The sequence below is a fragment of the Thermobifida cellulosilytica TB100 genome (genome assembly GCF_001517975.1).
GTDB classification, from domain to species: domain Bacteria; phylum Actinomycetota; class Actinomycetes; order Streptosporangiales; family Streptosporangiaceae; genus Thermobifida; species Thermobifida cellulosilytica.
This window is the reverse complement of the sequence record NZ_KQ950180.1, coordinates 459,853-517,523: the sequence shown is the minus strand read 5'-3', so window position 1 is coordinate 517,523 and position 57,671 is coordinate 459,853. Positions and strand designations below refer to the sequence as shown.

The following is a 57,671-nucleotide window of genomic DNA, read 5'->3' as shown; positions in this document are numbered from 1 at the left end:
GGCGGGGGCTCAACCTCAGCGGCGCGCCTAACCGCCGGTACGTGCTGTCGATCGAGCCGGTGAGCAACACGGTGACCGTGGGACCGCGCGAGGCGCTGGCGGTGGACCGCATCGTCGGGGAGCGCCCGGTGTGGTCCGGGTGCGAGCCGCCGCAGGAGTGGACGCCGTTCACCGTGCAGTTGCGCGCCCACGGCGAGGTGTACCCCTGTCGGGCCCGGCAGCACGAGGGGCGGCTGGAGATCCTGCTCGACGAGCCCGCCACCGGGGTGGCCCGGGGCCAGGCCGCGGTGCTCTACGACGGCGACGTGGTGATGGGGTCGGCGACGATCGACGCCACCTCCCGGGCGCAGCGGACCGTAGCGAGTCAGAACACCCAGTGATTTGTGGCAAAAGTCCTTGATGTTCTTTTCGTCCGGCTCTGTTCCCAGAAGTTAGGTTAGGCATAACATAGTTCTCCCGGAGTGTTGGGGAGGGCTGTATGCCGTACGAGTTCCTGGAAGGGCGTCCGTTCTGGGTGGTCTACTGCTCCCTGCTCGGCATCGTCTTCGCCAGGGCGCAGGCCACCTACTGGCTCGGGCGCGGCCTCGGCGCCGGAGTCCACCGCTCGCGGATCGGCCAGCACATCGGCCCCCGCCTGGTCCGGGCCGAGAACCTCATCAACCGGTTCGGCCCGCCCGCCGTCACGCTCTGCTTCCTGACCGTCGGCATCCAGACCGCGGTCAACCTCACCTCCGGCGCCATGCGCATGCGCTTCGGCCGCTACCTCGTCGCCATGTTCCTGGGCTGCCTGGCCTGGGCCGCGGTCTACAGCCTCGGCGGCATGGCGGTCCTCGCCGCCTGGTGGGGGCTGTTCCTGCACTCGCCGTGGCTGGCCGTGGCCGTCACGGCCGCGGTCCTCGCCGCGGCCGCCGCCGTCGTCGCGTGGCGCCGCCGCAGGGCGACCGCACCGGCCGAGGGCGGGGCACAGCCGGAACCGGCCGCCACCACGGTGAAGTAGCACCGGCCCCGCCCCGCGACCATGTCCCCAGTGCCATGTTCGGCGTTGCCCCATGGCGCTGGGGACATGGTCGTTGTTGCGGGGTCAGCCGAGGTGGGCGCCGAGGCCGCCGTTCGGGCCAGCGGGACGGCGATCCGCCTCGCGCGGGCCGTGCTCTGGGCGTTGGCCGGTCGGCGTCCCGGGGCACGGGGCACAGTGCTCTACTCTGATCCCTCGTGAACGAGCAGCAGCGTCACCCCTGGCAACCCGGGACCTCCACCGGGATCGGGTCCTGGCCCGGGACCGAGCCGGGCGAGGCCGTCCGCACGGTCCTGGGAGAACTCCCCCTCCTGCCGCACCTGCCGGAACTGCCCGGACGGGGGGCCGGAGCCGACATGATCGGCCGCACCGGAGCGCTGCTGGTGGAGCTCCCGATCGAGGTGCAGCCCTCGGGATGGCGGGTCACCCAGCGCGCGGGACGCGACCTGGTACGGGCGCGCAGCTACCTCTCCTGGGACCTGGACGCCCTGGAGGAGCACGCCGCCGAGTACTCCGGGCCGTTCAAGGTGCAGGTCACCGGGCTGTGGACGATGGCCGCGTCGGTCGAGCTGCGCGGCGGCGAGAAGATGCTGGCCGACCCCGGCGCGGTCGCGGACCTGTGCGAGTCCCTCCTGGAAGGGCTGCTCGCCCACCTGGCCGACGTGCGCTCCCGGGTGCCCGGGGCGGACCTCCTCGTCCAGGTCGACGAGCCGTCCCTGCCCGCCGTGCTCACCGGTTCGGTGCCCACCGCCAGCGGCTACGGCCGACTGCGCGCGGTGGACCGGGTCGTGGTCGAGGAGCGGCTGCGCGCGCTGTTCGGCGCGATCAGCGACGCGGGCGCCCACCCGCTGGTGCACTGCTGCGCCCCGCGGGTCCCCGTCGACCTGCTGCGCCGCTCCGGGGCGCGCGCCCTCAGCCTCGACGCCACCCAACTGACCCGCGAGTCCGACGAGGCCATCGGGGTGGCGGTGGAGTCCGGTGTGGGACTCCTCCTCGGCGTGGTGCCCGCCGTCGACCGCCGATTGTCACTCCCGGTCGATACTGTCGAACCGGTACGTGAACTGTGGCACCGGATCGGCTTCGACCCCGAGCAGGCCTCCCGCGACGTGGTCATCACCCCGGTGTGCGGGCTGGCCGGGGCGTCCCCGGCCCACGCCCGCGCAGCACTCGACCTGTGTCGGGAGGCGGCACGGGTGCTACGGGACGAGCCGCGGCCCCGGCAGTGAACGAAAGGACGCGTGCGTGAGCGCACCAGACCCGATCTCCGCCGACGACGTCCCCGCCGACGTGCGGGAGCAGCACGCGCGGCTGAGTCAGGACCTCGACGACCACAGCTACCGCTACTACCTGGGCTCGCCGGTGATCTCCGACGCCGAGTACGACCGGATGATGGCGGAGCTGCGGGAGCTGGAGGCCCGCTACCCGTCCCTGGTCACGCCCGACTCGCCTACCCAGAAGGTCGGCGCGCCCATCAGCAACGAGTTCGCCCCGGTGGAGCACCTGGAGCGGATGCAGAGCCTGGACAACGCGTTCGACGACGAGCAACTGGCCGCGTGGGCGCAGCGGGTCGGCGCCGAGGTCCCGGTCGAGGCGTTCCTGTGCGAGCTCAAGATCGACGGCCTGGCCGTGGACCTGGTGTACGAGCGGGGCCGCCTGGTGCGCGCCGCCACCCGCGGGGACGGCCGGGTCGGCGAGGACATCACCCTCAACATCCGCACCATCGACGCGGTCCCGCTCCGGCTGGACGAGTCCGTGCACCCCGCACCCGAGCTGCTGGAGGTGCGCGGCGAGGTGTTCCTGCCCGCCGCGGCGTTCGAGGAGCTCAACGCCCGGCTCGCCGACGAGGGCAAGCCGCCGTTCGCCAACCCCCGCAACGCCGCGGCCGGGTCGCTGCGGCAGAAGGACCCCCGCGTCACCGCCTCCCGGCCGCTGAGCATGCTCGTGCACGGCGTCGGCGCGCACCGCGGGGTCACCATCACCCACCAGTCGCAGTCCTACGAGCTGCTGGCCGCCTGGGGGCTGCCGGTCAGCGACCGCACCAGGGTGGTCTCCAGCCTCGAGGAGGTGCGCGCCTACATCGCCTACTACGCCGAGCACCGCCACGACCCCGAGTACGAGATCGACGGCGTGGTGGTGAAGGTCGACGACGTCGCGCTGCAACGCCGCCTCGGCTCCACCAGCCGGGCCCCGCGCTGGGCGATCGCCTACAAGTACCCGCCGGAGGAGGTCACCACCACGCTGCTCGACATCAAGACCAGCGTGGGCCGCACCGGCCGGGTCACGCCGTACGCGGTGCTGGAGCCGGTGCGGGTCGCCGGGTCCGAGGTCGAGTTCGCCACCCTGCACAACGCCCAGGAGGTCGCCCGCAAGGGCGTGCTGATCGGCGACACCGTGGTGGTGCGCAAGGCCGGGGACGTCATCCCCGAGGTCGTGGGACCGGTCGTGGAGAAGCGCACCGGCGCCGAACGGCCCTTCGTGATGCCCTCCGAGTGCCCCGAGTGCGGCAGCCCGCTCGGCCAGCAGAAGGAGGGCGACGTCGACCTGCGCTGCCCCAACACCCGCTACTGCAAGGGGCAGTTGCGGGAGCGGCTGTTCTTCATCGCCGGGCGCAAGGCCCTCGACATCGAGGCGCTGGGCTACGTGGCGGCCACCGCCCTGACCCAGCCGCTGGAGCCGGCCGAGCCGCCGCTGCGCGACGAGGGGGACCTGTTCGACCTCACCGTCGAGCAGTTGCTGCCGATCCGCACCCTGGTGCTCGACCCCGACACCGCCGAGCCGAAGCTCGACCCGAAGACCGGCAAGCCCAAGGTGGTGACCTTCTTCGCCAACCAGAAGGGCGAGCCGAAGAAGACCGTCGAGAAGCTGTTCGAGCAGTTGGAGGCGGCCAAGCGGCGTCCGCTGTGGCGGGTGCTGGTCGCGCTGTCCATCCGGCACGTCGGCCCGCGCGCGGCGGAGGACCTCGCCCGGCACTTCCGCTCCCTGGACGCCATCGCCCAGGCCAGCGAGGAGGAGCTGGTCGCGGTCGAGGGGATCGGCCCGACCATCGCGCGCTCCATCGTCGACTGGTTCTCGGTCGACTGGCACCGCGAGATCGTCGAGAAGTGGCGGGCCGCCGGGGTCCGTATGGCGGAGGAGGGCGCCGACGAGGGGCCGCGCCTGCTGGACGGCGTCACCGTGGTGGTCACCGGCTCGCTGGAGAAGTACAGCCGCGACGGCGCCAAGGAGGCGGTGCAGGAGCTCGGCGGCAAGGTCACCGGCTCGGTGTCGAAGAAGACCGACTTCGTCGTGGTGGGGGCCAACCCCGGCAGCAAGTACGACAAGGCGGTCAAACTGGGGGTGCCGATCCTCGACGAGGCGGGGTTCGAGGTTCTGCTCGCCCAGGGGCCGGAAGTGGCCACGAACCTGCGCCTGGCCCCGGAGGAGCCCGCGGCGTCCTGAGCGCCGCGTCAGCAGAAACCGCCCTGGGAGGCCCTGTCTTACCAGGCCAGTGAAGTAATACGATACGCGCTCAGGAAATCACCCGGCAGGGGCCGCCGTGGAGGGAGGGTGGGCCCGCTGCGGTCTTCGGTTTACCTAAAGTCTGCGACCAGCGACACCTGGTGACGAAACGGCGTAAGCTGGTCAGCAGCGGTCCAAGCCGTCTACGACTGGTTGTCGGCCATGGGGAGGGTGGCCGGAACGGTCGCGTCAGAGCCCGTGCGGGGCGCGAGGAGGCGGAGGGGGAACTTCGGCCGCCACGCGTTCCACGAACCATCCCGAGGACGTCATGAAAGATCCCAACAACACCCGGGATGTCGGCCCCCGGGTCGGGACGCCGCTGTGGCTGTACCTTGCCAGCACCACGGTGGCAGGCTGCGTTCTCCTCGTCGTGTCCCTGGTCTGGCTGGGGGGAGACCGACTCCAGGCGTTCGCCACCGAGCCGCTCGTGTGGGTTCTGCTGTGCATGGTGATCATCGGCGAACTGCGTCCCATCGCCGCACAGCGGCCCGCGGGCGGCAGCGCCCCCACCTCGCTGCCCTTCTCCTTCGCCCTCGTCATCTACTACGGGCTGCCGATCGCCGGCCTGGTCCAGGCGGTCGGATCACTGCTGGCGGGCCTGGCCCGCGGCCACGCGCCGCACCGCATCGTCTTCAACATCGCCCAGTACACGCTGAGCTTCGGCGTCGCCGACGCCGTCATCCAACTGGTCTACCCCCGCCTGCCGATGTCGTCGTGGGTGCCCGAGGGGACCCAGTTGATGGTGGTCGTCCTGGCCGCGGTCGCCTACTTCGTCACCAACCTGCTCCTGGTCGAGTGCGCGGTCGCCATGCACGAGCGCACCCCGCTGTACCGGGTGCTGGTGAAGGACCTCGGCTACCGCCTCTTCGTCGCCGGAGTCCTGCTCAGCCTGGCGCCGCTGGTGGTCGTCACCATGGCGCACTCGGTCTGGCTGGTCCCGCTGTTCTTCTTCCCGCTGGCCGCGCTGTACAGCAGCGCCTCGCTGTCGGTGAAGCGCGAGTACCAGGCCAACCACGACGAGCTCACCGGGCTGGCCAACCGCAAGCTGCTGATCCTGCGCACCCAGGAGGCGCTCAGCGAGGCGCAGGAGCGCCGCCAGCGCGTCGGCCTGCTCCTGCTCGACCTGGACCGCTTTAAGGAGGTCAACGACACCCTGGGGCACCCCACCGGCGACCGGCTGCTCCAGACGGTCGCGCACCGCCTCACCCGCAGCGTGCGCCCCGGCGACCTGGTGGCGCGGCTGGGCGGGGACGAGTTCGCGGTCCTGCTGCCCCAGGTCCGCGACGCCGCCTCGGCCCGCGAGGTCGCCGCGCGGCTGCGGGTCGCCCTGGCCGAGCCGATGCGCCTGGACGGCATGGACTTCGACCTGGAGGCCAGCATCGGCATCGCGCTGTACCCCAACCACGCCCCGGACTTCGAGCTGCTGATGCAGCGCGCCGACGTGGCGATGTACGTCGCCAAGGAGCAGCGCACCGGCGTCGAGCTGTACGCCCCGCACAAGGACCGCAACTCCGCGGCCCGGCTGAGCCTGTTCGGCGAACTGCGCCGCGCGCTCATCGAGAACGAACTGGAGATGTTCTACCAGCCGATCGTCTCCCTGGCCGACGACCGCGTGGTCGCGCTGGAGGCGCTGGTGCGCTGGCGGCACGGCAACCGCGGCATCCTCCCGCCGGAGGAGTTCGTGCCGATGGTCGAGCAGTCCTACCTCATGCGCAGCTTCACGCACGAGGTCGTCGAGATGACCTGCGCGCAGACCGCCCGCTGGTGGAGCGAGGGCATCACGCTGCCGGTGGCGATCAACCTGTCCGCCCCGGAGCTGCGCGACCCCACCCTGCCGGAGAACATCGAGGCCGGACTGCGGCGGCACCGGCTGGAGCCGAGGGCGCTGCGCCTGGAGATCAGCGAACGCGCCCTGGTCGCCGACGCCGAGGCGGTCGTCCCCACCATCATGGCCCTGGCGGAGCTGGGCGTCACGGTGACCCTGGACGACTTCGGCACCGGCTACTTCACCCTGGCCCGCCTCAACGGGCTCCCCGTCACCGAGGTCAAGGTCGACGGGTCGTTCGTGCGCCACATGGCCGACGGCTCCGACGGCCGGGTGATCGTGGCCGCCGCCGTGGACCTGATGGGCTCCCTGGGGCTGCGCGCCATCGCCGAGGGGGTCGAGACCGCCGAGCAGGCCGCGGCGATGCGCGGCCTCGGCTGCTACGCGGCGCAGGGCCGCTACTTCGCCCCGCCGTTGGACGCCGGGGCCGTCACCGGGTGGCTGCTCGAACACGGCGGCCTGGAGATCGTCCCCCCGGGGGGACGCGCCGGGGCGGCCTGGCGCGGCGCTGTGCGGCCACCGACCACCCCGCGGCAGCCATAGGATTGACCTGTCCGAATCTGCCGAAGGAACGGTTGCAATCCATGTCCGCCATCACCCGTGATGAGGTCGCGCACCTCGCCCGGTTGGCGCGGCTGGCGCTGCCCGAGGACGAGCTCGACCAGCTCGCCGCCCAGCTCGATGTGATCATCTCCGCTGTGGCCAAGGTGCAGGAGGTCGCCAAGGGCGACATCCCGCCGACCTCGCACGCCCTGCCGTTGACCAACGTCTACCGTCCTGACGAGGTCAGGCCCGGCCTCACCCCCGACCAGGCGCTGGCGGAGGCCCCAGCGGTGGAGGACGGCCGGTTCCGGGTGCCGCAGATCCTGGGGGAGGAAGAGTGACCGAGCTGATCAGGTTGAGCGCGGCCGAGCTCGGCGCGGCCATCGCCTCGGGCGAGACCTCCGCGGTCGAGGCCACCCAGGCGTACCTGGACCGGATCGAAGCGGTCGACGGCGAGATCCACGCCTTCCTCCACGTCGCCGCGGAGAAGGCGCTGGAACAGGCCCGCGCGGTGGACGCCCGGCGCGCCGCGGGCGAGGAGCTCGGCCCGCTGGCCGGGGTGCCCGTCGCGCACAAGGACGTCTTCACCACCAAGGACATGCCCACCACCGCCGCCTCCAAGATCCTGGAGGGCTGGCAGCCGCCCTACGACGCCACCGTCACCGAGCGCCTGCGGGACGCCGGGCTGGTCATCCTCGGCAAGACCAACATGGACGAGTTCGCCATGGGCTCCTCCACCGAGAACTCCGCCTACGGCCCCACCCGCAACCCGTGGAACACCGAGCGCATCCCCGGCGGCTCCTCGGGCGGCTCCTCGGCCGCCGTGGCCGCGTTCGAGGCGCCGCTGGCGACCGGCACCGACACCGGCGGCTCCATCCGGCAGCCGGCAGCGGTGTGCGGCCTCGTCGGCGTCAAGCCCACCTACGGCAGCTCCTCGCGCTACGGGCTGATCGCGTTCGCCTCCTCGCTGGACACGCCGGGGCCGTTCGCCCGCAACGTGCTGGACGCGGCCCTGCTGCACGAGGCGTTCTCCGGGCACGACCCGCGCGACTCCACCTCGGTGGACGCGCCGGTCCCCCCGGTGGTCGAGGCGGCCCGGCGCGCCGACGTCTCCGGCATGCGCATCGGCATGGTCAAGGAGCTGTCCGGAGAGGGCTACCAGCCGGGCGTCCTGCAACGCTTCACCGAGGCGGTGGAGCTGCTGGAGTCCCTGGGCGCCAAGGTCGTCGAGGTGTCCTGTCCGAGCTTCACCACCGCGCTCGCGGCCTACTACCTCATCGCGCCCAGCGAGTGCTCGTCCAACCTGGCCCGCTTCGACGCGATGCGCTACGGGCTGCGGGTCGGCGACGACGGCACCCGCAGCGCCGAGGAGGTCATGTCGCTGACCCGCGCCCAGGGCTTCGGGCCGGAGGTCAAGCGCCGCATCATCCTGGGCACCTACGCGCTGTCCAGCGGCTACTACGACGCCTACTACGGCTCGGCCCAGCAGGTGCGCACCCTCATCAAGCGCGACTTCGACGCTGCCTTCGAGCACGTCGACGTGCTGATCTCGCCCACCACGCCGACCACGGCGTTCCCGCTGGGCGAGCGCACCGACGACCCGATGGCGATGTACCTGGCCGACCTGTGCACGATCCCGACCAACCTGGCGGGCAACGCCGCGCTGTCGGTGCCGTGCGGGCTGGCCCCCGAGGACGATCTTCCGGTGGGCCTCCAGGTCATGGCGCCCGCGCTGGCCGACGACCGCGCCTACCAGGTGGGTGCGGCCGTGGAGGCGGCGCTGCGCGACCGGTGGGGCGGCGACCTGCTGTCCAGGTGCTCCTACGCGGTCTGAGCGCGCACCGACGACGCGGCGGCGCCCCCGGGAGTCCCTCTCCCGGGGGCGCCGCCGTTCTGCCGTCCTGTGCGCGGGCCGGTCCCGGACACGGGAGAGGCCCCGCCGCACCGGGTGCGACAGGGCCTCTCTCAGCGGCCGCCGGGGTCACCGGCGGGCCGGTGACGCGGAGATCAGGCGTCGTCCGCGCCGCTGCGGCGCTTGCGGGCCAGGTACATCGCGGCACCGCCACCGCCGACCGCGACGACCGCGGCGGCGATCAGGCCGCCCAGCGCGGCACCGGTCACGGGCAGGCCGGGCCGGTTGGCCGGGGGAGTCGGCTTCGGCGACTCAGCGGGCGGAGTCGGGGAAGGAGAGTCCGACGGGCTGGGAGTCGGGGTGGGCGACTCCTCCGGGACGCTGGGGGACGGGCTGGGCGTCTCGGAAGGCTTGGGCGCGGTCCAGGTGACCTTCACCTCGGCGCTGGCCTCGGTCGAGGTCTTGCCCGCGGAGATCAGGGTCTGGGTCTTCGGGGTGCCCTCCAGGCCCCGGAACAGGCGGCCGATCTCGACCGTCGCCGTCACGGAGGCGCTGACGGTGGCCTCGCCGTCCGGGGTGCCCTCCGGCACCAGTACGGCGAACTTGTCGCCGTTGCCCACCTCGGAGACCGGGTTGCCGTCGAGGTCGACGGTCTTGACGCCGTCGGGGCCGTCCAGGGTCAGCGGAACCGAGTCGGCGGTGGTGGAGACGGTGAACTCGCCGATGGAGCCGCCGGACTCGCCGGACGCCTCGTTCGGGGTGATGGTCAGCGAGGCGGGGGCCTGCTGGATCTCGGTGGCGTTGTCGACCAGGTACTTGTAGAGCTTCCAGACCGCCTCGGGGTTGCCGTCCTGCTTCAGGTCGGCGCCGTTGCTGTAGTGCCAGATGGCGGCCTGGGTCGCGGAGAGGGCGTCCTTCTCGGTCAGGTCCGGAATGCCGGCCTTCTCGGCCAGCTCCTCGGCGGAGACCGTGGGGTAGGAGTTCTGGAGGATCCACAGCACCTTGCCGGGCTGGGACGAGGCGAACTCGCCCTCACCGGGGTAGTTGCTCCAGTCGTCCTCGACGTAGTCGGCGTTGGTCCTGATCGCGGTCTCGAGGTCGATGCAGTACGCGGGGATCGTGGAGCCGTCGCTGAAGGTCAGCTTGAACAGGGTGGTGCCGACGACCGTGCCGTCCTCGAACTTCAACTGGTGGCCGGAGGCGATGTTGCCCGTGTACCGGGCGTCCACGCCGGTGTCGGCCGAGGCGGGGGCGGCCGCCAGGCCGAACGCGAGGAAGGCGGCCGTCGCGGTGGTGGCGACGGAGACCAGAGCGCGCCGTACACCGCGACGGGTACGAGGGGAGAATTCTGTGGTCAACAAGTCGTATCCCAGGGTTGTCGAGGGGTGTGGACAAGCGATCCCGCCGCGCGGGACGCTGCGTGCGGCGACTGTTTCGCGCGGGGATCGCGCCGGAGGGGGGCGGCTCGGTGGACGATGTCTCGGTGTGTGCGTCCGGTCGAATCAGAAGGACCGCGGATGTCGGTACGTGTGACGTCAGTCGTCGCTCGCCAGCACATCGACACCGGAGTCGCCAGGCGGTTGATCACCGCACCGCCAGATAATAACCCTCTTTATCCGATGTTTCCAAGACAGTGAGTAGAAAGTCCGCTTATGAGCTTTTGGTCCTTGTGCTGGCCGGAGTGAGGTGCTATTGGCCGCCCGGCGTTCCCGGCTGCCCGGGCAAAACCGCTCTGAGCTGAGCGGACGCTGAAATCCCGCGGGAGGTTGAACCGCGTACTATTCGCGGGGAGTCATCAATTTTTATGACGGCGTTCCGGTCCCGGAAGAAGAGGACGCGCAAAAGCGGCGGGTGGATTACTGGCGATCGACGATTTTTTCCGGCGGGAGCGTGGGAGGGCGGCCGGATCCGGCCGCCCTCCCACGCTCCCGCTCCGGGGACGGGTCAGCGCTGCCGGTTCCGTGTCACCAGGATCACCACCGCGCCCGCGCCCAGCAGCACCAGTGCCGCGGCCACCACCGCGCCCAGCCAGGTGCCGGTGATCGGCAGGTCGGCGTCGGCGCGCTTGTCCTCGGCGACGACCGGCGCCGCGGCGGACGGGACCGGGCTCGCCGCCCGGTCCGCCACCGAGGCGGAGGGCGACGGAGCCGGGGACGGGGAGGCGGACTCGGACGGTCCGGAGCCGTCGGCCTCCGCCTCGGCGGAGGCCGGGTTCCAGCTCACCTTCGCCGAGACCGTGAGCGAGGCGATCGCCGCCTCGGCCACCACCAGGGGCTGGGTCTCCACGCCGTCCTTGCCGGAGTAGACCACGCCGGGGCGGACCTGGGCCTCCGCGGCGTGCGCGTAGACGGTGGCCGCGCCCTCCTCGGCGGTCGCCGGCAGGGCGAGCAGGACCTCGTCGCCGTCGCGGGCCTCGCTGACCGGGGAGCCGTCCGCGTCGACCAGCACGGCCTCCCCGGCCCCGTTGACGGTCAGGCGCACCGGCGCCTCACTCGTGGTGTGCACGGTCAGCGGCCCCAGCGACGAGCCCGCCTCGCCCACGACCTCGGCGGGGGTGAGGTCCAGCGCGGCCTCCGGCTCGGGGGCCTGGGCGGCGTGGTCCAGCAGGTAGCGGTAGAGGTCGCGCACCTGGGCCGAGTTGGCGCCCTCCGCCCGCAACTGCGTGCCGTTGGTGAGGTGCCAGATCGCCGCCTGGGTGCCCGCGATCGCCTGTGCGACGCTGAGGCTGGGGATCCCGCTCTGCTCGGCCAGGCGCTCCAGGGGCAGCGCGGGATAGGAGTTGCGGACGATCCAGACGATCTCCCCGGCACGGGCCGCCCCGGGAAGCTCGGGCCAGCCGGCCGCGGCGTAGGCGGCCCGGTGGTCGACGTTGCGGCTGAGGTCCACGCAGTAGGCGGCCACCGTCGTGTCGTCGTCGACCCGCAGCTCGAACAGCGTGGTGGTGGCCGACTCGCCGGTGGTGAAGTGCACGTCCTCTCCGGGGGTCCCCCTGCGGTCCACGCGGGCGATGGTGGTGGACTCCGCCGCCGCGGGCTGGGACAGCCCCCAGCAGACGAGGACGGCCGCGGCCACGACGGCCAGTCCGCGCCGCGCGCGGAACAGCAGGCTTGGCACGATGTCTTCCCGGAACGAGAGAGCGGTGGTGACAGAGGATCGAGGCGCCCTGGTACAGGGGCGGAGAAGGCCGACGCGAATGACAGGAGGCCCGGTAAAAGCCTAACCCGAGTCGCGGGAACGGGCCGCGCACCACGCAAAACCGCAGAACAATCGTGTGCTTCCCGTGACATCCCCGGATTCCGGACAGCGGCGGCCCGGAAGGTCGTCCGCACGTCCGGGCATCGGTAGGCTCGGAGAGGTACCCGCCGGCGCGCTGCCCGGGACGGCGGGTCGCGTGTGCTGGACGACGTGTGTCCTGTCCGGTGGGGCAGCGCCGGGCGGGAGCGGTTCGGAAGACAACGGAAGCGGGTTGTGCGGCGATGGGTAGCGCGGTGACGAGTAACCACTCCGCCACGGGCGGCGCTCCGGCGCTTGTGCCCTACGACGAGGTGCTGCGCGGGTACGAGCCGGTGCTTGGGCTGGAGACCCACGTCGAACTGGGCACCCGTTCGAAGATGTTCTGCTCCTGCGCCACCACCTTCGGAGCCGAGCCCAACACCCAGGTGTGCCCGGTGTGCCTGGCGCTGCCGGGCGCGCTGCCGGTCGTCAACGGCAAGGCCGTGGAGAGCGCGATCCGCCTGGGGCTCGCGCTGAACTGCTCCATCGCGGAGTGGTGCCGGTTCGCCCGGAAGAACTACTTCTATCCGGACATGCCGAAGAACTACCAGATCTCGCAGTACGACGAGCCGCTCTGCTACGACGGCCACCTCGACGTCACGGTGGACACCCCCGACGGGCCGCGCGAGTTCCGCATCGGCATCGAGCGCGTCCACATGGAGGAGGACACCGGCAAGACCTCCCACGTCGGCGGGGCCACCGGCCGCATCCACGGCGCCGACTACTCCATCGTCGACTACAACCGCGCCGGCATCCCGCTGCTGGAGATCGTCACCAAGCCCATCGAGCACACCGGCGAGCTGGCCCCCCTGGTGGCCCGTGCCTACGTCACCGAGCTGCGCGACCTGGTCCGCGCGCTGGGCATCTCCGACGTGCGGATGGAGGAGGGCTCGCTGCGCTGCGACGTCAACGTCTCGCTGATGCCGCGCGGCTCCACGGAGTGGGGGACCCGGACCGAGACCAAGAACGTCAACTCGCTGCGCTCCGTCGAGCGCGCGGTGCGCCACGAGATCGAGCGCCAGGGCGGCGTGCTGGCCGCGGGCGGGCGCGTGGTGCAGGAGACCCGGCACTTCCAGGAGAACACCGGCACCACCGTCGCGGGGCGCAGCAAGGAGGAGGCGCAGGACTACCGCTACTTCCCCGACCCCGACCTGGTCCCGGTCGCGCCCGACCGCGCGTGGGTGGAGCAGCTCCGCGCCGGGCTGCCGGAGCTGCCCGCGGCCAAGCGGCGCCGGGTCAAGGCCGAGTGGAACCTGACCGACAAGGAGCTGCGCGACCTCGTCAACGCCGACGCCATCGACCTGGTCGAGCAGACCGTCGCGGCGGGCGCCCCCCCGGCCGAGGCGCGCAAGTGGTGGCTGAACGAGCTGTCGCGGCGCGCCACCGAGAAGGGGACCGAGCTGGCCGAGCTGCCCATCACCCCCGCCCAGGTCGCCCGCGTCGTGGCGCTGGTCGCCGAGGGGGCGCTCACCAACAAGCTGGCCCGGCAGGTCGTCGACGGCGTGCTCGCCGGTGAGGGCGAGCCGGACGAGGTCGTCGAAGCGCGCGGCCTGCGGGTCGTCAACGACGACTCCGCCCTGGGCGAGGCCGTCGACCAGGCGATCGCCGCCAACGCCGACGTCGCGGAGAAGGTCCGCAACGGCAAGATCGCCGCGGTGGGCGCGCTGGTCGGCGCTGTGATGAAGGCCACGAGGGGCCAGGCCGACGCGGGACGGGCCCGGCAGCTCATCCTGGAGAGGCTGGGCGTCCAGGGCTGAGCGCCCGCCGCCTGCGGAGGCGTCCGGGGAGGCCGGGCACACCCAAGGGGTGGCTACGTACCGTGATCAAGGCGTCACCGAGTCTCGTTGTGCTCTCAACCTCCCCGTGACCTTGGTGGAATAGCGTTGAGAGCACTGAGGAGGCCGTGAGAGAACCTCGTACCCCCGGTCGCCGGGCGCCCGGTCAGCCCGGTCCCGCGACCTTCGGGCACGAGGGCCGGGAGCGCGTCCGCGTGCCCGGCCGACCACCCGGAGTTGGTCCCCGCCGGTGCGCCGGTGCGCGCCCCGGGGCGTGAGCCCGCAGGACTCCAGTGCCGTTGACGGGAGGGGTGCCCATGGCCGCGGTCGACACCACCAGAGAACACCTCGACACGGGCGCGTGCGCGCTGCTACGGGGAGTCCTCCTGTCGAGGAGGGCGCCGTGAGGGGAGGCGCGCGGGTACGGCTCGGGGTGATCCTGGGGCTCTTCCTGGTCTACGCGCTGGGCACGCTGCTCCAGGTCGGCGAGGTGCCCCTGACCGTCTGGGCGGGGACCTGGCCGACGGCCGCCGCCGCCGCGGGTGCGGCGGCCGTGCTGCTGCACGCCTCCCGGTCGCGGGCGCGCGCCGACGAGGGCGAGGACGGCGGCGACGGCCCCGACAGCGCCTCCGCGCTGCGCCTGTTCGGCCTCGCCGCGCTGGCCTGGTGCGCGGGCTCGATCACCTACGGGGTCACCGGCCTGCTCAACGCCGGGGCCTTCTCGCTGACCTTCGGGGACCTGTTCTCCCTGGTGGCCCTGCCGCTGTTCACGCTGGGCTTCCTCAGGTTCGCGCCGCTGCCCCACCGGACGCGCGCCCTCGTCCGGTACGTGACCGACAGCTACGTGTGCGCGGCCGCGGTGTTCAGCGTCGTGTGGCTGCTCCTCTTCCAACCGCTCTACCAGGACCTGGGCGACGGCGCCGGGGTGGTGGCGTTCGCGCTGGTCTACCCGGTCGCCGACATCGCCGTGCTGTGCCTGCTGGGGCCGCTGGTGCTCACCTCGCCGCACAGCACCCGGCGCGCGGTGCTGCTCGCGACGGGGACGTTCGTCGTCATCTGCGTCGCGGACGTGATCGGGGCGGTCGGCCGGCTCTCCGGAGACGCCGTGGCGGGGGGCATCGAGTACCCGGTGCGGCTGCTCGGCTTCCTGCTCCTGGGGACGCTCCCCTGGCTGGTCCGCAGGAACGCGGGGGCGCGCCCGCGGCGGATCACCGGGCGCGGCCTGTACCGGGTGGCCCCGGAGATCGCCGCGGTGACGGCGCTGAGCCTCGCCGCGCTCGTCATGACCGTCGCCGGGCTGCGCGCGGACGGGATCGCTCCGGTGCTGCCGCTGGTCGCGGGGTCGGCCGTGCTCGTGCTGGTGGTGCGGATGGTCGGCATGATGGAGGAGAGCGCCGTCCTGGCGCGCATCGCGCAGACCCGGGAACGGCACCTGCACGAGCTGGCCGAGCACAGCGGCGACATCATCGTGATCCTGGAGGAGGACGGCCGGATCTTCTACATGAGCCCGGGGGCCGTCGAGATGTTCGGGTACCGCAGCGGCGACCCGGTGCTCGACAGGCCGGTGACGTCCCTGGTCCACCCCGAGGACCTGCCGGGCCTGGTCGCCGCCGTCGCCGGGTTCCGGCGGGGCGCGGAGAGCGTGCGGGTGCGGGCCCGGGTGCGCGCGGCCGACGGCACGTGGCGGCACACCACGTCCACCGTGTCGCAGTACGAGCGCCCCAGCGAGCCCAACCGCTACCTGCTCACCACCCGCGACATCAGCGCCCAGGTGGAGTTGCAGAAGCAGGTCGACCACCTCACCTTCCACGACGGGGTGACCGGGCTGCCCAATCGCGCCTACCTGGAGGAGCGCGTCCGCGAGGTGCTGGGCAGGCGGGCCGAGGCCGCGGAGGAGGGCCAGCAGCCGCTGGAGACCGCCGTCGTCTTCCTGGACCTGGACGGCTTCACCGCGGTCAACGACTCGGCCGGACACGCCTTCGGCGACTACCTGCTCGCCCAGGTCGGCCACCGGCTGCGCGCGGTCCTGGGCACGGGGGACACGCTGGCCCGGTGGGGCAGCGACGAGTTCGTGGCCCTGGTCGAGGAGCGCCCCCGCGCGGACAGCGTCGTCGACCTCGCCGAGCGGATGATCCGGGTGATCGAGGGCGAGCCGTTCCAGGTGGCCGAGCGCGACGTGGTGGTGACGGCCAGCGTGGGCGTGGCCTTCGCCGACCCCGGCGTGGACGGCGCGGAGCTGCTGCGCAACGCCGACATGGCCATGGCGCTGGCCAAGGAGCAGGGCGGCGGCCACGTCGAGGTCTACGCGGCGCACATGCACGCCCAGGTGGTGGAGCGGCTGGAGTTGCAGACCGAGCTGCGCCAGGCGCTCGCCGACCGCGCGTTCGTCCTGGAGTACCAGCCGGTGGTCAGCCTGGAGACCTCCCAGGTGACCGCGGTCGAGGCGCTGGTGCGGTGGCGGCGCGGGGACGGCGTGCTGGTGCCCCCGGAGGAGTTCATCGGCCCGGCGGAGGACTCCGGGCTGATCGTCCCCCTGGGGCAGTGGATCCTGCGGGAGGCGTGCCAGAAGGTCGCGGTGTGGCGGGCCACCACCGGGCTGGACATCGGCCTGTCGGTGAACGTGTCGGCCCGGCAGGTCCTGTCGCAGGGGTTCGTGCAGAGCGTGGAGGAGGTGCTCGCCGAGAGCGGGCTGGCCGCCGAGGCGCTCACCGTGGAGGTGGACGAGGAGATCCTGCTGGAGAACCCGGTCGTCGCGGCAGAGCGCCTCACCAGGCTGCGCGGGCTGGGCGTCCGGCTGGCCGTCGACGACTTCGGGATGGGGCACGCCTCGCTGTCCCACCTGCGGCGGCTGCGGGTGGACGCGATCAAGATCGACCCGTCGTTCGTCCGGGAGCTGGACTCCGACGACACCGTCACCCTGCTGACGCGGACCATCATCCGGCTGGGGCAGGACCTGGGGGTGCAGGTGGTCGCCGAGGGCATCGAGCACCCCTGGCAGCTACGGCGGCTCAAGGAGATGGGCTGCGCCTACGGGCAGGGGTTCCTGGTGGGACGGCCCATGGACGCCGCCGGGGTGGAGGCCCTGGTCGGCGGCGAGGCGAACGCCACCGTGCGGTGAGACGCCGGCCACAGGGGAGCGGGCGGGCGGATCCGGCACCCGGGGATGGCATGATGGAGACGCGCCCGGGCAGGCTGTTGCGGACTGCCCGAAGCAGTTCAAATGGCGGTCCAAATATCTCGCATCGTGAGACGAAGCGGTGTTCTGTTTGACGCGGGAGCCTTGACTCGGTCATTGTTGATGACGTGCAGAGCAACTTCCTGATCCTCGTACTTGGTCAGCGCGCAGCCCGCTGACCGAGTCGATGCTGCGCGCTCCCCTCAACCGCCCGGCGGTGGGGGGTTTTTTGTTGCCAGTCACGCGTTACCCGCCCTCTCTGAAGGATCTAGTGATGACCGAGCAGATGACCGGAGCCCAATCGCTCATCAGGTCGCTGGAGCACGTCGGCGTCGATGTCGTGTTCGGAATCCCCGGCGGGGCGATCCTCCCCGCCTACGACCCGCTGTACGACTCCGTCAAGGTGCGCCACATCCTGATGCGGCACGAGCAGGGGGCCGGGCACGCCGCCGAGGGGTACGCCTACGCCACCGGGCGACCAGGTGTGTGCATGGCCACCAGCGGCCCCGGGGCGACCAACCTGGTGACCCCGCTCGCCGACGCCTACATGGACTCGGTTCCTCTGGTCGCGATCACCGGGCAGGTGGCCAGCCCGGCGATCGGCACCGACGCCTTCCAGGAAGCCGACATCTGCGGCATCACCATGCCGATCACCAAGCACAACTTCCTGGTCCGCGACCCCGACAAGATCGCCAGCACCATCGCCGAGGCGTTCCACATCGCCTCCACCGGCCGCCCCGGCCCCGTCCTGGTCGACATCGCCAAGGACGCGCTGCAAGCCCAGACCCGCTTCTCCTGGCCGCAGCGGCTCGACCTGCCCGGCTACCGCCCGGTCACCAAACCGCACGGCAAGCAGGTCCGCGAGGCCGCGCGGATGATCGCCGAGGCCAAGCGCCCGGTCCTGTACGTCGGCGGCGGCGTGTTCAAGGCGGGTGCCTCCCAGGAACTGCGCGTGCTGGCCGAACTGACCGGCATCCCGGTCGTCACCACCCTGATGGCGCTGGGCACCTTCCCCAGCAGCCACCCCCAGAACCTCGGCATGCCGGGCATGCACGGCACCGTCGCCGCGGTGGGCGCCCTGCAACGCGCCGACCTCATCGTGGCGCTGGGCGCCCGCTTCGACGACCGGGTCACCGGCAAGCTCGACTCCTTCGCCCCCCACGCCAAGATCGTGCACGCCGACATCGACCCGGCGGAGATCTCCAAGAACCGGCACGCCGACGTGCCCATCGTGGGCGACTGTCGCGAGGTCATCGCGGACCTGGTGGTGGCGGTCCGCGCCGACCAGGCCGCCGGGCGCCAGGGCGACTACGCCGCCTGGTGGGACCAGCTCAACCGGATGCGCGAGACCTACCCGCTGGGCTACGACGAACCCGGGGACGGCTCCCTGGCCCCGCAGTACGTGATCCAGCGCATCGGCCAGATCGTCGGCCCCGAGGCGACCTACGTCGCCGGCGTCGGCCAGCACCAGATGTGGGCCGCCCAGTTCATCGACCACCAGCGCCCCGGCTCCTTCGTCAACTCCGGCGGCGCCGGGACGATGGGCTTCGCGGTCCCGGCCGCCCTCGGCGCCAAGGTCGGCGACCCCGACCGGGCGATCTGGGCGATCGACGGCGACGGCTGCTTCCAGATGACCAACCAGGAGCTGGCCACCTGCGCGGTGGAGGGCATCCCGATCAAGGTCGCCGTGATCAACAACGGCAACCTCGGCATGGTGCGGCAGTGGCAGACCCTCTTCTACGACGGCCGCTACTCCAACACCAACCTGCAGACCGCACCGCCGCCGGAGACCAAGAAGGTGCGGATTCCGGACTTCGCGCGCCTGGCGGAGGCGTACGGTTGTGTCGGACTGCGCTGCGAGCGCGCGGAGGACGTGGACGCCACCATCGAGAAGGCCATGGCCGTCGACGACGTGCCCGTGGTGATCGACTTCACCGTCAACCACGACTCGATGGTCTGGCCGATGGTCGCGGCCGGAGTCAGCAACGACAACATCCAGTACGCGCGCGACATGGCGCCCGACTGGGACGACGACGAGGAATAGGAGCGGCCCCGAAGATGAGTCTGCACACGCTGTCCGTCCTGGTGGAGGACACGCCCGGAGTGCTTGCTCGCGCGGCCTCCCTGTTCTCCCGTCGCGGCTTCAACATCAACTCCCTCACGGTGGGACCCACCGAGTACGAGGGACTGTCCCGCATGACGATCGTGGTCAACTGCGACCGCCACCCCCTGGAGCAGGTGACCAAGCAGCTCAACAAGCTGGTCAACGTCATCAAGATCGTCGAGATGGACCCCGAGGCGTCGGTGCGCCGGGAGCTGCTCCTGGTCAAGGTCAAGGCCGACCAGAGCAACCGCTCCCACGTGCTGGAGACGGCCCAGCTCTTCCGCGCCAACGTCGTCGACGTCAACCCGGACGTGGTCGTCATCGAGGCCACCGGCCAGCCCGAGAAGCTCGAGGCCCTCATCCGCAACCTGGAGCCGTTCGGGATCAAGGAGCTGGTGAAGTCGGGGGTGGTCGCCCTCGGCCGCGGTCCCAGGTCCATCACCGACCGGTCGCTGCGCGCCGTGGAGCGCAGCGCCTGACCCTGTATCCCGGGGATTCCCGCCGGGACCCCGAACGTCCCGGCGCGGCGGCGTCCGGCCCGGTTCCGCCCGCCGCGCCGCACGGACGACAGATCACTCAGCAAGGAGTTAAGCCGAAGTGGCAGCACAGATGTACTACGACGACGACGCCGACCTGAACCTCATCCAGGGGCGTACCGTCGCCGTCATCGGTTACGGCAGCCAGGGGCACGCGCACGCGCTGTCGCTGCGGGATTCCGGTGTCGACGTGCGGGTCGGTCTGCCCGAGGGCTCCAAGAGCCGGGCCAAGGCCACCGAGGACGGCCTGCGGGTCGTCACCCCGGCGGAGGCGGCCCAGGAGGCCGACCTCATCATGATCCTGGTGCCCGACCACATCCACCGGGACCTGTACGCCAACGAGATCGCCCCCCACCTCAACGAGGGCGACGCGCTGTTCTTCGGGCACGGCTTCAGCATCCGCTACGGCCTGATCCAGCCGCCGGAGGGCGTGGACGTGGCCATGGTCGCCCCCAAGGGCCCCGGCCACCTGGTCCGCCGCCAGTTCGAGGCGGGACGCGGCGTCCCGGTGCTGGTCGCGGTGGAGAAGGACGCCTCCGGCAGCGCTTGGGACCTGGCCCTGTCCTACGCCAAGGCCATCGGCGGCACCCGCGCCGGCGCGCTGAAGACCACCTTCACCGAGGAGACCGAGACCGACCTGTTCGGTGAGCAGGCCGTGCTGTGCGGCGGCGTGTCCGAGCTGATCAAGGCCGGTTTCGCCACCCTGGTCGAGGCGGGCTACCAGCCCGAGGTGGCCTACTTCGAGTGCCTGCACGAGATGAAGCTCATCGTCGACCTCATGTACGAGGGCGGCATCTCCAAGATGTACTGGTCGGTGTCGGACAACGCCGAGTACGGCGGCTACACCCGCGGTCCGCGCGTCGTGACCGAGGCCACCCGCGAGGAGATGCGCAAGATCCTGGGCGAGATCCAGGACGGCACCTACGCCCGCGAGCTGGTCGAGGAGTTCGACAACGGCCGGCCGAACTTCCTCAAGCGGCGCGAGGCCGAGCAGAACGAGCAGATCGAGATGGTCGGCAGCACCCTGCGCCCGCTGATGAGCTGGCTGAAGGGCTGACGGACCGGACGCTGCGCAGAGGGCCCCGGGAGCGACGGCTCCCGGGGCCCTCTGCCGTACTCTGGTCCAGACCAATGGGTCGAGTCGGCGGCTCGGCTAAGCTGGAGCTCCCGTAACAGAGCGGAAACCCGGCGCTAGACTTTTCCTTGGTCTGGCGCCTGGTCGGAGCCGACGCCGTCATAGCCGTGACTGCGGTGCCGCCGTAGTCGAACCACACGCACTCCCTATAAGGAATTCGCTGTGTCCAAGCCAGTCGTCCTGGTCGCGGAAGAACTCTCGCCCGCCGGAATCGCCCTGTTGGAAGAGGACTTCGAGGTCCGTTCCGTCGACGGCGCCGACCGCTCCCAGCTCCTCCCCGCGCTCGCCGGAGTCGACGCGCTGATCGTCCGCAGCGCCACCAAGGTGGACGCCGAGGTGCTGGCCGCGGGAACCTCCCTCAAGGTCGTGGCGCGCGCCGGCGTGGGGCTGGACAACGTCGACGTCGAGGCCGCCACCAAGGCCGGCGTGCTCGTCGTGAACGCCCCCACCTCCAACATCATCAGCGCCGCCGAGCAGGCCATCAACCTGCTGCTGGCCTCGGCCCGCAACACCGCGCCCGCCCACGCCGCCCTGGTGCGCGGCGAGTGGAAGCGCTCCAAGTACACCGGTGTCGAGCTGTACGACAAGACCGTCGGCGTGGTCGGCCTGGGCCGCATCGGCGTGCTTGTCGCGCAGCGGCTGGCCGCGTTCGGCACCAAGCTGATCGCCTACGACCCCTTCGTGCAGCCGGCCCGCGCCGCGCAGTTGGGCGTCGAGCTCGTCGAGCTGGACGAGCTGCTGGAGCGCAGCGACTTCATCACGGTGCACCTGCCCAAGACCAAGGACACGATCGGCCTCATCGGCGAGGAGGCGCTGCGCAAGGTCAAGCCGACCGTGCGCATCATCAACGCCGCGCGCGGCGGGATCGTGGACGAGACCGCCCTCTACAACGCCCTCAAGGAGGGCCGGGTCGCCGGGGCCGGGCTCGACGTGTTCGCCAAGGAGCCGTGCACCGACAGCCCGCTGTTCGAGCTGGAGAACGTCGTGGTCGCCCCGCACCTGGGCGCCAGCACGCACGAGGCGCAGGAGAAGGCCGGCACCCAGGTGGCCCGCTCCGTCAAGCTCGCACTGGCCGGCGAGTTCGTGCCGGACGCCGTCAACATCCAGGGCACGGGCGTGGCCGAGGACATCAAGCCGGGCCTGCCGCTGACCGAGAAGCTGGGCCGCATCCTCGCCGCGCTCGCCGGAGGCGCGATCACCCGCGTCGAGGTGGAGGTGCGCGGCGAGATCGTCGCCCACGACGTCAAGGTCATCGAGCTGGCCGCCCTCAAGGGCCTCTTCAGCGACATCGTCGAGGAGGCCGTGACCTACGTGAACGCGCCGCTGGTGGCCAAGGAGCGCGGCGTCGAGGTGAGCCTCACCACCGAGGAGGAGAGCCCGGACTGGCGCAACCTCATCACGGTGCGCGCCATCCTCGCCGACGGCCGGAGCGTCTCGGTGTCGGGAACCCTGACCGGCCCGCGCCAACTGGAGAAGATCGTCGAGGTCAACGGCTACACCATGGAGATCTCGCCCAGCGAGCACATGGCGTTCTTCTCCTACGACGACCGCCCCGGCGTGGTCGGCGTGGTCGGCCAACTGCTCGGCCGGGCCCAGGTGAACATCGCGGGCATGCAGGTCAGCCGGGACAAGGAGGGCGGCGCGGCGCTCATCGCGCTGACTGTGGACTCGGCCATCCCCGACGAGACCCTCACCGCCATCTCCACCGAGATCGGCGCCGAGATCACCCGGGTGGACCTGGTCGACTGACCCCTCCGCCCCCCGCAGCCGTGGCAGGGCCGCCGGACTCCCGGCGGCCCTCGCCTTTTCCCGCGGGGGCCGCCGCACCGCGGGGCCGTCCCGGATTTCCGTCCCCCCCGGTGCGGACTTTTAGTTGGTCTTCCGATATTCTGTCTTCCTAGCAATAGCGTTCCGTGGTGCTCCTGAGACCGGTCACTGTGGTCGGCGGAGCCGCGGAGCGCGGTGCCGCCGCCTCGACCAGGCCCGCGGCACCCCGTACCGGTCAGGTGATCCCACCGGAAGGCGGCGCCCGCCCGCCGGCCCCGACCGCGCCCGAAGACCCGGACGTCCGGCTGGAACGCCGTGTTGTCACCGTGTGCGCGCCCTCGCCGGGGCGGCCCGGATCGCGAATCGAGGACCGACCATGTACGAGACCACCACCACCGCCGAGGCCGACGAGGCCCGCCAGGCCCTACAGACCGCGCTCGACCGCCGCGACAACGGGGGGTCCGCGGGCCGCTGAGGCCCCGCCGCCCCGTCCGACCGGCGGCTCTGCCCGGGGCGCGGCAGCCCTGTCGCCGGACCGAAGGCGTGCTGACCACCACGAGTGCTGTCCCGTTTCGGTACCCTTGTCTCACCCCTGTTGTCGCTTGTCTCAACACGTGAGACACGGGGGCGTGCGCCCGCCGTCCGGAGTGCTCCGGGGCGTCGGACGCGCCGCCGAGACACCGTCCACATCCGAAGGCAAGGCTCTCTATGTCCGCTCGTACCGTGAAGTTGGCCGTGATCCCCGGTGACGGCATCGGGACCGAGGTCGTCGCAGAAGGGCTCAAGGTCCTCTCCGCCGTCGCCCCCAGGCACGGGCTCACCCTCGACACCACCGAGTACGAGCTGGGCGCCAAGCGGTGGCACGCCACCGGCGAGACCCTGCCCGACTCGGTCGAGGAGGAGCTGCGCCAGCACGACGCCATCTTCCTCGGTGCGGTCGGCGACCCCACGGTGCCCAGCGGTGTCCTGGAGCGCGGCCTGCTGCTGCGGCTGCGCTTCAACTTCTCCCACTACGTGAACCTGCGCCCGGTCCGGCTCTACCCGGGCGTGTCCACCCCGCTGGCCGGTGTCGAGCCCGAGGACATCGACATGCTGGTCGTGCGCGAGGGCACCGAGGGCCCCTACGCCGGGATGGGCGGCGTGCTCCGCAAGGGCACCCCCGGCGAGATCGCCACCCAGGACAGCGTCAACACCCGCTTCGGGGTCGAGCGCGTCGTCCGCTACGCCTTCGCCAAGGCCGCCGAGCGCCCGCGCCGCAAGCTCACCCTGGTCCACAAGGACAACGTGCTCACCTACGCCGGTGAGCTGTGGCAGCGCGTGGTCCGCGAGGTCGGCGCCGAGTACCCCCAGGTCGAGGTCGACTACCTCCACGTCGACGCGGCCACCATGTTCTTCGTGACCCAGCCGCGGCGCTTCGACGTGGTCGTCACCGACAACCTCTTCGGCGACATCATCACCGACCTCGGCGCCGCCGTCGCCGGCGGCATCGGCCTGGCCGCCAGCGGCAACATCAACCCCGAGGGCGAGTTCCCCAGCATGTTCGAGCCGGTGCACGGCTCCGCCCCCGACATCGCGGGCCAGGGCAAGGCCGATCCGACCGCGACCATCCTGTCCGCGGCGCTCATGCTGGACCACCTGGGCTACACCGACGCGGCCGCGCAGATCGAGCAGGCCGTGGCCGAAGACCTCCAGGCCCGGGCCAAGGACGGCACCACCCGCTCCACCGCCCAGATCGGCGACGACATCGCTCAGCGAGTAGCGGAGCAGGGCTAGGCGGGCACACCACCGCTCACGCCCTGCTGTTTCCGCGCGGCGCGGCTGAGCACAGTACCCCTTGATGCGACGGGCGCGCCCATGGCGCGCCCGTCGCCGTGTCCACACCTGCGGGACTGCTTCTGGCTCCGGGTGCGTCGTTTCCATCACACTAGTTCCTGGGACGGCAGTGTCGCCGTTCCGATGTATCCGAGAGGATCGACAGCACATGAGCAACGACACCACCACAAGCGGGTTGGCGTTCGACATCCAACTCTCCACCCGGCGGAGAACCCCGCAGGAGCGAGAGGCGATCCTGGAGAACCCCGGGTTCGGCAAAGTCTTCACCGACCACATGGTCACCATCCGCTACACCGCCGAGAAGGGCTGGCACGACGCGAAGCTCGAACCCTACGGGCCGCTGTCGCTGGACCCGGCCACCTCGGTCCTGCACTACGCGCAGGAGGTCTTCGAGGGCCTCAAGGCCTACCGGCACCCCGACGGCACCATCGCCTGCTTCCGGCCCGAGGCCAACGCCGCGCGCTTCAACCGCAGCGCCGCGCGCATGGCCATGCCCGAACTCCCCGAGGAGCTGTTCGTCGGCGCGATCGAGACCCTGCTCGCCCACGACGGCGACTGGGTCCCCTCCCAGGCCGACACCAGCCTCTACCTGCGCCCCTTCATGATCTCCACCGACGTCGGCCTCGGCGTCAACAGCCCGTCCAGCAGCTACCTCTTCGTCCTCATCGCCTCGCCGTCGGGGGCGTACTTCTCGGGCGGGGTCAAGCCGGTCACGGTCTGGCTGTGCGAGGACTACACCCGTGCCGCGCCCGGCGGCACCGGCGCGGCCAAGTTCGGCGGCAACTACGCGGCCAGCTTCCTGGCCCAGGCCCAGGCCGTCGAGCAGGGCTGCGACCAGGTCGTCTGGCTCGACGCCGTGGAGCACCGCTGGGTCGAGGAGATGGGCGGCATGAACCTCTTCTTCGTCTTCGGCTCCGGCCCGGAGGCCCGCCTGCTCACCCCGGAGCTGACCGGCACCCTGCTGCCCGGCATCACCCGGGACTCGCTGCTGAAGCTGGCCCCCGAGCTCGGCCTCCCCGTCGAGGAGGGGCGCATCTCCACCGACCAGTGGCGTGAGGCCGCGACCAGCGGGGAACTCACCGAGGTGTTCGCCTGCGGCACCGCCGCGGTCATCACCCCCGTCTCGCACGTCAAGAGCAGCAAGGGCGAGTTCCAGATCGCCGACGGCAAGCCCGGCCCGGTCACCCTGCGGCTGCGTGAGGAACTCGTCGGCCTCCAGTACGGCACCCGCCCCGACAGCCACGGGTGGGTCCGCAGGTTCGACCGCTAGCGGACCGGTCCGCCCGACAGCGTCCTCCCCGGTCCGACACCCACGGGACCGGGGAGGGGCCCGCCGCCCGCCCCGGGGAGTGCTCCCGCCGCCGCACCGGACGGACCGCACCGGGGAACCCGGGGCGCATCAGGTGGGGCGGGTGTGGCACACTTGATGACATGCTGCCTCAGGCGATCATTATCGTCGGGCGCGCTGGCTGAAACGGACCACGCCAGCGCGCTGACCTCTCGTGTCCACGAGGGGTCTTTTTTTGTTGGTGCGGGCGGCACGGTCACAGGCACACAGACCGGACTCGGGAGTTTCCGACATGCTGGACGACAGTTTCCACGTATTCGACACCACACTGCGGGACGGCGCACAGCGCGAGGGCATCAACCTCACCGTCTCCGACAAGCTCGCGATCGCGAAGCTGCTCGACGAGTTCGGAGTGGGATTCATCGAGGGCGGCTGGCCCGGCGCGAACCCGAAGGACACGGAGTTCTTCCAGCGAGCCCGAACAGAGCTGCCACTGAAACATGCCCAACTCACCGCGTTCGGCTCGACCCGGCGGGCCGGGACGCGGGCCGCCGAGGACCCCCAGGTGCTGGCGCTGCGCGACTCCGGCGCCCCCGTGGTCACCCTGGTCGCCAAGAGCGACGACCGCCACGTCGAACTGGCGCTGCGCACCACCCTCGACGAGAACCTCGCGATGATCGCCGACACCGTCACCTTCCTGCGGGAGCAGGGGCAGCGGGTGTTCGTGGACTGCGAGCACTTCTTCGACGGCTACCGGCACAATCCCGGATACGCGCTCGACGTGGTGCGCACCGCGGCCGAGGCGGGGGCCTCCGTGGTCGTGCTGTGCGACACCAACGGCGGCATGCTTCCCTCCGACGTCTTCCAGATCGTCACCGAGGTCCGCCAGGCCACCGGGGCAAGGCTGGGCATCCACGCCCAGGACGACACCGGCTGCGCGGTGGCCAACACGCTGGCCGCCGTCGAGGCGGGCGCCACCCACGTGCAGTGCACCGCCAACGGCTATGGCGAGCGGGTCGGCAACGCCAACCTGTTCTCCGTCGTCCCCGCCCTGGTGCTCAAGCGCGGTCGCGACGTGCTGCCCGAGGGCTGCCTGCGCGAGATGACCCGCGTCTCCCAGGCCATCGCCGAGATCGCCAACATCGCCCCGGCCACCCACCAGCCCTACGTCGGCATCTCCGCCTTCGCGCACAAGGCCGGGCTGCACGCCTCCGCCATCAAGGTCGACCCCGACCTGTACCAGCACATCGACCCGGCCCAGGTCGGCAACGACATGCGCATGCTGGTCTCCGACATGGCCGGACGCGCCTCGGTGGAGCTCAAGGCCAAGGAACTCGGCGTGGACCTGTCCGGCGACCGCGAGACCCTGGGCCGGATCGTGACGCGGGTCAAGGACATGGAGCTGGCCGGGTACAGCTTCGAGGCGGCCGACGCCTCCCTGGAGCTGCTGCTGCGCGAGGAGATCGGGCAGCCGGTCCGCTACTTCGAGGTGGAGTCGTGGCGGGCGATCTCCGAGCGGCGCCCCGACGGCAGCAACGCCAGCGAGGCCACGGTGAAGCTGTACGTCAAGGGCGAGCGGGTGATCGCCACCGGAGAGGGCAACGGGCCGGTCAACGCGCTGGACCGGGCGCTGCGCTCGGCTCTGGAGAGCGTCTACCCCGACCTGGCCACCATGGAGCTCACCGACTACAAGGTGCGCATCCTGGAGGGCACCTCCGGCACCGACGCGGTGACTCGGGTGCTCATCGAGTCCACCGACGGCCGCGACGAGTGGACCACCGTCGGCGTCGGCGAGAACGTCATCGACGCCTCGTGGATCGCCCTGGAGCAGGCCCTCACCTACGGGCTGCTGCGCCGGGGCTACACCCAGGGCTGACCGGACCGCCGCGGCGGCCGGGGGAGTGAGACCCCGGCCGCCGCGCTCCGCCCGGACGGGCGGAGCGGCCCGGTTCCGTCCGGGCGACGGGGAGACGGAGCCTCGTCAGGAGCGGGGAGACGGGCCCGGTGTCAGGGCTTGACCCATCCGTTCTTCGTGCAGCCCTGGAGGCCGAAGGTCTGCTGCTGCATGACCGGCGCCGGCTCGCCCGGAGCGGGGCAGTCCACGTGGCCGTTGCCCAGGGCGTGGCCCACCTCGTGGTTGATCACGTACGTGCGGTAGGTCTCCAGGTCCCCCTCGAAGTGCGGCACCCCCGAGACCCAGCGGTTCTGGTTGATCATCGCGCGGCCGTCCGCGAAGCAGGAGACGTAGCCGTCGGTCTGTAGCGGCGCGCAGTGCTCGTCCACGGTCTCCGGGGAGGCCAGGACGACCCGGAAGTCCACCGGGCCCTCGTCCACCCGCTGTAGGGAGCGCGAGCCGTCGTGGGTCCATCCCCGGGGGTCGCCCAGCACCTGCTCCACCGCGGCGGCGAAGTCCGCGGGGTCGCCGGGAAGGCCCTCCTCCACCTCCACCAGGTAGCGCAGGAGCGGCCCGTCGCCGGCCACCTGGCTCTCCCCCTCGACCACGCGCAGCTTCCCGCTCGCGCTGGCCACCTCCCGCTCCACCGAGCGCAGCAGCGGCGGCAGGGGCGACGGAGAGGCGGCGGAGCGGGACTCCTCCTGTGAGGTGGCGGGGACCGCCGACGCCGGTTCGGACGGCTCCAGGGGGAACACGTTGGCCGACACGACCCCCAGGCCGGACAGTGCAACCACCAGCCCCGCGATCGTCCCCAGCGGCAGTCGGCGCCGTCGGTGTCGACCGACATGGCGCGGTCGTCCTGCCTTCTGCGCAGTCATGGACAAGAGCGGCCTTTCTCGCGAATCGCAGATCATCTCATCTTTGCAGATCAGAAGGGGTGCGGGAGAGGAGAAAAAGGGGTGCGGGGGAGGGGCGGCCCCCGGTGTCGGACCGGGGGCCGGGAGGAGACGTCTAGCCCTTGGCGGTCACCTGCTGCACGACCTCGAAGCTCCAGAGCTCGCTGGCGGTCGCGGCCGGGCCCCCGTGGCCGTGGCCGGGCTGGCGGGACTCCTCGGCCGCCTGGGCGTGGCCCTGCTCGAAGGCCCGGCTCTTCAGCCAGTTCTGGAAGTCCTCCTCGGAGCGCCAGCGCGTGTAGACCAGGTACTTGTCGGTCCCCTCGACCGGACGCAGCAACTGGAACTCCTCGAAGCCGGGCTGGTTCTCCACCAGACCCGCCCGCCGCGCGAAGCGCTCCTCCAGGGTGGCACCGGCACCGGGCGGCACCGTCAGGACGTTGAACTTCACCACACTGGCCATGGGACACCTCTCATCGACGATGGTGGGTCGAACTACCGGCCAAACTAATGCAGCACCTGGGAGGGGCCGTTTCGGGGTGGAAGTCCTCGGCGGTTCGCCGCGCCGGGGGAGGTGTCCGACATCACCGGAACGCGGCGGTCCGTGCCCCCCGGCGGGGACACGGACCGCGCACAGGGCGGCGCCCGCCCACCGCTGCGGTGGACGGGCGCCTGTTCCGGTTGTCCGGTACCGATCAGTTCCCGAGGGGACTGTCAGCCAGCACCTGGCTCCTCTTTACAGAGGCGGGTAGGCGTTGGCCAGCAGCTCACGGAACTGGGCGGAGAACCAGTGGCCGGAGATCGGGGCGTTGGGCAGCGCACCCGAGGGGCTGTGGCCGTTGCGAGCGTTGCCCTGGTAGGTCGGGCTGCACATCTCGTCGAAGCCCTTGCCCTCGTCGTTCGGGATGTACTCGCTCGCACCGTCGGACTCGCCCGGAGGCTTGACCCAGACGTAGGCGTCGACGCCGGGCGCGGGGTTGGCGGTGGGACGCTCACCCATACCCGCACCGGCCTGGTTGCACCAGTTGCCGGGGTGGATACGGCGGTCGATGCGGCTCTGGTCGACGAAGGTGTTCAGGTCGGTCGACGAGCTCGGTCCGGTCGGACGGTTCGGGCCGCCCCAGCCGTTGCGAGAAGTGTCGATCAGCATGCCGATGTCGGAGCGGAAGCCCTTGGCGATCAGGGCCTGGCGCAGGTCCTGGACGAAGGACAGCTCATCGACGTACTGGTTCCAGTCGACCCACTTGGACTGGCGGATCAACTGGCCGTTGACCGTGCCCTGGACGTCCAGGTACGGCTCCACGGTGGGCGAGTAGTTGGCCGTGTTGGAGATGAAGCCGTGCACGTCGTCCACGGTGGCGCCGGAGGCGGTGGCGGCCTCGTAGAAGATGTTCACCGACGGGCCGAAGTTGGAGTCCCAACCGATCCAGCCGTGGTGGGCGGCGTCGATGTAGTTGTAGACGTTCGGGATCTCACCCAGCTTGTTCAGGGCGTAGCCGACGCCGTTGACGTAGTTGCCGTTCCGCTTCATCTCGTCGCACAGCTCGGTGCCACCGGCGTTGTCGCTGGTGTTGGTGACGAGGTTCGGCAGCGAGTCGATCTCGACGATCGTGACGATGCGCAGGTTGTCGTACTGCGCAAAGTCCCACATGATGTCGGCGATCGGGTCGATGTACTCGTTCTTGTACCGGTCGATCTCGTCCGGTCCGAGCTCACCGTTGGAGGCCAGCGCGGCACAGTCGCGACCCGGCAGGTTGTAGATGACGACCTGGATGACCAGCGGCTCGCCGTTGGCCTGGCGGACGGCCTCCTCCAGGTGGTCACGCAGACCCATGGAGCCGGTGGTCGGGCTGTCGTTGCCCTCGATGGCGCCGATGCGGTCCAGCCAGAGAGCGGTGGACACGTTGGCGACCGCGGAACCGCCCGGCTCGGCGGCGGCCTTGGCGGACCAGACCGGGTTCACGTAGCCCCTGGCGCCGGCGAACGGGTTGTCGACCTTGGTGCCGTTGTTGCCGCCGTTGTTGCCGCCGTCGTTGCCGCCGTCGTTCCCGCCGTCGTTGCCGCCGTCGTTGCCGCCGTCGTTCCCGCCGTCGTTGCCGCCGTCGTTGCCGCCGTCGTTCCCGCCGTCGTTCCCGCCGTCGTCGGATCCGTTACAGGTCACGCCGTTCAGGGTGAACGAGGTGGGCAGGTCGTTGGTGCCCGAGTAGGAACCGTTGAACCCGAAGTTCACGGTCCCGTTCGCGGCGACGGAGCCGTTGTAGGGGGCGTTGGTCACCCTCACGTGCTTGCCGGACTGGGTGTAGGACCCGTTCCACAGGTTCGTCACCTGCTGGTTGCCGGGGAAGTCCCACTCCAGGGTCCAGCTGTTGATCGCGCTGCCCAGGTTGGTGATGGTCACGTTGGCGGTGAAGCCGGTGCCCCAGGAGTTGACCTGGTAGTCCACCGAGCAGCCGGCGGCGTAGGCCGGAGCGGCCAGCGCCACCGTCGAGGCGCTGAGCGCCACGGCGGAGGCGGCGGCCAGGCCGCGCCTCATCCACGAACGCTTGTTCGTGGCACGAACTTTACTCATCTTGGTGTCTTCCTTGATCAGTGAAGTGTTCTCGATTCGGGGGGACAGTCGAGAACCGGACGCAACGGCGTTCGGCCGACTGGTCTGCGTGAGAACGCGGGCCGTCGGGTGCTCCGGGGGAGCGCGGGGGATGCGGAACACGGTTGCCTCCGACAGAGAGCGGGGGATGGGCGATTCAGTCGGACGGTCTGGGCCAGGTGGGTTTCCGTCAATGGGAGCGCTCCCACTGGCGGACCCAAAGGGGGTCGAAAATGCGCGTCACATGTGAGCCCTACCGTGACCGCCTTCACTCCTTCGTGTGATGGGCGACACGGGAGCGCTCCCAAAAGAGAGTAGCCACTCCATGACCCGTTGTAAATACTCCGTTAAGTGGGCTTATGTGATTACCGGAGGGGACGGGTCGTGTGCGGACCGTTTCCGGGCGGGGTGTGCTCCGGTGATCGGTGCGGGACGGTCGGTGAGGGGAGGAAGCGGAAATAAGGACACCTCGATGTGCCAAGGAAAACGGTCCGAAATTGGGGGGTCGGTAGCCTGGGAGTGATCAACCGCACTCGAAGGATGAGGGGGAGTCCCGTGCGCATCGCGAGATTCTCGGCCGGTGATGAGGTCGGTTTCGGCCTGGTCGACACCGACGACGAGGGCAACCGGTTCGTCTCGCGGATGAAGGGGCATCCGCTGCTGGGCCAGATCCAGCTCACCGGGGAACGCAAGAAGCTCGAAGACGTGCGGCTGCTCTCCCCGGTGCTGCCCACCAAGGTCGTGTGCATCGGCAAGAACTACGCCGACCACGTCGCGGAGATGAGCCACATCACCGGAGAGAAGGGCGCGGACCCGGTCGTCTTCCTCAAGCCCTCGACCGCCGTGGTCGGCCCCAACGACCCGGTCTTCTACCCGGCGCTCTCCTCACGGGTGGACTACGAGGGCGAACTGGCCGTGGTCATCGGCCGGCTCTGCCGAGAGGTCCCGGTCGAGCGGGCCAAGGACGTCATCTTCGGCTACACCGTCGGCAACGACGTCACCGCCCGCGACCTGCAACAGAGCGACCAGCAGTGGACCCGGGCCAAGGGGTTCGACTCCTTCTGCCCGCTCGGCCCGTGGATCGAGACCGGGCTGAGCCTGGAGGAGGCGGGCAAGCTGCGCATCACCACCACCGTGGACGGCGAGGTCCGCCAAGACGGCAACACCGCGCAGATGATCCACGGCATCCCCGAGATCATCGCCTACGTGAGCTCCTTCATGACCCTGCTGCCCGGCGACGTGATCCTCACCGGGACCCCGGCCGGAGTCGGCCCGGTGGAGGTGGGACAGCACATGACGGTCGAGATCGAGGGCGTCGGCGAGCTGACCAACCGGGTGGTCGCCCGGGACTGACCTCACCGGTCGGCGCAGAGCGCCACGAGCAGCGGGCCCGTGCCGCCTCCAGGGCGACGGCACGGGCCGGAGCGGCTCAGCGGCGGACGGGCCTGCGGTAGGCGAGCCGACGCAGCAGGACCTCGGCGGGACCGCGCTGGCCGGCGCGTTCCAGCAGGTAGGCCAGGACCACGGTGGCGAGCCAGACGCCGGTGGCGTACAGGGCCATGGTGGCGCTGTGCAGGTGGGCGCCCAGCCCCAGGCCCCAGGCGGCCAGGACGGGGGCGAACAGCACGGACTGGGCGAGGTAGCAGGACAGGGAGCGCTTGCCGACGGCAGCCAGGGCGGTCACCACCGTGCCGGTGGCGGCGCGGCGGCTGAGGCGGTGGGCGATCAGTCCGAACAGGGCCACGTAGCCGAGCCCGGTGGCCAGTCCGGTGGCCGAGGCGACGGAGATCATCGTCTCGCCCAGCAGTGGGGGCAGCTCCAGCAGGCCCAGGTGGTACAGGGCGTGCGGCAGGGCGCCGAGCCAGCCCAGGGGAATGCCGACCAGGGCGGTGGTGCGCAGCAGCCGCAGGTGCCTGCCGGGCTCCTCCAGGACGCGGCGGCGGGCGGCCCAGAAGGCCAGCAGGATCGCGACCGGGATGGTGAAGGTGAGCAGCCCCTGCGCCACCACCAGGAACAGCCAGGGGACGATGCGCAGCAGCACCGAGGTGGGGTAGTCCTCCACGGCGTTGAGCGCGGGCGAGGGCACCAGCGAGCTGAGGGGGTCGTCTCCGGCGGGGGCCGGGGCGGCGCTCTCCGGGGTGGCGAGCGCGCCCAGCACGGCCAGCGCCGTCGTGGCCAGGAGCAGCCCGCTGAGGACGGCCGCCCAGACCAGCAGGGTGCGGTCGGCGCGGCGCAGGAAGAGCCAGCCGAAGAGCAGGCCGACGAAGCCGTAGGCGCCGAGGATGTCGCCGTACCACAGCAGGGCGGCGTGGACCAGGCCGAAGGCCAGCAGCCACAGGTTGCGGCGGCGCAGCAGGGCGCGCACGGCCTTCTCGTCGGCCCCGGCGGCGCGCTGGCGGAGCCACAACTGCACCATGCCGTAGCCGAACAGGAAGGCGAACATGGGGTAGGTACGGCCGTCCACCACGGTCATCAGGACGCCCTGCACGATCCGGTCGGCCGTGGACCCGTCCACCGGGTGGGCGACCACTCCGGAGGACTCGGCGGCCCACAGGTACCAGACCGAGTTGGCCAGCGCGATCAGCAGCAGCATGAAGCCGCGTGCCAGGTCGGGCGCGAGCGCCCGTTCCCGGGAGCCCACCGGCCCGCGCAGTGCGGACGTGCCGCCGGGCGGTGGCGGAGCGGATTGGTGTACGACGTCAACAGGGTCGTGCCCCGCCGGTTCTCCGGGGCGGTCGTGTCCGGCCATGGTTCACCTTCTTTCCTGAACGGAGAGGACCACTCCCCCTGCCGAGTGTATGGCATAAACAGAGTGAGAATCACCTGAAAGTCGTGGTTTTCCGCTTTTGGTGTTCTAGTGCAGAACGGTCGTCCGGCGCCTGTGTGCCAGGGAAGAAGGACGGGGAGACGAGGGTTCCAGAGGGGTGTCGCGAGGTGGGGCACCTGCCTAGTGCACTAGTACACTCGGGAACGTCAGGCGTCATGGGAGGAAAGCGTGGACGACTCCGCCCCCCGCCGGGAGCCGCCCTACGTGCGGATCGCGGCCGACATCCGCTCGCGCATCGAGTCCGGTGAACTGCGCCCGGGTGAGCGCGTGCCCTCCACGCGCGAGATCACCCGCCGCTGGGGGGTGGCCATGGCCACCGCCACCAGGGCCCTCGCGGTGCTGCGCGACGAGGGCCTGATCCTGCCCCGGCCCGGGGTCGGCAGCGTGGTGCGCCGGACGGTCCAGCCGCGGGGGGCGGAGCGGCCCCAGCCCCGGCGCGCCCGGCCGCGGAGCACCGAGACAGGGCTCAGCCACACGGCGATCGTGCGCGCCGCGATCGCCGTCGCCGACGCCGAGGGCATCGACGGGCTGTCCATGCGCCGGGTGGCCGCGCAGCTCGGCGTCACCACCATGGCCCTGTACCGGTACGTCTCCGCCAAGAGCGACCTGGTCCGGCAGATGGCCGACGCCGTGTTCACCGAGCACGCCCTGCCCGACCCGCCGCGGGACTGGCTCACCGGGCTGGAGCTGGCCGCCCGCAGGCACTGGGAGATGTTCCGGCGCCACCCCTGGATGGCCCGCCTGGTCTCGCTGCCGCGTCCGCTGCTGACCAGGGGAGCCATCGCCCAGACCGAGTGGATGATGCGGCTGCTCACCGCACGCGGCCACGACCCGTCGACCGCCCTCCGCGCGGTCGCCTCCCTCACCGGCTACGTCTACGGCATGGCAGGCCAGCTCGGCCTCGACGCGGAGGAGGAGAAGGAGACCGGCCTCAGCTCCGCCGAGTGGTGGGAGGTCCAGGAGGAGCACCTCGCCCCGTTCGAGGAGAGCGGCGACTACCCGGTCCTGTTCGCCGTCCCCGAGCCGCCCGACATCGACGCCGTCTTCGACTTCGGCCTGCGGCGCCTGCTCGACGGGCTGGCGGGCTTCTTCGGACCGGGGGAGGAGGGCGGCCCGTCGGACAGCGCCCGGGACGACTCCCCCTCGATAGGCTGAAGCCGTGACTGACAAGGCTATTCGCACCCGCTTCGCGCCCTCCCCGACGGGGATGTTCCACGTCGGCGGCGCACGGTCGGCGCTGTTCAACTGGGCGCTCGCCCTACAGCAGCCGGACGGCAGACTCGTCCTGCGCATCGAGGACACCGACGCCGCGCGCAACCGGCCCGAGTGGACCGAGGGCATCCTGCGCGCGCTGTCCGCCCTCGGCATCGACGAACGGGATCCGCACTTCGAGGGCCCCTACTTCCAGTCGTCCTACGCCGACAAGCACCGCGAGGTCGCCGAGGCGCTGTACCGGAACGGCCGCGCCTACTACTGCGACTGCACCCGCGAGCAGGTCCAGGAGCGCCGCGGCAACCCCCACCTCGGCTACGACGGGTACTGCCGGGACCGCGGGCTGGGACCGGGGCCGGGCCGGGCGCTGCGCTTCCGGGTCCCCGACGGCGGTCCCACCGTGGTCGACGACAAGATCCGGGGCCGGGTCGAGTTCGACCACAGCGCGATCGAGGACTTCGTGATCGCGCGCGCCGACGGCTCCCCCCTGTTCGTGCTGGCCAACGTGGTCGACGACATCGAGATGGACATCACGCACGTCGTGCGCGGCGAGGAGCACCTGTCCAACACCCCCAAGCAGCAGTTGCTGTGGGAGGCGCTGGACCGCACCCCGCCGGTCTGGGCGCACCTGCCGGTGATCGTCAACGAGAAGCGGCAGAAGCTGTCCAAGCGCCGCGACAAGGTCGCGCTGGAGGACTACCTCGCCGAGGGGTACCTGCCCGAGGCGATGGTCAACTACCTGATGCTGCTCGGCTGGGGCCCCGGCGGGGACCGCGAGATCATGCCGTTCGAGGAGATGGTCCCGCTGTTCCGGCTGGAGGACGTCAACAGCTCCAGCGCCTTCTTCGACGAGAAGAAGCTGCGCGCCTTCAACGGCGAGTACATCCGCGCGCTCGACGTGACCGAGTTCATCGAGCGCTGCGCGCCGTGGCTGGGATCGGAGAGCGCGCCCTGGCCGGCGGAGAACTTCGACGCCAAGGTGTTCGAGGCCGTCGCGCCGCTGGCGCAGAGCCGGGTCGCCGTGCTCAGCGAGATCGTCCCCTACGTCGACTTCTTCTTCCTGGACCGGCCGGTGGAGGACGAGAAGAGCTGGGCCAAGGCCATGAAGCCGGGCGTGGGCAGGGAGATGCTCGGCGCGGCCCTGGAGCGCTTCGCCGACCCGGCCCTGGAGTGGCGGGCCGAGCCGCTCAAGGAGGCCCTGGAGGAGGTCGCCGCGGCGCAGGGGCTCAAGCTCGGCAAGGCCCAGGCCCCGGTGCGGGTGGCGGTCACCGGCCGCACGGTCGGACTGCCGCTGTTCGAGTCGTTGGAGCTGCTGGGTCGGAGCCGGGTGCAGGAGCGGCTGCGCGCCGCTCTGGACCGGCTCGGGGACGCGGACGAGTGACCCGGAGAGCGGGGCGGCACCGAGCTGCCCCGCTTTCCGTTCGCGAGCACGCCAGATGTCCGCTAAAGTTATGCCTGCGCCAAGGGGAGCGGCTCCCAGAGCGGGCCGGTCTCCGATGAGCACTGGGGTATGGTGTAATTGGCAGCACGACTGATTCTGGTTCAGTTAGTCTAGGTTCGAGTCCTGGTACCCCAGCGGTGGTCCTCCCGGAAGCCATCCGTGCTGAACCTCCACCACGACTTCGCAGTCGTCCACGGCCCCCGTCGTCTAGCGGCCTAGGACGCCGCCCTCTCAAGGCGGTAACGCCGGTTCAAATCCGGTCGGGGGTACTCACAGGGACTCTCCGCCACACAGGAGTTGTTCTGCGAGGGGACGCTGTTCGTCTCCGAATTCGGGACGTCGCAGTCTCCGGGATTCCGGCTCGCGGCCGTCCGGTCCAGGCCCCCGTCGTCTAGCGGCCTAGGACGCCGCCCTCTCAAGGCGGTAACGCCGGTTCAAATCCGGTCGGGGGTACCAGTCGGAAGAGCCCCGCCTCACCGAGGCGGGGCTCTTCCGTTGTCGCCTCCCTTCCGGCGCCCGCCACGCTCGCGCCGAGGCGTGCGGGGTACACCTCCCCGTAGCCGGTGCTCCGGAGAGGGCCAGGATCGCGGAGGCGGACATGGGCGGACGAGGGCGGGCCGCAGCGGCGGCACTGCTGCTGGCGGCGGCGGGCTGCGGGGGCGGCTCCGAGCAGGAGGCTCCGGTACCGCCGACCACCTCCGCCCAGGAGACGAGCGCGCCGGAGCAGGGCCTGCGGGTCGGCGCGCCGGAGGTCGTCGCCACCGGGCTGCGCGTCCCCTGGGCGATCGCGTTCCTGCCCGACGGCGCGGCGCTGGTGTCGGAGCGCGACTCCGGGCGCGTCCTGCGGGTCTCCCCCGACGGCGCCGTCGGGGAGGCGGGTACGGTCCCCGGGGTGGCCCCGGACGGGGAGGGCGGCCTGCTGGGCCTCGCGGTCCCCCCGGACTTCGCCGAGGAGCCGCTGGTCTACGCCTACCTCACCACCGGGTCCGACAACCGCGTCGTCCGCATGGCCTACGACCCCGGCCGCGGCCTCGGGGAGCCGGAGACGGTCGTGGCCGGCATCCCCAGGGCGGCCAACCACAACGGCGGCCGGATCGCGTTCGGCCCCGACGGCACGCTGTACGTGGCGACCGGGGACGCGGGCCGGGAGGAGCTGGCCCAGGACACCGGTTCGCCGGCGGGCAAGATCCTGCGGATGACACCCGACGGGGAGCCGGTCCCGGACGCCCCCTTCGGCAACCTCGTGCACAGCTACGGGCACCGCAACGTGCAGGGGCTGGCCTGGGACGCGGACGGCACCCTGTATGCCACCGAGTTCGGCCAGAACACCTTCGACGAGGTCAACGTGATCGAGGCGGGCGGCAACTACGGCTGGCCGGAGGTGGAGGGGACCGGCGGCGGCCCGGAGTTCGTCGACCCGGTGGCCACCTGGAGCACCGACGAGGCCTCTCCCAGCGGGGCGGCGGTCGCGGGCGGCGCGCTGTGGGTCGCGGCGCTGCGCGGGGAGCGCCTGTGGCGGGTCCCGCTGACCGGCGACGCCGCCGACCCGGTGGGCGCCCCCGAGGCCCTCCTCGTCGGCGACCACGGCAGGCTGCGCGCGGTCGAGGTGGAGCCCGGCGGGCGGGCGCTGTGGGTGGCCACCAGCAACCGCGACGGCCGGGGGAGCCCCGACGCCGACGACGACGTGCTGCTGCGCGTCCCGCTGGGCGGATGACTCCGGCGGCCCGCCCGTCGGCGGCCGACCGGGTCAGCCGCTGCGCAGCGCCTCGCTGATCTTCCCCGCGGCGGCCAGGACCTCGGCGGCGTACAGCCGCCCGGGGGAGCGGGTCAGGCGCTCCAGCGGGCCGGAGACGGAGACCGCGGCGATGACGCGGCCGCCCGGGGCGGTGACGGGTGCCGAGACCGAGGCCACCCCCGGTTCGCGCTCGCCCACGCTCTGCGCCCACCGGCGGCGGCGTACCTGGGACAGGGTGGCGGCGGTGAAGTGTGCGCCGCGCAGCGCGCGGCGGATACGCTCGGAGTCCTCCCAGGCCAGCAGGATCTGGGCGGCCGACCCCGCGGTCATGGGCAGTTCGCTGCCGACCGGGACGGTGTCGCGCAGGCCGCTGGTGCGTTCGGCCGCGGCCACGCACACCCGGACGTCCCCCTGGCGGCGGTAGAGCTGGGCGCTCTCCCCGGTGCGGTCGCGCAGTTGGACGAGCACCGGGTTGGCGACGGCCAGGAGGCGGTCCTCGCCGGTGGCGATGGACAACTCGTTGAGCCGGGGGCCGAGGACGAAGCGCCCCTGGCTGTCCCGGGCGACCATGCGGTGCCGTTCCAACGCGACCGCCAGCCGGTGCGCCGTGGGCCGTGCCAGGCCGGTGATCCGCACCAGTTGGGCCAACGTGGCGGGGCCGGACTCCAGCGCGTCAAGGACCGACATGGTCTTGTCCAACACACCTACACCGCTGGATGGGCTAGAGTTGTCCATGGCTTGATATTGCCGTCTCGCTATTTGGAATGCAAATTCGCCAGCCCGTACGTGCGGACAGCGCGGGCAGGACTTCCGCGCCGGTCCCCGTGGCGACCGGCGCGTGGCGGCGAGAACCCCACGACAACCGTCGAGACGCGAGGAGGCGTCGTACATGGCCCGCACGATGGCCGAAAAGGTCTGGGAGGAGCATGTCGTCAGGCGAGCCGAGGGCGAGCCCGACCTGCTCTACATCGACCTGCATCTGGTGCACGAGGTCACCAGCCCCCAGGCGTTCGAAGGACTCCGCCTGGCCAACCGGAGGCTGCGTCGTCCGGACCTCACGATCGCCACCGAGGACCACAACGTCCCCACCGAGAACATCTTCCTGCCGATCGCCGACCCGGTCTCGCGCACCCAGGTCGAGACCCTGCGCAAGAACGCCTCCGAGTTCGGTGTGCGCCTGCACCAGATGGGCGACATCGACCAGGGCATCGTCCACGTCATCGGCCCCCAGCTGGGCCTCACCCAGCCGGGCATGACCATCGTCTGCGGCGACAGCCACACCAGCACGCACGGCGCGTTCGGCGCCCTGGCCTTCGGTATCGGCACCAGCCAGGTCGAGCACGTCATGGCCACCCAGACCCTGCCGATGACGCCGTTCAAGACCATGGCCGTCAACGTCACCGGCTCCCTCAAGCCGGGGGTGACCGCCAAGGACATCATCCTCGCGGTGATCGCCAAGATCGGCACCGGCGGCGGCCAGGGCTACGTCATCGAGTACCGGGGCGAGGCCATCCGGGCGCTGTCCATGGAAGCCCGCATGACCATCTGCAACATGTCGATCGAGGCGGGCGCCCGCGCCGGCATGATCGCCCCCGACCAGACCACCTTCGACTACATCAAGGGCCGCCCGCACGCCCCCAAGGGCGAGCTGTGGGACCAGGCCGTCGAGTACTGGAAGACCCTGGTCACCGACGAGGACGCGGTCTTCGACAAGGAGGTCTTCCTCGACGCCGACGAGCTCAGCCCGTTCGTCACCTGGGGCACCAACCCCGGCCAGGGCGCCCCGCTGGACTCCGTGGTGCCCGACCCGGCCTCCTTCGAGGACCCGGTCGAGCGGGCCGCCGCCGAGAAGGCGCTGGCCTACATGGACCTCAAGCCGGGCACCCCGCTGCGCGACATCCGCGTCGACACCGTCTTCGTCGGCTCCTGCACCAACGGCCGGATCGAGGACCTGCGGGCCGCCGCCGAGGTCATCAAGGGCCGCAAGGTCGCCGACCACGTGCGCATGCTCGTCGTCCCCGGCTCCCAGCGGGTCAAGGAGCAGGCCGCGGCCGAGGGCCTGGACGAGATCTTCAAGGCCGCCGGCGCCGAGTGGCGCGAGGCGGGCTGCTCGATGTGCCTGGGCATGAACCCGGACACGCTCAAGCCCGGCGAGCGCAGCGCCTCCACCTCCAACCGCAACTTCGAGGGCCGACAGGGCAAGGGCGGCCGCACCCACCTGGTGTCGCCGCTGGTCGCCGCCGCCACCGCGGTGCGCGGCACGCTGTCCTCGCCCGCCGACCTGTAGCCCGCCCGAGACTCACGAGGACACACCGACATGGAGAAGTTCACCGTCCACACCGGACGCGCCGTGCCGCTGCGCCGCAGCAACGTGGACACCGACCAGATCATCCCCGCCGTCTACCTCAAGCGGGTCAGCCGCACCGGCTTCGAGGACGGCCTGTTCGCCGCCTGGCGGGCCGACCCCGACTTCGTGCTGAACAAGCCGGAGTACGCCGAGGGCACGGTGCTCATCGCCGGACCCGACTTCGGCACCGGCTCCTCCCGGGAGCACGCCGTGTGGGCCCTGCAGAACTACGGCTTCAAGGCCGTGCTGTCCTCCCGCTTCGCCGACATCTTCCGCGGCAACTCCCTCAAGGGCGGCCTGCTGACCGTCGTGCTGCCGCAGCCGGTCATCGAGAAGCTGTGGGACATGGTCGAGGCCGACCCCACCACCGAGGTCACGGTCGACCTGGTGGAGCGCCAGGTGCGCGCGGGCGACCTGGTGGAGCCGTTCGAGCTGGACGACTACACCCGGTGGCGCCTCATGGAGGGGCTCGACGACATCGACCTGACGCTGCGCCACACCGACGCCATCGCCGAGTACGAGAAGCGCCGGAAGCCATGGCTGCCGGTCACCCAGTAGAGCCGCCGGAAGCCGAAGAAGACCCGGAATCTGCGGCGGAGCGGGAATTTTACCGAGATTTGGCAAAACGGCTCAAAGAAGCCCACCGCCAGGCGAATTCCCTTCCCGAAACCGTTCGGATTCAGGTGATTCGTAGGCTGTTAATGGTGACAGAACGGGTCAAAAGGGACCCGGTTCAGGCGTCGGAACGGCTCGACCGCATGCTGGCTGAGCTGGCCGAAGCGGCCAAAGAAGCCCCGACACGCTGATCTGACAGGCGTTTGTGTTTGTGTCAGCCCCCTGGTTTCCCCTAGTTTCAAGCGAGCAAGGGGGAACCGGAGGAACCATGAACAAGCGTGATCTGATCGACGCGATTTCGGGGCGGCTGGGGGACAAGAAGACCGCCACGGAAGCCGTCAACGCCGTTCTGGACACGATCCAGCAGACCGTCGCCAAGGGCGACAAGGTGGCCATCACGGGGTTCGGGGTCTTTGAGAAGGCCGAACGAGCGGCCCGCACCGCCCGCAACCCCTCCACCGGAGCCACCATCAACGTCCCGGCGAGCTTCGTTCCGAAGTTCCGTCCCGGCGCTGATTTCAAGGCCCTGGTGAACGGCGAGAAGTAACGGCCGTTCGACCGCCGCACCGCTGCCCGGGGTCCCGCACGGGGCCCCGGGCAGCGGCATGCCGGGACCTCAGCCGCCGACCGGCGCCACGCCCAGGGCGTCCAGCAGCGCGGCGGTGTGCGGCCCCACCCCGAGCAGGGCGGCGGTCCGCAGGTCGTCGGGGGTGTCCACGTCGCAGCGGACCGTGGCGACCCCCTCCAGGTCCAGTTCCACGGCCCCGCCCTCCCGGTGCCGCAGCCGCGACCGCCCTTCGAAGGAGGGGGCGAACACCTCCCGGGGAGCGGTGCTGTACAGCGTGGTCCCCACCCCGTGGGCGTCGGCGAGGAAGGCGCACGGGTAGGCCGCCGCCGCGGCCAGCACCCGCGCCAGCTCGGCCGGGCGCAGCGCCGGAAGATCCGCGGACAGCGCGCACACCCCGGCGTCCGGACAGAGCTGGCGGGCGCGGGCCGCACCGTGCCGCAGCGCCGCGTTGAGCCCGGTCCCGGGCTCCCCCGTGACCACGTGCGCCCCGAGCCGTTCCAGTGCCGCGGCGGCCGTGGCATCCTCGGTGACCGCGAACACCGCAGCCACCCCGGGCGTCGCCGCGACCGCACGCACCGTGTCGCAGGCGAGCGCCAGCGCCAGGTCCGCCCGGCGGGCGCCGACGAACTCGGCGAGCCGGGACTTGGCCGCAGCCAGCCTCTTCACCGGCACCACGACCGACCAGCGCCGACGTGTCAGTTCCGCGTCCACCATCCCCCCGACCGGTCGATTGGGAACCGGTAGAAGAGACTATGTCCCCGCCGGAAGGAACCGGGAACGGCACCTTCCCGCAGCCCTGACAATGGAGTGCTGGAAGGTTGCGCGGACACCCGCGACGGGGCGGGCGCCGGAACGTCAACCGATCGGAGGAGTCCACATGAAACGCCGCGAGTCGCGCTGGCTGAAGGCGCTCGCCGTCTGTGTCGTACGTCCGCTCATCGCTTCCGTCACCAGGCCCACCTGGCGTGGCCAAGAGCACATCCCCCGCGAGGGGGGAGTGATCATCGCGGCCAACCACCTGTCGGTGGCCGACCCCCTGACGGTCGCCCACTTCCTGTACGTCGCCGGACGCCGCTGGCCGACCTTCACCGCCAAGGAGGGCGTCTTCCGCATCCCCGTCATCGGACCGGCGGTGCGTAAACTCGGCCAGATCCCCGTCCACCGGGGCACCGCCGACGCCGTCAAGGCGCTGCACGAGGCCGAGGAGGCGCTCACCGAGCACGGCGCCGCGGTGATCTTCTACCCCGAGGGCACCTGCACCCGCGACCCCGACCTGTGGCCCATGGCCGCCAAGACCGGGGTGGCGCGGCTCGCGCTGCGCACCGGAGTCCCGGTGGTCCCGGTGGCCCACTGGGGCGAGCAGCGCCTCCTCCCCTACGGCACCAAGAAGCTCCGGCTCTTCCCCCGCACCCCCGTCGAGGTCGTCGCCGGACCGCCGGTGGACCTGTCCTCCTACCGCGGCCAGCCGCTGACCGCGACCACCCTGCGCGAGGCGACCGCCGACATCATGAGCGCCATCACCCGGCTCCAGGCGGACATCCGCGGCGAGCAGCCGCCGCTGGAGCCCTACGACCCCCGCAGGGCGCGCGGCCAGGAGCTGGGCCAGGGCGACGGCGGGGGCGCGAAGTGACCAAGGTGGCGGTGCTCGGCAGCGGATCGTGGGGGACGGCCTTCGCGAACGTGGTGGCCGACGCGGGAGCCGCGGAGACGGTGCTGTGGGGCAGGCGCGCGGAGGTGGTCGAGGCGGTCAACACCCGCCACGAGAACCCCGACTACCTGCCGGGGATCACGCTCAACCCGCGCCTGCGCGCCACCGGCGACGTGCGGGAGGCGCTGGAGGGCGCCGACTTCGCGGTCATCGCCGTGCCCGCGCAGACGCTCCGCGCCAACCTGGCGGCCTGGGCGGACGCCGTGCCGTCCGACGCCGTCGTCGTGAGCCTGATGAAGGGCATCGAGGTCGGCACCTCCCGCCGGATGAGCGAGGTCATCTCGGAGGTGCTGAAGCTGCCCGCCCACCGCGTCGCGGTGCTGTCCGGACCCAACCTGGCCCGGGAGATCGCCGAACGGCAGCCCGCCACGGCCGTGGTCGCCTGCACCGACGAGGAGACGGCCACCCGCCTGCAACACATCTGCAAGTCCGGTTACTTCCGCCCCTACACCAACACCGACGTCATCGGGGTGGAACTGGGCGGCGCGGTCAAGAACGTCATCGCGCTGGCCGTGGGCGTGGCCGTGGGCATGGGCTTCGGCGACAACGCCAAGGCCGCCCTGATCACCCGGGGCCTCGCCGAGACCGTGCGCCTGGCGGTCGCGCTCGGCGCCGACGAGTACACCCTCGCCGGACTCGCCGGACTGGGCGACCTGGTGGCCACGTGCAGCTCGCCGCTCTCCCGCAACCGCACCTTCGGGGAGAAGCTGGGCTCCGGCATGACCCTGGAGGAGGTGGTCGCCGAGACGCGGCAGACCGCCGAGGGCGTCAAGTCCTCCCAGTCGATCCTGGCCCTGGCCCGCGCCCACGGGGTGGACATGCCCATCACCGAGGCCGTGGTGGCGATGATGTACCACGGGCTGCCGCCCGCGGATGCGCTGCTGGCCTTCATGTCCCGCAGCGCCAAACCCGAGCGCTACGGGGTGTGACGCCGCGGTTGTGGTCCTCTCCGGCCCGGCGGCGGGCCGGGAGGCCGGACCGCACGGACAGGCCCGTCGGACCGTGAAGGGGTGAGGACGGCATACGTACTCTCGGAAACGACGGACAGCGCGGTCGGCCGCGCCTGCTGGACGGCATCGGGGTGCCCCGGTGGCCCGCCTACGGCGCTGCGGTGTGGGCGCTGCTCTTCGCCGCGGTCAGCTTCTACTGGGCCCTGGGCGGCACCGCGCTGCTGGACACGATCGGGGAGGCCGTCACCGGCCCCGCGCTCTCCGGCGACCCCGCGGTCGTGGCCGCGGTGTGGCTCTCGGCCCTCCTCAAGCTCGCCGGGGTGCCGGGAGCCCTGGCGCTCGCACAGCGCTGGGGGACCCTCTTCCCCCGGTGGCTCGTGCTCCTGGCCGGCTGGGGAGTGACCGCGCTGCTGTGCCTGTACGGGGGCGCCAGCCTGGTCCAGCAGGTGCTCATGGTCGCCGGCGTCGTCGACGTCTCCGCCGCCTTCCGCCCGGTGCTGCTGTGGCACCTGTTCCTGTGGACCCCCGTCTGGCTGGCCGGCGGGGTGCTCTACGGGATCGCCACCTTCTTCTTCGCACGGGCCACCCGCGTGGCGGACGCCGCGCCCCGGTGACGGGGCACGGAGGAGCGCCGCCCCGGACGCCGTCGGCGGGACGGGCGGCACAATGGGGGAGCAGAGTTCTCGCTGAGGAGGTTCGGGAATGGCATCGCACTACGGCGAACACACCAGGGCGATCCGCGCGGCGGCAGTCGCACCCCGGGCGGGCACCCCGATGCGCATCCCGGTGTACCGCGCCTCCACCTACGCCTTCGAGACCTCCCAGGAGTACGCCGCGAGCCTGAACGGCGGCGGGAAGTACTCCTACGCGCGCATCGACTCCCCCAACAGCGACGCGTTCGCCGCCGCGGTGGCCGCCCTGGAGGGCGAGCGGGTCCCGGGCGAGGTGCACGGCCAGGGCTTCGCCTCCGGCATGGCCGCCATCAGCACCACGCTGCTGGCCCTGACCCGCGCGGGCGCGCACGTGGTGGCCTCCCGCGCCCTGTACGGCAACACCTACAAGCTGCTGGACTCCCTGCTGCGGCGGTTCGGCGTGGACGTCGACTTCGTCGACGCGGGCGACCCCGCCGCGGTCCGCGCCGCGCTGCGCGCCGAGACCGCGCTCGTCTACACCGAGACCCTGTCCAACCCGTCCATGCTCGTCTCGGACCTGCCCGCGCTCGCCGCCGCCGCCCACGAGGCCGGGGCGCTGCTCGTGGTGGACTCCACGTTCGCCTCCCCGGTGGTGTGCCGCCCGCTGGAGCACGGCGCCGACGTGGTGCTGCACTCGGCCACCAAGTACCTCGGCGGGCACTCCGACGCCACCGGGGGAGTGGCGGTGGCCCGCCCCGAGCTGATGGACCGCATCCGCGAGGCCCGGGTCGACCTGGGCCCCCACCTGGCCGCCGACGAGGCGTTCCTGCTCCACCGCGGCCTGGAGACGCTGCCGCTGCGCGTGGAGCGCCAGTGCGCCACGGCCGCCGAGTTCGCGGCCGCGGTGCGGCGGCACCCGGCCGTGGCCCGCGTGGACCACCCGAGCCTGCCCGACCACCCGGGCCACGAACTGGCGCGCAAGCTGTTCGACAGCGGCCCCGGGGGCACCCGCTTCGGCGCGGTCGTCACGGTCACCCCCCGCGGCGGCCGGGACGCCGGGACGGCGTTCGCCGACCGGCTGCGCCTGGCGACCGTCGCGCCCTCCCTGGGCGGCACGCACACGCTGGTCAGCCACGTCGCCTCCACGACGCACCGGCAGATGTCGGACGCCACGCTGCGCGCGGCCGGGATCGAGCCGGGCGCGGTGCGCTTCTCCATCGGGCTGGAGGACCCGGCCGACCTGATCGCCGACGCCCTGCGCGCTCTGGATGAATTGCCCGTCAAGGAGTGACAAATCCCGTGTTTCGTCGGTCGTGACTGTTGTCAGATTTGCGGGGCGGCGAGATAAGGTCGTGCATCATGTCTGAGCCGCAAAAGATCCGGGTCGCCGTCGTCTTCGGCGGGCGCAGTTCCGAACACGAGATCTCCTGCGTCACCGCGGGAAGCGTGCTGTCCGTCATCGACACCGAACGCTACGAGGTCGTGCCCGTCGGGATCACCCGGGACGGCCACTGGAGACTGGTCGACGTCGATCCCAGCGAGCTGGCGATCGTCGACGGCCGCCTGCCCAGCGTCCCCGACACCGGTCCGGGGCTGGCGCTGGCCCTCATCACCCCCGGCGCCTTCCTGGAGGTCGCACCGGAGGCCGTGCCCCGCCTGCTCGGGCAGGTCGACGTGGTGCTGCCGCTGCTGCACGGCCCCTTCGGGGAGGACGGCACCCTCCAGGGCCTGCTGGAGCTGGCCGAGGTGCGCTACGCGGGGGCGGGCGTCTTCGCCAGCGCCGCCTCCATGGACAAGGTGTTCATGAAGGCGCTGCTCACCGGGCAGGGCCTGAAGACCGGCCCGTACCTGGCGGTCAGCGACCGGGCGTGGACCCGCGACCGCAAGCGCGTCCTGGACAACATCGCCACGCTCGGCGGGGTCGTCTTCGTCAAGCCCGCGCGCGCCGGGTCCAGCATCGGCATCAGCCGGGTGCCCGACGCCACCGACACCGAGGCGGTCGTCGAGGCGGTCGAGGCGGCCCGCGCCCACGACCCCAAGGTCATCGTCGAGGCGGGCATCCGGGGCCGCGAGATCGAGTGCGGCGTGCTGGAGAGCCTCGACGGCGGCGAGCCCGACGTGTCGCTGCCCGCCGAGATCCACGTCGCCGAGGGCTACGACTTCTACGACTTCGAGGCCAAGTACCTGTCCAGCAGCAGCCTCAGCATCCCCGCGGACCTGCCCGACGAGGTGACCCGGCGGGTGCGCCGCCTGGCCGCCGACGCCTTCGAGGCGCTGGGCTGCGAAGGGCTGGCCCGGGTGGACTTCTTCTACGGCGACGACGGCGAACTCTACGTCAACGAGCTCAACACCCTGCCGGGGTTCACCCCCTCCTCGGCGTTCCCGCAGATGTGGGCGGCCAGCGGCCTGGACTACCCGGCGCTGGTGGACCGCCTGATCCGCACCGCCCTCAACCGCCGCACCGGACTGCGCTGAGCGGGCCGCGCCCGCGCACGCCGGAGCCCTGGGCGCCACCCGCCCGGGGCTCCGCGCGTCTTTCGGGACGGGGTCAGGGGCCGACCTGGGGGGACTGCCGGGGCGGGGCGGCCTGCCCGGGGAGCGGGGCCTGGCCCGGCCGGGGCGGCAGCGTCGGCGGCAGCAGGCCGCGGGCCAGGATGGTGCCGCCCGCCGTGGCCGCGGGGAACACCACGACCGCCACGAACGGGATCGACAGCAGCAGGAACGCGGGCACCGCGAAGCCCAGCGAGCGCAGCCTGCGGCGCCGCAGGCCCGCGAACCGGTCCCGCAGCCGCAGCAGGCCGCGCCGCTCGAACGCCGAACCGATCAGTTCCGCGCCCAGCAGCCAGCCGCCGACCAGCGTCGAGACCACCGGCACCACCGTCTGCCCCACCACCGGGAGGAAGCCGGCGACGAACAGCGGGATCGCCGTGGCCACGGAGATGAGGATCAGCGTCAGCGAGATGCGCAGCGCCCGCATGAGCGACCTCAGCAGCGGCTCGTCCAGCGGTTCGGGCGCGTCGCCCAGCTCCTGCTCGACCTCCTCGGCGATCTTGTCGTAGAGGGGGGAGCCGAGCGCCAGGGTGATCGTGGTGAAGCCGATGACCATGAGCAGCACGGACGCGGCGACGAGGACGATGCCGAGGGCCACCCGGACGGTGGTGGCCCAGCCGTCGCTCCAGTCGTCGGCGAACGGCGTCATCCAGGAGACGAGGGGGTCGATCTGCGCCACCAGCGCGATCAGGGCGACCAGGAACAGGATGGAGGTGATCAGGGGAGGCAGCGCTCCCAGCAGGAACAGCTTCGGCCGCCGCAGGATCATGCCGAATCCGCGGAGCAGCGCGCCGACACCGGTGAAGATCTCGCGCAGAAGAGTCACGGGGCGACAATAGCGCCGTGCGGGCACTCCGGTTCCGGTACGGCCGGGCGTACCGGAGGGAAAGTGGCTGATACGGCGGAAAGCACTGAGTCAGTTCACCGCACCACCCGCAGGCCGCCCCGCGGAGGGTCGCCCAGGCCGTGGGCACGGCGGTACCAGCCCTTCTCCGCCAGCAGGTCGGCGTGGGAGCCGCGCTGCACCACCCGGCCGTCGACGATCACGTAGATCTCGTCCATGTGCTCCAGCCGCGCCAGGTCGTGGGTGATCAGCAGGGTGGAGTACCCCTCGGAGGCCGCCAGCAGGTCGTCGAGCACCGCGTCGCGGGTGTCGGGGTCCAGGTGCGTGGTGGGCTCGTCCAGCACCAGGATGCGGGGCTGGGCCAGCAGGGCCCGGGCCAGCGCCAGCCGCTGCCGCATGCCGCCGCTGAGCCGCGCCCCGTGCGCGCCCACCTGGGTGTCCAGCCCGTCGGGCATGGTCGCGCGCACGTCCTCGGCGAGCCGCGCCCGCTCCAGCGCCTCCCACACCTGGGCGTCGTCGGCCCCGGGCCGCGCCAGCCGCAGGTTCTCGCGCAGGGTGCTGGCGAAGATGTGCGGGTCCTGCGGCACCCCGCTGATGAAGCGGCGCACCTCGTCGGCCGGGTGCTCGGTGATGTCGGCGCCGTCCAGCGTCACCGTCCCCGCGTCGGGGTCGCGGAAGCGGAACAGCACCGACGCCAGCGTGCTCTTGCCGGAGCCGCTCGGGCCGAGCACGGCGATCCGCCTGCCGGGGGGCAGGTCGAGGTCGATCCCGTCCAGCGCCCACGGCTCGTCGGGGCCGTAGCGCACGCGCAGGCCGCGCACCCGCAGCGTCGCCGCGCCCTCCTCGGGCAGCCCCGGCCGGTCGGCGGGGGCCTCGGCCACCCGCACCGCGGGCTCGGTGTCCAGCACGTCGAACAGGCGGGCCCCGCTGGCGCGGATCGCCGCCAGCTTGGCCGCCACCGCGGGCAGCGGCGCGACGATCTCGAAGGCCGCCAGCGCGGTCAGCACGACCACCGCGAACGGGACCGCGTCGAGCGCGCCGCCCGCGACCGCCGCCACGCCCAGCAGCAGGGTGGCCCACACGGTCGCTCCGGCGACCAGCGCGCTCGCCCCCGAGCCCAGGCCCAGGACCGCGGCGTCGCGCCGGGCCAGCCGGGTCAGCTCGGCGTCGGCGCGCTCCACCCGGAGCACGGCTTGCTCCATCGCCCCGTAGGCGACCAGGTCGGGGGCGCCGTAGAGGGTGTCGACCAGAGCGGTGGACAGCTCGCCGCGCGCCGCGGCCTGGCGGCGGCCCGACCGGCGGCCCAGCGCGGCCGCGAACAGCGGGACGGCCAGCCCGCCCAGGACCAGGCCCGCGGCCAGCAGCAGGCCGCCCGGCACGAACAGCGCCGTGCTCAGCGCCACCACCGCGCCGCCCACCACGACGGCGACCAGCGGCGGGGTGAGGCCGCGCACCAGCAGGTCCTGGGTCGCGTCGGTGTCGTTGACCAGCCGCGACACCAGGTCCCCGGAGCGGAAGCGGCGGACCGGCTCGCTGCGGGCCAGCCGCTGGTACACCCGCACCCGCACGTCGGCGAGGGTGCGGAACGCCGCGTCGTGGGTGACCAGGCGCTCCAGGTAGCGGGCCACGCCCCGGGTCACGCCGAAGGCCCGGGTGGCGACGACCGCGACCCCGAGCGCGGTGATCGGCGGGTGGGTGGCGGCGGTGGCCAGCAGCCACGCGGAGACGCTGAGCAGGCCCACCCCGGCGGCGGTGGCCAGCGCGCCCAGCAGCACGCCGAGCGCGAACCGCACGCCGCGCGGGCGGGCCAGCGCGACCATCCGCAGCAGCGGCCGGGAGACGCGGTGCGGTGAGGCGGGTCGTGTCATAGCGGGGCTCCGATCCGGCCGCCGGTGATGTGCACGGTCTCGTCGACCAGCTCCGACCATCCGCTGTCGTGCGCGACGACGACGCCGGTGCGGCCCTCCAGCAGGCGGGCCACGGCGCGGCGCACGGCGGCGGCGTTGTCGGGGTCGAGGTGGGCGGTGGGCTCGTCCAGCAGCACGATCGGCGCGTCCCGCAGGAAGGCGCGGGCCAGGGCGATGCGCTGGCGCTGTCCGGCGGACAGCCGCGCGCCGCGCTCCCCGAGCCGGGTGCCGTAGCCCTGGGGCAGGGTGGAGACGAAGTCGTGCGCCTCGGCGAGTTCGGCGGCGCGGCGCACCTCGGCGACGCTCGCCTCCGGTTTGCCCAGCCGGATGTTGTCCAGGACCGTGTCGTCGAACAGGTAGGGGTGCTGGGGCACCCAGGCGATGAGCCGGCGCCACTGGTCGGCGGGGATGTGGGACAGCGGCGCGGACCCGGATCCGCTGGGCCGTTCCACGAGGATCTCGCCCCCGGTGGGTTTGACGAAGCGGAGCAGCAGCGCCAGCAGGGAGCTCTTGCCCGATCCGCTGGGCCCGGTGAGCAGTACGCGCTGTCCGGGGCGGATCACCAGGGAGACCTCCGACAGCGCGGGGACGGTGCGTCCCGGGTAGGTCAGCGAGACGCGGTCCAGGCGGAGGCGGGGCGCGGCGCAGCCGTCGCGGCAGGGGCGCACCAGGGCGCGGGAGGACGTCTCCCGCTCCGGTGCGGGGTCCGGTCCGGCGGCCGCGTCGAGCCGCTCGTCCAGGACGGCGAAGACCTGCTCGGCCGCGGCGACCCCCTCCATGCTGGCGTGGAAGCGGGCGCCCACCTCGCGCAGCGGCAGGTACGCCTCGGGGGCGAGGATCAGCACCAGCAGCGCGGTCTGGTAGTCGACCATGCCGTACATGAGGCGCAGGCCGATCTCGACGGCGACCAGCGCCACCGCGATCGTGGACAGCAGCTCCAGCACCAGCGCGGACAGGAACGCGATGCGCAGGGTGCCCATGGTGGCGTGCCGGTGCTCGTCGGTGATCCGGCGGATGACGGCGGCCTGCGCCTTGGCGCGGCGGAAGACCGCGAGGGTGGGCAGGCCCTCCACCACGTCCAGGAAGTGGCCGCCCAGCCGGTTCAGCAGCCGCCACTGGCGCCGGGTGCGGGCCTGGGTGTGCCAGCCGACCAGCGCCATGAAGATCGGGATGAGGGGGAGGGTCAGGGCGACGACGAGGGCCGAGATCCAGTCGGCCCGGGCCACGACGGCCAGTACGGCGAGGGGGACGAGCACCGCGAGCACCAACTGCGGGAGGTACCGGGCGAAGTAGTCGTCCAGCGCGTCCAGGCCACGGGTGGCGAGTGTGGCCAGTTCGCCGGCGCGCGGGGTGCTCTCCCCCTCGCCTGTTCCGGGGCCGCTCGGCGCTGCCAGCCAGACCGGTCCCCGGCCCGGCTCCCCCCGGGGCGGTTCGGGGGAGCCGGGAAGCGCGACGCCCGTCACGCGGGCGATCAGACGTCGGCGGAGCTGCGACTTGGCGCGGGCCGCCGAGTGCAGGGCGGCGGCCTCGGTGCCGTAGGACAGCGCCGCCCGGCCCAGGGCGACCGCGGCGACGGCGGCGATCGCCCAGGACAGTTCGGCGAGCCCCTCGCCCGCGGCGGCGCCGGAGATGATCCGTGCGACGAGCCATGCCTGGGCCAGGACCAGTCCGGTCACGGCCGCCGCGCACAGCACGGTCACGGCGAGGTGGACGCGGACCGCGCTGGCGGTGCGTACCAGCCGGGGATCGAGGGGCTTCATACGGTGCCTCTTCCTTTGCGGATCAGGGGTGCTGTGCGCCCGCGGCGGAGGCGGGCGCCGGCTCGATGTGTTCCCGGGCGACGCGCTTGCGGAACACCCAGTAGGTCCAGCTCTGGTAGGCGAGCACCAGAGGCAGGAAGACCACCGCCACCCACGTCATCACGGTCAGCGTGTAGTCGGCCGAGGAGGCGTTCTCCACGGTCAGGCTGTACAGCGGGTTGGTGGTGGAGGGCAGCACGTTCGGGAACAGCGAGCCGAACAGCACCACGGTCGCCACGGCGATGGTCGTCGCGGTCGCGGCGAACGACCAGCCCTCCCGGCCCCGCAGCGACAGCGTGACGGCGGCGACCAGCGTGACGGCGGCCACCGCGACCAGCGGCAGCGTCCACGCCGCGCCGTAGGAGACCTGGGTCCACAGCAGGAACCCGGCGGCCGAGGGCACCGCGACCAGGGCGACCGCCGGGACCGCGCGGCGGGCCCGCTCCCGCACCTCGCCCTCGGTCTTGAGGCTGAGGAACATCGCGCCGTGCAGGGTGAACAGCGACAGCGTGGTGAGCCCGCCGAGCAGCGCGTACGGGTTGAGCAGGTCGAGCAGGGAGGCGGTGACGATGTGGTCGGCGTCCATGGGCACGCCGCGCACGATGTTGGCGAAGGCGACGCCCCACAGCAGGGCGGGCAGGGCGCTGCCCCAGAAGATCGCCTGGTCCCAGCGGGCGCGCCAGCGGTCGTCGTCGACCTTGCCGCGGTACTCGAAGGCCACCCCGCGCACGATCAGCGCGAGCAGGACCAGCAGCAGCGGCAGGTAGAAGCCGCTGAACAGGGAGGCGTACCAGGCGGGGAAGGCGGCGAACATCGCGCCTCCCGCGGTGAGCACCCACACCTCGTTGCCGTCCCAGACCGGTCCGATCGCGTTGATCATGACGCGGCGGTCGGTGTTGGTCCGGCCGAGGAAGGGCAGCAGGACGCCCACCCCGAAGTCGAACCCTTCCAGGACGAAGTAGCCGATCCACAGCACCGCGATGGCGGTGAACCAGATGACTGCGAGATCCATTGCCGGGCTCCTAGTAGACGAAGGCGGGGACGGGGGTGTCGCGGTCCTCCTGCTCGGAGTCGTCGTCCTTGGGCGGCACGACGTGGGCGGGACCCGCCTTGACGTAGCGCCACAGCAGCCCGGCCTCGACGACCGCGAGCACGCCGTAGACGAGGGTGAACAGGCTGAGCGAGAGGGCGACCTCGGTGAGGGAGACGCCGGGCGAGACGCTGGACGCGGTGAGCAGCTCGCCCACGACGGTCCAGGGCTGGCGTCCGATCTCGGTGAGGATCCAGCCGCAGATGTCGGCGGCCAGCGCGGCGGGCAGGGCGAGGATCGCCGCCCAGTACGGCCAGCGCTGCTCGGGAAGCCGGCCGCGGCGGGTCAGCCACAGCCCTGCGACCGCCACCGCGACGCCGGCCAGTCCCAGGCCCATCATCAGCCGGAACGACCAGTAGACGACGGGGACGTTGGGCACGTAGGAGCCGGGGCCGTAGGCGTCCTCGTAGCGTTCCTGCACGTCGTTGATGCCCTGGACGTTGCCGTCGAGGCTGTTGGTGGCCAGGAAGCTGAGCAGGTTGGGGATCTGGACGTTGACGTGGTTGCGTCCGTCGACCACGTCGCCGACCGCGAACAGCGAGAAGCCCGCGCCGTCCTCGTCCTCCCACAGCGCCTCGGCGCTGGCCAGCTTCATCGGCTCGTACTGGGCCATCAGTTGGGCCTGGTGGTGGCCGGAGAGGGCGACCAGCACGCCGGCGATCGCGGTGACGGCCAGACCGGCGCGCAGGGTCTTGCGGAACAGCCCGGCCTCGCCGGGGTGGGGGGTCTCGCCGGGGGTGCCGGTGTCGCCGTGGAAGCGGGAGCGCATCAGCTTGAAGGCGCTGACCGCGACCACGAACAGGCCCGCCGTGATGAACGCCCCGGCGACCGTGTGCAGGTAGGTCGACCACGCCTGGTCGTTGGAGAGCACCGCCCAGATGCTGGTGAGCTGGGCGCGGCCGGTCTCGGGGTCGACCTCGAAGCCCACCGGGTGCCGCATCCACGCGTTGGCGGCGAGGATGAAGTAGGCGGACAGGTTGGTGCCGATGGCCGCGGCCCAGATGGTGGCCAGGTGGACCCCGCGGGGCAGCTTGTCCCAGCCGAAGATCCACAGGCCGATGAAGGTGGACTCCAGGAAGAAGGCGAGCAGGGCCTCCATGGCCAGGGGGGCGCCGAACACGTCGCCGACGAACCGCGAGTACTCGCTCCAGTTCATGCCGAACTGGAACTCCTGCACGATGCCGGTGACCACGCCCATGGCGAAGTTGATCAGGAAGAGCTTGCCGAAGAACTTGGTCGCCTGCAGGTACTCGTGCTTGCCGGTGCGGTACCAGGCCGTCTGCAAACTGGCGACGATGACGGACAGGCCGATCGTCAACGGGACGAACAGGAAGTGGTAGACGGTGGTGACTCCGAACTGCCACCGTGCGAGATCGAGTGCGTCCATAAGCCCCTCCCGAAAGCCGGACGGTCCCGTGGCCGGAACTACTACAAAGTGTACTACTACAACTTGTAGTTCTACGGCTTGTAGTAGATTGCGGCGCTTGTCACAGCGGACGTCCGACAGCGTGGGGGAGGGTGGTCCAGCGGGGCGCGGCCCGCCGGACGGGGGAGCCCTACTCGACCGGCTCGGCCCCGCGCGCCACCAGCATCTCGTTCATCAGGTCGATCTCGCTCTGCTGGGCGTCGATCATGCCCTGGGCCAGCGAGACCACCTCCTCCTCGGAGGCCAGCCGCACCGCCGCCTCCGCCATCTCGACCCCGCCCCTGTGGTGCTCGATCATCAGTTGCAGGAACAGGATCTCCGCCTCCACACCCGAGGACTCGCGCAACTGCGCCATCTGCTCGTCCGTGGCCAGCCCGGGCATCCGGTCCGGCGCCCGGCCGCCCTCGCCGTGGTCGTGCCCGGCCATCCAGGCCATCGGCGGCTGGGAGCCGCGCAGGGGCAGGTCCCAGGCGGTCAGCCAGCCGTCCATGCGCCCGATCTGCGCCTGCTGGGTGAGGGCGATGTCGTAGGCCACCGTCTTCAGCCGGGGCTCCTCGGACTTGTCGTAGATGATCAGCGCCATCTCCACCGCCTGGGCGTGGTGGGCGCCCATGTCGCGCAGGAAACCCGCGTCGGCCGAGGTGTCCAGCGGCCGGTGGGGGCGGCTGGCCAGGAAACCGGCAGTTGCGGCGAGCACGACCAGGAGCACCACGATCGCCAGCGGGACGCGTCGCACCACGCGCGGTAGCGATGCCGTTACGGGCTTGTCGTCGTCTTCGTGATCCAACGGAACCATCCTGAGGGGAATCGCGTTGATTGGTGCGTATGTTCCTCCTGGGGAGCATAAGTGACAATGCTTACAGTCTTAACCGATGTCAGCCACTAGGAGTCACGGGTGGGCAAGAGTTCAGCGGAACGGCGACGCCAGGTCGCGCTGGAGATGCGTGCACGGCGGGAACGCGAGGCCCGCAACCGCAAGATCATCAGAATCACCACCATCGTCGCGGTGATCGCCCTGGTGGCGGGGGGCATCGGCTATCTCTTCTACATCGACTACCGCAACCGCAACATCGAGGGCGTCCAGGAGTACGCGGGGCTCACACGCCAGCACGTCACCGAGGACGTGTCCTACGAGCAGAGCCCCCCGGTGGGCGGCGACCACCACGCGGCATGGCAGAACTGCGGAGTCTACGACGCGCCCCTGCGGAACGTGCACGCCGTCCACTCCCTGGAGCACGGCGCGGTCTGGATCACCTACCGGCCCGACCTGCCCGAGGCGGAGGTCGAGAAGCTGGCGGCGCTCTACACCCCGGGCAGCTACATCCTGGTCAGCCCCTACGAGGGCGAGATGGACTCGCCCATCGTCGCCTCGGCCTGGGGCGTCCAACTGGGCGTGGACAGCGCCGACGACGACCGGCTGAGCCGCTTCCTGCGCCTCTACGAGCGCGGCCCGCAGACCCCCGAGCCGGGCGCCTCCTGCGCCGGTGCGGTCGGACTCACCACCGCCGACTCCGACGAGGCGTGGGAGACCCTGCTGGGAGGCGTGCAGACCATGGAGCAGAGCGAGCAGGAGTAGCCTCCGGCCGCCCCTCGGGGCGGGAGGACCCAGGACGGGCGCCGCGGACCGACGGGGACGCGGCGCCCGCCGCACCTCACAGCTTTCCGGGGGGCAGTGCCGGGATCTCCTCCGCAACCAGGTCGCTGAGCACGGTCAGCGCCACACCGGAGGGCGTGTAGGTGGCGGGCAGCGTCAGTTCCACGTACGCCTCGCGGCCCACCGCCGTGAACAGGGTCGGCGAGTCCGCGGGCTCCGGCAGCCACGCGATGTCGTTGACCGACAGCAGTTGCGAGTCGGGCCGCAGGCCCGCGGGCCGCTCCACCCCGCAGCGCACCGCGATCGTCGGAGAGCCCCAGGCCGCCACCAGTTCGGAGTCGGGCACCACGGCGACGCGCTCCTGCTCGTAGAGGGTCTCGGGCAGCCGCGCCATCATCGCCCGGCACAGCTCGGCGGTCCGGGCGTCGGGCTCCGGCGGCTCCATCCGGACCGCGCCGCACCCCGACACCAGCGCGAGCACCACCGCCAGCACCGGGACGCAGGACAGCGCACGGGCCGCACGTCGCATCGGCATGGCTCCAGACGCTCAGGACTTCAGGTTCACGATCGGGCAGGTCAGCGTGCGGGTGATGCCGTCGAGCCGCTGGATCCGCGCGATGACCAGACGTCCCAGGGCGTCCACGTCCTCGGCCTGCACCCGCACGATCACATCGTAGGGGCCGGTGACGTCGTCGACCTGGACGACCCCTTCGACTCCGGCGATGTCCGCCGCCACCTGCGCGGCTCTGCCGACCTCGGTCTGGATCAGAATGTACGCCTGCACCATGGGATGAAGCCTCCGCGACTCTGCGTTCGAGCGTGTGGTTGTCGTGCGTGCGGGACCCGCGCGGACCGTTCCGCGGGAGACGCCCGTCCGGCGGACGGAGAGCGGGTCTAGACCAATGTGCCGGAGCGCCACCGTACCCTGAGAACTGTGTCGAGCACCATTGGAACCCTCGGCGAATTCGGACTGATCGCCCGGGTCACCGCCAACCGCCCCCTCACCGACGACGTGCTCCTCGGACCCGGCGACGACGCGGCCGTCGTCGCCGCGCCCGACAGCCGTGTCGTCGCCACCACCGACCTGCTGGTGGAGGGGCGGCACTTCCGCCGGGACTGGTCCAGCGCGCGCGACGTCGGGCACAAGGCCGCCGCGCAGAACCTCGCCGACGTCGCCGCCATGGGAGCCCGGCCCACCGCGCTGCTCGTCGGCTTCGCCGCCCCCGCCGACCTGCCCACCGCCTGGGCGGAGGAGCTCACCGAGGGGCTGCACGCCGAGTGCGCGGCCGCCGGCGTCGCGGTGGTGGGCGGGGACGTCGTCTCCTCCGACACCCTCACCATCGCCGTCACCGCGCTCGGCGACCTACAGGGCGTCTCCCCGGTCCGCCGCGACGGGGCCAGGCCCGGCGACCTCGTCGCCGTCGTCGGCGACC

General features: G+C 71.7%; 47 protein-coding genes and 3 tRNA genes (1 of these 50 running past the window's edge). 34 read left to right on the top strand and 16 right to left on the bottom strand.

Annotated features, from left to right (window positions below):
* The 7 genes from mnmA to gatA form a co-directional block, all read left to right on the top strand.
* Positions 1-380, top strand: partial view of a tRNA 2-thiouridine(34) synthase MnmA gene (gene mnmA, locus AC529_RS02185; protein ID WP_198156265.1) — the final stretch only. It extends 715 nt beyond the left edge of the window; the window shows 380 of its 1,095 coding nt (coding positions 716-1,095); its start codon lies off the left edge, out of view; it ends in the stop codon at positions 378-380.
* A 98-nt stretch (positions 381-478) separates the two neighbouring features.
* Positions 479-997 carry a DedA family protein gene (locus tag AC529_RS02180; protein WP_068753236.1) on the top strand — a complete coding sequence of 173 codons (519 nt, stop codon included), beginning with the start codon at positions 479-481 and terminating at the stop codon, positions 995-997.
* A gap of 215 nt (positions 998-1,212) precedes the next feature.
* Entirely contained in the window at positions 1,213-2,241 is a 1,029-nt protein-coding gene (locus AC529_RS02175) for a methionine synthase (protein ID WP_068753235.1), read from the top strand.
* A gap of 16 nt (positions 2,242-2,257) precedes the next feature.
* Complete coding sequence (ligA, locus tag AC529_RS02170; RefSeq protein WP_068753234.1) at positions 2,258-4,453, top strand: NAD-dependent DNA ligase LigA; 2,196 nt, start codon at positions 2,258-2,260, stop codon at positions 4,451-4,453.
* A gap of 328 nt (positions 4,454-4,781) precedes the next feature.
* On the top strand, positions 4,782-6,881 hold the full coding sequence (locus tag AC529_RS02165; RefSeq protein ID WP_068753233.1) for a putative bifunctional diguanylate cyclase/phosphodiesterase: 2,100 nt from the start codon (positions 4,782-4,784) through the stop codon (positions 6,879-6,881).
* Between the two features lie 41 nt (positions 6,882-6,922).
* Entirely contained in the window at positions 6,923-7,222 is a 300-nt protein-coding gene (gene gatC, locus AC529_RS02160) for an Asp-tRNA(Asn)/Glu-tRNA(Gln) amidotransferase subunit GatC (RefSeq protein ID WP_068753232.1), read from the top strand.
* On the top strand, positions 7,219-8,715 hold the full coding sequence (gene gatA, locus AC529_RS02155) for an Asp-tRNA(Asn)/Glu-tRNA(Gln) amidotransferase subunit GatA (RefSeq protein WP_068753231.1): 1,497 nt from the start codon (positions 7,219-7,221) through the stop codon (positions 8,713-8,715). The genes gatC and gatA overlap by 4 nt, the downstream gene beginning before the upstream one ends.
* 173 nt (positions 8,716-8,888) lie before the next feature.
* Here gatA and AC529_RS02150 read toward each other — a convergent pair whose 3' ends face one another.
* A complete protein-coding gene (locus tag AC529_RS02150; RefSeq protein WP_394326424.1) occupies positions 8,889-10,091 on the bottom strand; it encodes a thioester domain-containing protein in 1,203 nt (400 codons plus the stop codon).
* A gap of 586 nt (positions 10,092-10,677) precedes the next feature.
* Positions 10,678-11,847 (bottom strand): thioester domain-containing protein, encoded by a 1,170-nt coding sequence (locus tag AC529_RS02145; RefSeq protein WP_068753230.1) that lies wholly within the window; start codon positions 11,845-11,847, stop codon positions 10,678-10,680.
* Between the two features lie 362 nt (positions 11,848-12,209).
* Between AC529_RS02145 and gatB the strand changes: the two genes are divergently transcribed.
* From gatB to cimA, 9 genes are all read left to right on the top strand, one after another.
* A complete protein-coding gene (gene gatB / locus AC529_RS02140; RefSeq protein WP_083947868.1) occupies positions 12,210-13,763 on the top strand; it encodes an Asp-tRNA(Asn)/Glu-tRNA(Gln) amidotransferase subunit GatB in 1,554 nt (517 codons plus the stop codon).
* A 421-nt stretch (positions 13,764-14,184) separates the two neighbouring features.
* A complete protein-coding gene (locus AC529_RS02135; RefSeq protein ID WP_068753228.1) occupies positions 14,185-16,899 on the top strand; it encodes a putative bifunctional diguanylate cyclase/phosphodiesterase in 2,715 nt (904 codons plus the stop codon).
* 331 nt (positions 16,900-17,230) lie between these two features.
* Positions 17,231-19,000, top strand: coding sequence for an acetolactate synthase large subunit (locus AC529_RS02130; RefSeq protein ID WP_068753227.1), 1,770 nt, complete (start codon positions 17,231-17,233; stop codon positions 18,998-19,000).
* A 14-nt stretch (positions 19,001-19,014) separates the two neighbouring features.
* The gene (gene ilvN, locus AC529_RS02125; RefSeq protein ID WP_068753226.1) at positions 19,015-19,539 is read left to right on the top strand and encodes an acetolactate synthase small subunit; all 525 of its coding nucleotides are present in this window, start codon (positions 19,015-19,017) and stop codon (positions 19,537-19,539) included.
* Positions 19,540-19,657: 118 nt separating this feature from the next.
* On the top strand, positions 19,658-20,653 hold the full coding sequence (gene ilvC / locus AC529_RS02120) for a ketol-acid reductoisomerase (RefSeq protein WP_198156264.1): 996 nt from the start codon (positions 19,658-19,660) through the stop codon (positions 20,651-20,653).
* Positions 20,654-20,893: 240 nt separating this feature from the next.
* Positions 20,894-22,480: a phosphoglycerate dehydrogenase gene (serA, locus tag AC529_RS02115; protein WP_068753224.1), complete on the top strand. Its 1,587-nt coding sequence runs from the start codon at positions 20,894-20,896 to the stop codon at positions 22,478-22,480.
* A 726-nt stretch (positions 22,481-23,206) separates the two neighbouring features.
* Positions 23,207-24,271, top strand: coding sequence for a 3-isopropylmalate dehydrogenase (locus tag AC529_RS02110; protein ID WP_068753223.1), 1,065 nt, complete (start codon positions 23,207-23,209; stop codon positions 24,269-24,271).
* A gap of 208 nt (positions 24,272-24,479) precedes the next feature.
* Entirely contained in the window at positions 24,480-25,601 is a 1,122-nt protein-coding gene (locus tag AC529_RS02105) for a branched-chain amino acid aminotransferase (protein WP_068753222.1), read from the top strand.
* A 310-nt stretch (positions 25,602-25,911) separates the two neighbouring features.
* Positions 25,912-27,495 carry a citramalate synthase gene (gene cimA, locus AC529_RS02100; RefSeq protein WP_068753221.1) on the top strand — a complete coding sequence of 528 codons (1,584 nt, stop codon included), beginning with the start codon at positions 25,912-25,914 and terminating at the stop codon, positions 27,493-27,495.
* Between the two features lie 131 nt (positions 27,496-27,626).
* Here cimA and AC529_RS02095 read toward each other — a convergent pair whose 3' ends face one another.
* The 3 genes from AC529_RS02095 to AC529_RS02085 all read right to left on the bottom strand — a co-directional run bounded on the left by AC529_RS02095 (position 27,627) and on the right by AC529_RS02085 (position 30,975).
* A complete protein-coding gene (locus tag AC529_RS02095) occupies positions 27,627-28,391 on the bottom strand; it encodes a DUF3152 domain-containing protein (protein ID WP_068753220.1) in 765 nt (254 codons plus the stop codon).
* Between the two features lie 133 nt (positions 28,392-28,524).
* A complete protein-coding gene (locus AC529_RS02090) occupies positions 28,525-28,869 on the bottom strand; it encodes an antibiotic biosynthesis monooxygenase family protein (RefSeq protein WP_068753219.1) in 345 nt (114 codons plus the stop codon).
* Between the two features lie 273 nt (positions 28,870-29,142).
* Complete coding sequence (locus tag AC529_RS02085; protein WP_068753218.1) at positions 29,143-30,975, bottom strand: glycoside hydrolase family 6 protein; 1,833 nt, start codon at positions 30,973-30,975, stop codon at positions 29,143-29,145.
* Positions 30,976-31,548: 573 nt separating this feature from the next.
* On the opposite strand from AC529_RS02085, the gene AC529_RS02080 reads away from it, so the two are divergent.
* Positions 31,549-32,346 (top strand): fumarylacetoacetate hydrolase family protein, encoded by a 798-nt coding sequence (locus AC529_RS02080; protein ID WP_068753217.1) that lies wholly within the window; start codon positions 31,549-31,551, stop codon positions 32,344-32,346.
* 76 nt (positions 32,347-32,422) lie between these two features.
* Here AC529_RS02080 and AC529_RS02075 read toward each other — a convergent pair whose 3' ends face one another.
* Complete coding sequence (locus tag AC529_RS02075; protein ID WP_068753216.1) at positions 32,423-33,742, bottom strand: DUF418 domain-containing protein; 1,320 nt, start codon at positions 33,740-33,742, stop codon at positions 32,423-32,425.
* Between the two features lie 246 nt (positions 33,743-33,988).
* On the opposite strand from AC529_RS02075, the gene AC529_RS02070 reads away from it, so the two are divergent.
* From AC529_RS02070 to AC529_RS02045, 6 genes are all read left to right on the top strand, one after another.
* The gene (locus tag AC529_RS02070) at positions 33,989-34,975 is read left to right on the top strand and encodes a TetR/AcrR family transcriptional regulator C-terminal domain-containing protein (protein ID WP_083947867.1); all 987 of its coding nucleotides are present in this window, start codon (positions 33,989-33,991) and stop codon (positions 34,973-34,975) included.
* Between the two features lie 4 nt (positions 34,976-34,979).
* A complete protein-coding gene (gene gltX, locus AC529_RS02065; RefSeq protein ID WP_083947866.1) occupies positions 34,980-36,413 on the top strand; it encodes a glutamate--tRNA ligase in 1,434 nt (477 codons plus the stop codon).
* A 123-nt stretch (positions 36,414-36,536) separates the two neighbouring features.
* Positions 36,537-36,608, top strand: a tRNA-Gln gene (locus AC529_RS02060).
* A 61-nt stretch (positions 36,609-36,669) separates the two neighbouring features.
* A tRNA-Glu gene (locus tag AC529_RS02055) sits at positions 36,670-36,742 on the top strand.
* 111 nt (positions 36,743-36,853) lie between these two features.
* A tRNA-Glu gene (locus tag AC529_RS02050) sits at positions 36,854-36,929 on the top strand.
* A gap of 142 nt (positions 36,930-37,071) precedes the next feature.
* Entirely contained in the window at positions 37,072-38,187 is a 1,116-nt protein-coding gene (locus AC529_RS02045; protein ID WP_068753214.1) for a PQQ-dependent sugar dehydrogenase, read from the top strand.
* Between the two features lie 33 nt (positions 38,188-38,220).
* Here AC529_RS02045 and AC529_RS02040 read toward each other — a convergent pair whose 3' ends face one another.
* Complete coding sequence (locus AC529_RS02040; protein ID WP_068754397.1) at positions 38,221-38,895, bottom strand: IclR family transcriptional regulator; 675 nt, start codon at positions 38,893-38,895, stop codon at positions 38,221-38,223.
* A gap of 202 nt (positions 38,896-39,097) precedes the next feature.
* Here AC529_RS02040 and leuC point away from each other — a divergent pair, with 202 nt between their 5' ends.
* The 4 genes from leuC to AC529_RS02025 all read left to right on the top strand — a co-directional run bounded on the left by leuC (position 39,098) and on the right by AC529_RS02025 (position 41,717).
* A complete protein-coding gene (gene leuC, locus AC529_RS02035) occupies positions 39,098-40,495 on the top strand; it encodes a 3-isopropylmalate dehydratase large subunit (RefSeq protein ID WP_068753213.1) in 1,398 nt (465 codons plus the stop codon).
* Positions 40,496-40,525: 30 nt separating this feature from the next.
* Positions 40,526-41,113: a 3-isopropylmalate dehydratase small subunit gene (gene leuD / locus AC529_RS02030; RefSeq protein ID WP_068753212.1), complete on the top strand. Its 588-nt coding sequence runs from the start codon at positions 40,526-40,528 to the stop codon at positions 41,111-41,113.
* Positions 41,092-41,361, top strand: a complete 270-nt coding sequence (locus AC529_RS19345) for an SCO5555 family protein (protein ID WP_083947865.1) — start codon at positions 41,092-41,094, stop codon at positions 41,359-41,361. Before leuD ends, AC529_RS19345 begins: the two co-directional genes overlap by 22 nt.
* A 77-nt stretch (positions 41,362-41,438) precedes the next feature.
* Positions 41,439-41,717 carry an HU family DNA-binding protein gene (locus tag AC529_RS02025; RefSeq protein ID WP_068753211.1) on the top strand — a complete coding sequence of 93 codons (279 nt, stop codon included), beginning with the start codon at positions 41,439-41,441 and terminating at the stop codon, positions 41,715-41,717.
* 69 nt (positions 41,718-41,786) lie between these two features.
* On the opposite strand, the gene cofC is transcribed toward AC529_RS02025, so the two are convergent.
* Positions 41,787-42,404, bottom strand: coding sequence for a 2-phospho-L-lactate guanylyltransferase (gene cofC / locus AC529_RS02020; RefSeq protein ID WP_068754395.1), 618 nt, complete (start codon positions 42,402-42,404; stop codon positions 41,787-41,789).
* A gap of 211 nt (positions 42,405-42,615) precedes the next feature.
* Between cofC and AC529_RS02015 the strand changes: the two genes are divergently transcribed.
* From AC529_RS02015 to AC529_RS01995, 5 genes are all read left to right on the top strand, one after another.
* Positions 42,616-43,368 (top strand): lysophospholipid acyltransferase family protein, encoded by a 753-nt coding sequence (locus AC529_RS02015; protein ID WP_068753210.1) that lies wholly within the window; start codon positions 42,616-42,618, stop codon positions 43,366-43,368.
* Positions 43,365-44,375, top strand: a complete 1,011-nt coding sequence (locus AC529_RS02010) for an NAD(P)H-dependent glycerol-3-phosphate dehydrogenase (protein ID WP_068753209.1) — start codon at positions 43,365-43,367, stop codon at positions 44,373-44,375. Before AC529_RS02015 ends, AC529_RS02010 begins: the two co-directional genes overlap by 4 nt.
* Before the next feature lie 152 nt (positions 44,376-44,527).
* Positions 44,528-45,010, top strand: coding sequence for a DUF3995 domain-containing protein (locus AC529_RS02005; RefSeq protein ID WP_232306526.1), 483 nt, complete (start codon positions 44,528-44,530; stop codon positions 45,008-45,010).
* 88 nt (positions 45,011-45,098) lie between these two features.
* Complete coding sequence (locus tag AC529_RS02000; protein WP_068753207.1) at positions 45,099-46,319, top strand: trans-sulfuration enzyme family protein; 1,221 nt, start codon at positions 45,099-45,101, stop codon at positions 46,317-46,319.
* 65 nt (positions 46,320-46,384) lie between these two features.
* Positions 46,385-47,503, top strand: a complete 1,119-nt coding sequence (locus AC529_RS01995) for a D-alanine--D-alanine ligase family protein (protein WP_269745529.1) — start codon at positions 46,385-46,387, stop codon at positions 47,501-47,503.
* Positions 47,504-47,576: 73 nt separating this feature from the next.
* Here the strand turns inward: AC529_RS01995 and AC529_RS01990 are convergent, their stop codons facing one another.
* From AC529_RS01990 to AC529_RS01965, 6 genes are all read right to left on the bottom strand, one after another.
* Positions 47,577-48,404: an EI24 domain-containing protein gene (locus AC529_RS01990; RefSeq protein ID WP_068753205.1), complete on the bottom strand. Its 828-nt coding sequence runs from the start codon at positions 48,402-48,404 to the stop codon at positions 47,577-47,579.
* Between the two features lie 95 nt (positions 48,405-48,499).
* Positions 48,500-50,290, bottom strand: a complete 1,791-nt coding sequence (gene cydC / locus AC529_RS01985) for a thiol reductant ABC exporter subunit CydC (protein WP_068753204.1) — start codon at positions 50,288-50,290, stop codon at positions 48,500-48,502.
* A complete protein-coding gene (gene cydD / locus AC529_RS01980; RefSeq protein ID WP_068753203.1) occupies positions 50,287-52,089 on the bottom strand; it encodes a thiol reductant ABC exporter subunit CydD in 1,803 nt (600 codons plus the stop codon). The genes cydC and cydD overlap by 4 nt, the downstream gene beginning before the upstream one ends.
* A gap of 22 nt (positions 52,090-52,111) precedes the next feature.
* Positions 52,112-53,140, bottom strand: a complete 1,029-nt coding sequence (cydB, locus tag AC529_RS01975) for a cytochrome d ubiquinol oxidase subunit II (protein ID WP_068753202.1) — start codon at positions 53,138-53,140, stop codon at positions 52,112-52,114.
* A 10-nt stretch (positions 53,141-53,150) separates the two neighbouring features.
* On the bottom strand, positions 53,151-54,605 hold the full coding sequence (locus tag AC529_RS01970) for a cytochrome ubiquinol oxidase subunit I (RefSeq protein ID WP_068753201.1): 1,455 nt from the start codon (positions 54,603-54,605) through the stop codon (positions 53,151-53,153).
* A 169-nt stretch (positions 54,606-54,774) separates the two neighbouring features.
* Positions 54,775-55,440, bottom strand: coding sequence for a DUF305 domain-containing protein (locus AC529_RS01965; RefSeq protein WP_157080026.1), 666 nt, complete (start codon positions 55,438-55,440; stop codon positions 54,775-54,777).
* A gap of 99 nt (positions 55,441-55,539) precedes the next feature.
* On the opposite strand from AC529_RS01965, the gene AC529_RS01960 reads away from it, so the two are divergent.
* Positions 55,540-56,220 (top strand): DUF3105 domain-containing protein, encoded by a 681-nt coding sequence (locus AC529_RS01960; protein ID WP_068753200.1) that lies wholly within the window; start codon positions 55,540-55,542, stop codon positions 56,218-56,220.
* A 76-nt stretch (positions 56,221-56,296) separates the two neighbouring features.
* On the opposite strand, the gene AC529_RS01955 is transcribed toward AC529_RS01960, so the two are convergent.
* Together AC529_RS01955 and AC529_RS01950 are read right to left on the bottom strand one after the other, a co-directional pair.
* Positions 56,297-56,767: a DUF3515 domain-containing protein gene (locus tag AC529_RS01955; RefSeq protein ID WP_068753199.1), complete on the bottom strand. Its 471-nt coding sequence runs from the start codon at positions 56,765-56,767 to the stop codon at positions 56,297-56,299.
* A gap of 18 nt (positions 56,768-56,785) precedes the next feature.
* The gene (locus tag AC529_RS01950) at positions 56,786-57,025 is read right to left on the bottom strand and encodes an Lrp/AsnC family transcriptional regulator (protein ID WP_068753198.1); all 240 of its coding nucleotides are present in this window, start codon (positions 57,023-57,025) and stop codon (positions 56,786-56,788) included.
* Positions 57,026-57,172: 147 nt separating this feature from the next.
* On the opposite strand from AC529_RS01950, the gene AC529_RS20730 reads away from it, so the two are divergent.
* A partial coding sequence (locus tag AC529_RS20730) for an AIR synthase related protein (RefSeq protein WP_232306525.1) occupies positions 57,173-57,671 on the top strand: 499 nt, incomplete at its 3' end.

Bases quoted from the DNA above. Each gene is read 5' to 3' on its own strand.
- AC529_RS01955 (WP_068753199.1), bottom strand. From the start codon at position 56,767: ATGCGACGTGCGGCCCGTGCGCTGTCCTGCGTCCCGGTGCTGGCGGTG.
- AC529_RS02095 (WP_068753220.1), bottom strand. From the start codon at position 28,391: ATGACTGCGCAGAAGGCAGGACGACCGCGCCATGTCGGTCGACACCGA.
- ilvN (WP_068753226.1), top strand. From the start codon at position 19,015: ATGAGTCTGCACACGCTGTCCGTCCTGGTGGAGGACACGCCCGGAGTG.
- AC529_RS02000 (WP_068753207.1), top strand. From the start codon at position 45,099: ATGGCATCGCACTACGGCGAACACACCAGGGCGATCCGCGCGGCGGCA.
- AC529_RS02085 (WP_068753218.1), bottom strand. From the start codon at position 30,975: ATGAGTAAAGTTCGTGCCACGAACAAGCGTTCGTGGATGAGGCGCGGC.
- AC529_RS19345 (WP_083947865.1), top strand. From the start codon at position 41,092: ATGGCTGCCGGTCACCCAGTAGAGCCGCCGGAAGCCGAAGAAGACCCG.
- AC529_RS02015 (WP_068753210.1), top strand. From the start codon at position 42,616: ATGAAACGCCGCGAGTCGCGCTGGCTGAAGGCGCTCGCCGTCTGTGTC.
- AC529_RS02090 (WP_068753219.1), bottom strand. From the start codon at position 28,869: ATGGCCAGTGTGGTGAAGTTCAACGTCCTGACGGTGCCGCCCGGTGCC.
- AC529_RS01965 (WP_157080026.1), bottom strand. From the start codon at position 55,440: ATGGTTCCGTTGGATCACGAAGACGACGACAAGCCCGTAACGGCATCG.
- leuD (WP_068753212.1), top strand. From the start codon at position 40,526: ATGGAGAAGTTCACCGTCCACACCGGACGCGCCGTGCCGCTGCGCCGC.
- AC529_RS02040 (WP_068754397.1), bottom strand. From the start codon at position 38,895: ATGTCGGTCCTTGACGCGCTGGAGTCCGGCCCCGCCACGTTGGCCCAA.
- AC529_RS02110 (WP_068753223.1), top strand. From the start codon at position 23,207: ATGTCCGCTCGTACCGTGAAGTTGGCCGTGATCCCCGGTGACGGCATC.
- AC529_RS02130 (WP_068753227.1), top strand. From the start codon at position 17,231: ATGACCGAGCAGATGACCGGAGCCCAATCGCTCATCAGGTCGCTGGAG.
- cimA (WP_068753221.1), top strand. From the start codon at position 25,912: ATGCTGGACGACAGTTTCCACGTATTCGACACCACACTGCGGGACGGC.
- gatB (WP_083947868.1), top strand. From the start codon at position 12,210: ATGGGTAGCGCGGTGACGAGTAACCACTCCGCCACGGGCGGCGCTCCG.
- AC529_RS02045 (WP_068753214.1), top strand. From the start codon at position 37,072: ATGGGCGGACGAGGGCGGGCCGCAGCGGCGGCACTGCTGCTGGCGGCG.
- cydD (WP_068753203.1), bottom strand. From the start codon at position 52,089: ATGAAGCCCCTCGATCCCCGGCTGGTACGCACCGCCAGCGCGGTCCGC.
- leuC (WP_068753213.1), top strand. From the start codon at position 39,098: ATGGCCCGCACGATGGCCGAAAAGGTCTGGGAGGAGCATGTCGTCAGG.
- cydC (WP_068753204.1), bottom strand. From the start codon at position 50,290: ATGACACGACCCGCCTCACCGCACCGCGTCTCCCGGCCGCTGCTGCGG.
- AC529_RS02165 (WP_068753233.1), top strand. From the start codon at position 4,782: ATGAAAGATCCCAACAACACCCGGGATGTCGGCCCCCGGGTCGGGACG.
- cydB (WP_068753202.1), bottom strand. From the start codon at position 53,140: ATGGATCTCGCAGTCATCTGGTTCACCGCCATCGCGGTGCTGTGGATC.
- AC529_RS02075 (WP_068753216.1), bottom strand. From the start codon at position 33,742: ATGGCCGGACACGACCGCCCCGGAGAACCGGCGGGGCACGACCCTGTT.
- AC529_RS02180 (WP_068753236.1), top strand. From the start codon at position 479: ATGCCGTACGAGTTCCTGGAAGGGCGTCCGTTCTGGGTGGTCTACTGC.
- gatC (WP_068753232.1), top strand. From the start codon at position 6,923: ATGTCCGCCATCACCCGTGATGAGGTCGCGCACCTCGCCCGGTTGGCG.
- AC529_RS01970 (WP_068753201.1), bottom strand. From the start codon at position 54,605: ATGGACGCACTCGATCTCGCACGGTGGCAGTTCGGAGTCACCACCGTC.
- AC529_RS01950 (WP_068753198.1), bottom strand. From the start codon at position 57,025: ATGGTGCAGGCGTACATTCTGATCCAGACCGAGGTCGGCAGAGCCGCG.
- AC529_RS02105 (WP_068753222.1), top strand. From the start codon at position 24,480: ATGAGCAACGACACCACCACAAGCGGGTTGGCGTTCGACATCCAACTC.
- AC529_RS02025 (WP_068753211.1), top strand. From the start codon at position 41,439: ATGAACAAGCGTGATCTGATCGACGCGATTTCGGGGCGGCTGGGGGAC.